Source organism: Burkholderia singularis (assembly GCF_900176645.1).
Classification (GTDB): Bacteria; Pseudomonadota; Gammaproteobacteria; order Burkholderiales; family Burkholderiaceae; genus Burkholderia; species Burkholderia singularis.
The window spans coordinates 1-57671 of sequence record NZ_FXAN01000037.1 but is presented as its reverse complement, the minus strand read 5'-3'; the positions used below and the strand labels follow the sequence as shown (position 1 = coordinate 57671).

Sequence of the window (57671 nt, the reverse complement as noted above, 5' to 3'; positions counted from 1 at the left end):
ACGTCCTCGATGCCGTGTTCTCGATCAGCGTCGGCGCGCGGAAGCCGCGGTTATACGACGCGTAAGTCACGAATTCGCGCAACGGCTGGTAACGCAACGCAAAGCGCGGCGAGAACGCACCGCCGAAATCGCTGTAGTGATCATAGCGGCCCGACTGCTGGAATGTCAGGTTCTTGATGATCGGAATGTCGACCTGATAGTAGACCGCGGCAACGTTGCGCTGACCGTTGACCGACTGAAGCGCCGGCGAAATATACGTGCCGTTGGCCCAGCCAGCGCCGGTGCCGATGTATTCGCTTTCGTGCAGGAACTGCGCGCCGAAGCCGAGGCCGACGTCGCCGGCAGGCAGCTTGAACAGGCTCGGCGTCGAAATGGTCGCGTCGATCGCATCGAGCTTCGTGATCGCCTGCGTTTCCGTGCCGCCGTAAAGGCCATCGAGGCCATTGGGCGTGGCCGCCGGATTCGCGAAATCGAATACGCCGTTGCGCACGATGTTCTCGAGTGCAGCGCCGTTGATCAGGTTCGAATAGTGATTCGAAACGGTGTTCTGCGAATGCGTATATGCGACCGACCAATCCCAGTCACCCAGATGCGGTGTCGACAGCGTTCCCTTCAGGCCGGTTGCGGCCCGCCAGAAATTCGAACTCGTATGAACCGCTTGCGCAGCGGGGAACGGATAGTACAGCCGCGTCGGCGCGCCGAACGGGTTGTACGGATTGCTCGCCGGTACGACGTTCGAGATGATGTTCAGGCCGCCCGTGGCCGGATTGTAGGTTTGCGTGCTGCCGCCCAGCCCGCCGATCCCGTTATTCGTGACGGTCGTATTGTTGCTTTCCCACAAATCGGCGAACGCCTGAACCGCGTCGCTGATCTTGAAATCCGCATGGACCTTGGCGCTCAAGCGCTCGGTCCACGGCGACAGCGATGTTGCATACGCCTGGTTCCACTGGCAGGTCGAGCCGCCCGCGCCGAACGTGCGCGCGTTCGCATCGCTCGGCACGACCGATCCGCCGTATGGGCAGGTACTGAGCGGCACACGGCCGACGCCCGGCACCCGCCAGTTGGTCGTCGCCTGGTTCAGCAGGCCGCCGGGATAGTTCGAGAAATCCTGGTTCTGCGTCATGTCGCGGTAGGACTCGAGCGTCCCGGTCGACCGATAGAAACTCAACCCCGCCGTCACATTGAAGCGGTCCGCATTCAGATCGCCAAAGCCGCCGAGAATGCTGAATTTCGTCGTGCCCTGGCCACCGCTGCCTTGCGTCGCCCCGCCGTAGCTGCCATCGAGTTCCAGCCCCTGGAAATTCTTCTTCGTGATGATGTTGACCACGCCCGCGATCGCATCCGAGCCGTACTGCGACACCGCGCCGGTCTTCACGATCTCGATCTTTTCGATGATGTTCAGCGGCAGCGTGTTCAAATCGAAGAACTGATCGGTGCCGTTGACTGCGAACGCATAAGGCGTCACGCGCTGGCCGTCGACCAGAACGAGTGTGTACTTTTCACTCAGCCCGCGCAGCGCGAGACCCGCGCCGCCAGGCGCGAAGCTGTTGGTCGTCCCTTCGCTCCAGCTGCTCGCCGAGTTGGCCGACACGCTGCGCAGATAATCCGTCACGGTCGTATAGCCGCTGTTCTGGATATCTTTCGACGTCACCGTCTGCACCTGATTGAAGCCGACCTTGTCGGAGCTGCGAATCAGCGAGCCCGTCACTTCGAAGCGCTTGATCTGCGCGACGCCGTTCTTGCCGGCTGGCTGCACCGGTTTGTCGGCGGCGGCCGGGCCGGCCGTTGTTGCCGGGCCCGTTGCCGCCGCGCCCGCTGCCGCCGCGCCGCTCGTGCCCGCGCCGGCGGCGGCCGTACCGCTAGCCGTCGCGCCAGCCGCAGCCGCGCCCTGCGCATTCTGTTTCTGCGTCGCCGCGGCCGCCCCGGTGTCGGGTGCCGCCGCCGGTTGATCCTGTGCGAATGCCGGCGCTGCCAACGTCGCAGTCAATGCCAGTTCCGCCCAAACGATCCGCCTGATTGCCAGTGTCAACGTTCTTTGTTTCATTTTCCTCTTACTCTCGTCAGTAAGGCCCCGTACACGCGGCAATCCGCAGGATTCCCGCACCCCCAAACCCGTTGGCGCCCGCGCACGCCTTTTCTGTTGCGCGGGCTTTCGTCACCCGCGAGCGTTCGGTTCATCGGATCCGCGCCATCCGACGACCCGGCCTGCTTTCAAATGCCATGCAAAACACCGGCCTGTAACGCTTTTATAAGGAATCCTTAAATTTATATTCGGTCAACACTGCTTTTCATATATTCCGCCGCCTAGAAAAGCCTCGGCGTGCCTACCCAGACCACCACCGCCTCACTCGCGCCGCCGTTGCGCCACGCGTGCGGGGTGGTCGATTCGTAATGCGCGGCATCGCCCGTCTTCAGCATGAACGCCTTGTCCGCGAGCTTCAGTTCGACGTCGCCGGCCAGCACGTACAGGAACTCCTCGCCCGCATGCGTCGTCATCTCGGAGAACGTCTGCGCCGCCGGCAGTCTGACGAGGATCGCGTCGAGCTGCCGCCCGTCCACCACGTTCGTCAGCCGGGCAAACGCATTCGCCGAATTCGCCAGGCTGAAGTACTGCAACGTCTCGCTACGGCAAATCGATTTCGCCTCGGTCGGCGTATCGACGAAATACTGCATCGTCACGCCGAGCGCCCTCGCGATTCCGACGAGCGACGTGATCGAAGGCGTTGCGCGCCCGCGCTCGACCTGCGACAAAAATGGCTTCGAAATGCCCGCTGCCGCCGACGCCTCGTCGAGCGTGAGCTTGAGCCGCTGGCGCAGCGCTCGTATCTTGTTGCCGATCGAAGTGGCAACGACTGTCGATTCGTCGAGTGGCGAAACCATGGCAAGACAGAATCCCGCGGTCAAGATCCAGTTGTCGGAAAAATCTCGGGCTCGATGCGCGCACAACCACCGGGCCGCCACACCACGCTTGCGCGCGCACGGACCGTGCCGATGGCGTATGCGCGCGCGCGTCGCGCGCACGCGACAGGCATACGCGACGCGAAACGAGACCGCTCGTTTCACTGCTCAGCAAAGCCACACCTCTCTGATATTGCGTCGATAGGCGCCGCGCCCGGCGCGCCGTGCGCGGCTATTTCGCCGCGACGGCCGCCCATAAGCGCGCGATATCGGCCGATCCGTCGCTACCCTGCACGCTGCGAAAAATCTGCACGGCCCGCGCCTTGTCGCCCGCGAAGTAATAGGCCTCGCCAAGCCTCAGGCGCGCTTCGTCGGGATGCTCGAGGCCGCCCTTCGCGATCACCGCCTCCATCGCCGCGAGCCCCTGCTTCGCCTGCCCGGCAAAAACGAGATTCATGCCCGCATCGATCGGCGCAACGGGATTCGGATTGTCGGCCGGCGTCTGAGCGCGCTTCGCGGCAAGCGCCTGCAGCCGCTTTTCGCGCTCGGCGCCCGCATCCTTGCCGAGTACGCCCGACGAGAAGCCTTGATCGATCACCTGCTTCGCCTCGGCGGCCGTGCCGGCAACGAGCGCGAGCTGCGTCATTTCCATGTAGGCGTCGACGCCCGTGAGCGTGCCCGTTGCGCGCCTGAGCCGATAGATGTCGAGATCGAGCGACGACAAATAACCGGGCTTGCTGCGAATCGACGTGACCAACTGGTCCCAGTAAGCCGGATTCGGGTGATAGGCGACGAGCTTGACAAGAGAATCGCGGTAAGTCGCGCCGTCCTTCAGCTTCTGCGCGCACGTGCCGAGCAACTGCAGTTGCGCTTCGTCGGGCGCGCGTCCGGCGCGCACCTGCGCATCGATGCCCGGTTTCAGCTGATTGACCACGGCCTGGCAGTCGTTCAACTGGTAATACGACTGCACGAGCAGCGAGCGCATCTCCGGATCCCCGCCGCCCGCTTTCAGATAGCGCTGCGCGATCTTGATCGCCTGCGGATAATTACGCTGTTGAAAGTAGATGCCGGCAAGCGTCGCGCTCGTGCGCTGCTCGTCGTCCCTCGACAGCCGTCCGGAGCCGAGCATCGCTTCATATGCCTGGATCGCCTCGCCCGTGTTGCCCGCCGCCATCGCCACCGCGCCGCGCGTGGCCTCGACCATGTATGCCTCGTAGGCCGTCTTGTTGGGCACCGCCGCGGCCTGCGCGATCTTGCCGAGCGCCTCACTGTACTTGTGTGCGCGATACAAATCCTGCGCGGCGCCAAGCGGGCGCGCAACGTCCGGACGCAGCGACTCCGCCGCCGACGCGGCGCCAAACGGCGCCGCAAGCGTGCACCCGCCCACGAGCGCTGCCGCGAACGCGGCGCGCTTCCACCAATGCTGAATCATGGGATCGCTCGCTTCGTTATTGCATGTACTGCTCGTTGCCGATGAGGCCGATCTTGGTCGCGCCGATCCGCTGTGCGGACGCAAGCACCGCGGCAACATCCTTGTATGGCACGAGCTTGTTCGGCCTCAAATGGATCTCCGCCTGATCGGGCTGAGCCGCGACTTGCGCAAGCTTCGCCTCGAGTGCCGCGCGGTTCGGCACGAGCGTACCGTTCCACGTCGTCGTGCCGTCGAAATCGATGTCGATCTGCACGATCTCGGGCTGCTTCGCCGGCGGCGGCGGATTGCCCACCGGCAGGTTCATCTTCACCGAGTGCATCTGGATCGGAATCGTGATGATCAGCATGATCAGCAGCACCAGCATCACGTCGATAAGCGGCGTCGTGTTGATGTCGACCATCACGTCCGGTTCGCCGCCACCGCCGCCGGAAGATACGTTCATTCCCATCGTCGTCTCCTTAACCGCCGTGCGCGGGCGGCTCCGTAATGAACGAAACCTTCACGATGCCCGCACGCTCGCACGCGGTGATCACACGGCCGATAAACTCGTAGCGCGTGTTCTGATCGCCGCGCACGTGCACATCGGGCTGCGGGGTCATCTGCGATACCGCCTTGAGCTTCGCGAGCAACGTCGGCGCATCGATCAGCGTCGCGTTCCAGAAGAAATCGCCATCGCGGTTAACCGCGATCTCGATACTCTTCGGCGTGGTCTGCAACGGTTGCACCGTCTCCTTCGGCAATTGCACCTGGATCGTGTGCGTGACAACCGGAATCGTGATCAGGAAGATGATCAGCAGCACCAGCATCACATCGACGAGCGGCGTCGTGTTGATGGTGGAGATCACCTCGTCGTTGTCTTCCTGCCCGACGCTCATGGCCATGATGCACCCCGCTTACTGGACGAGCGACGCGGCAGACGCATTCGCGCGCGACGAGCGCTTGCCGCCGGCGAGCAGCACCGTATGCAGTTGCGCGCCGAAGTTGCGCACGCGCTCCATCACCGCCTTGTTGCGGCGCACGAGGAAGTTGTAGCCGAGCACCGCCGGCACCGCCACCGCCAGACCGATCGCCGTCATGATCAGCGCCTCGCCAACCGGACCCGCGACCTTGTCGATCGACGCCTGGCCCGCGATGCCGATCGCGGTCAGCGCGTGATAAATCCCCCACACCGTGCCGAACAGGCCGACGAACGGCGCGGTCGAGCCCACGGTGCCAAGGAATGCGAGACCGTCTTGCAGGCGGTTCGATACGTTGTTGATCGCGCGCTCGACCGACACGTCGATCCATGTGTTGCGATCCACCGCTTCGAGCAGCGCCTCGTCGTGATGCTCGCCGGCCTCGATCGCGGTTTCGGCGATGAAACGGAACGGCGACGCCTCATCGAGCTTCTTCGCGCCCTCGCTGAGCGACGGCGCGCTCCAAAGCTCCTCATCCGCGTGCTTCGCGCGGCGATTGGCGCGAAGCTGCTCGAGAAACTTGGTGATCATGATGTACCAGCTTCCCATCGACATCACGACGAGCAGCAGCAGCACGAAGCGCGCGACGAAATCGCCGTTTTTCCACAACGCGCCGAGACCATACGGATTTTCGACTGATTCCGTTGCAGCCGGCGCGGGCGGCGGCGCCGGCTGCTCGGCCGAAGCGCTCGCGGGCGCCGACGGCGCGGCCGTTGCCGCGGAAACCGCGACCGCCGCATCGCTGGCCTGTGCGAAGGCGAGTTGCGGCGCGGCAAACGCGCCAACCGCAGCCGCGGAGATCATCATGCTTGCCGCCAGGGCGGCCAGTGAACGCTTGGTCATACCCACTCCAATCTCTCTCGTTTAACTGACAAACAACGTTCGGTTTCGACCCGATCCTGTCCTGCGCGTAGCCCGTTCAATTCAGATTGAACGAGAACGGAACCTGCACGCGCACCGACTGCCCTTGTGCGACGCACTTGAACTGCCTCACCACGTTGAGCGCCGCGCGATCCAGCACCGGATCGGCCGATTGCGCGACATGCACATTCGTCACATGCCCCTCGGCGTCGACCACGAACTCGATCGTCACGTCCCCCGTGATGTTGTTTTCCTGCGCTTCCTTCGGGTACTGCACCGATGCGCGAAGCTGGTCGGAATTCGGGCAAACTACGCCGACGTCATGGCTCACGGGCTTGGCCGGCGCGGGCGCGGGCGGCGCGACGACGGGCGGCACGACAGCGGGCGCCGATTGCACGGGCGCAGTCTGATGAGTAATGGTCGGTTGCGGCGGCGCCTGCACCGGCACTTCCGGCGGCGGCACGAACGGCGGAGGCGGCGGCGCGAATTTGGGCGGCGGCAGCTTGACCACCGGCATCGGCGGCGGAGGCGGCGGCTTTACCGGTTCGATGATCCGGGTTTCGATCGGATGCTGAATGACTTGCACGACCTTTGTGGCGAGGCCATTGAGCAACGCATAGACAAGCAGGATGTGCAGCACCAGCACAATCGCGATACCGCCGAAGCGCCGAGCCGGGTTTTGCTGTTTCTTACCGAACTCGCGCGGACGACCCAGCCTTGCAAGTCCGTCGTTTGAAACAGCCAGGCCTTCGTCGACTTTGATACCCACTCTCTCACCCCCTACTTCATTCAGCAGGCCCAGGGCCCGGACACGATCGCACCAGACCACCGGCTTCAATCCATTTCGGAATCCAAACTAATAGCAGCGATACGGTACGCAGAAACGATCGATACAACGCATTTGATTTATTTCTCGCCGGCCGACTGGCCGAATAGCCGCTGCAGCAACACTATTCGACAGTTTTTTGTCGATCTGAGATTCCAGTCTCATTCATCCGACAAAATACGTATTCTTTACTTTCTTCAGACTGCCTGTCTTAAACATGCCGCATGGGAGGAGAAGATAGCAAGGAAAAAATTTCCACGTCAAACTTTATTTGATCCACTCACACAAAATTTGGAGCGATTATTCAAAACAGCCGACTAGTAAGCATTTTGAATTAAAAACATAACCACAGTAAACATTTTGTATGAAATCCAATTTGGGGATTTAATTAGATTATTTTTGTGCATCGCATTCACAAATCAGGTGCATCGTTATTTTCAAATTCCCTTCTGAGATATTGCCTCGCTTCAAAAATCGCCGTCCGTCCGCGCTCTTTCGCCGCGGCCCGCCATCGGCGATTGATTCGGATACCAAAATTTATGGCGCGACTTCGCAGAGCCGCCTCCGCTCGCTTGCGCCATCGTATGGTCCGCTCTTCCGCTAGAATGCGCTCGGCGAAAACGAGCGGCGTCCAACGGCGATGAGACTGAAATTCAAGATTTTCCTGCTCGCGATCGTGCCGTTTTTCGTCACGATCGCAGCGATCGGCCTCGGCGTGCGCCAGCAGGCAACCGTGCTCGCGCGCACGCAGCACGCGACGATCGAAACGGCGTATTTGTCGAGCAAGGAACTGGAACTCAAGCATTACGTCGGACTCGCGACCAGCGCGATCGCGCCGCTCTACGATGCAGGCGCCGACAACGCACGCGATGACGCGCAGCACCGCCAGCAAGCGCTGGCGATGCTGCAAAAAATGGAGTTCGGCCCCGACGGATACTTCTTTGTCTACGATCTGCACGGCAATTCGCTGATGCACCCGCGCGAGCCCAAGCGCGTCGGCCACAACTACTGGACGCTGCGCGATCCGCAGGGCTCGCCGACGATCCAGCAACTTGCCGCGGTGGCATTGCGCGGCGGCGGCTACGTCCGCTATATGTGGCAGCGTCCGTCAACGGGCAGGCTCGAGCCGAAGCTCGGCTACGTCATTGCGTTGCCGCGCTGGGGCTGGATGGTCGGCACCGGCATTTATCTCGACGATATCGATACCGCGCTCGCGCGCACCGATGCGCGCGCGTCGGCCAATATCGAGCGCACGATGACGTGGATCACTGTCATCGCGTTATCGGGCGCCGCCGTGATCGCGCTGTGCGCGCTCGTGCTGAACGTCAGCGAATCGCGCAGCGCGGACGCGAAATTGAAGCGCCTCGCCCAACAGGTCGTCGAATCGCAGGAGCACGAGCGCGCGCGCTTGGCGCGCGAATTGCACGACGGGATCAGTCAAATGATGGTGTCGGCAAAGCTGATGTTCGAATCAGCACTGGAGCGCGTCGCGCATCTGCCGACCGGCGATGGCGCGGCGCAAGCGGCGCTGTCGAAAGGCATCGCGCGGCTCGGCGACACGCTGCGCGAGGTACGGCGCATCTCTCATGCGCTGCGCCCGACGATGCTGGACGATTTGGGTCTCGCGGCCGCGCTCGATCAGCTCGTTCGCGAATTCGGCACGCAAACGCTCGTCGAGTTGAGCTTCGCGCAGACCGGGCGCATCGACGCGCCGCCTCTGCCCGCGCAGATCAATACCGCGCTGTTCCGGATCGCGCAGGAAGCGCTGACCAACGTCATGCGCCACGCGCATGCGAAGCGCGCGGCCGTCACACTCGACATTTCGCCGCATGCGCTCGCGCTGTCGATCGCCGACAACGGCGTGGGCTTCGACGCCGGGCGCGCGCAAGCCGATGCGCGCGGCGGCGTCGGCTTGCGCAACATGCGCGAGCGGCTCGATGCGCTCGGCGGCACGCTCGCAATCAGCTCGCAAGTCGGACACACTGTCGTTACCGCGCGCGTGCCGCTGTCCGGCCACGCCAGCCCAGGAACTCCACGATGACCGATTACGCTTTGACACCGGGCGCCGCGCGCCTTCTGCTCGTCGACGATCATCCGCTCGTGCGCGACGGCCTGAAGATGCGCCTCGAGGCGGCGTCCGGTCTGGCCGTCGTCGGCGAAGCCGGTAATGCCGACGACGCGCTCGCGCTCGCGGCCGCGCTCGAACCCGATCTCGCACTGATGGATATCGGCATGCAAGGCATGAACGGCATCGCGCTCGCAGGCGTTTTTCACGAGCAATTCCCGGCGATCCGCGTGCTGATGCTGTCGATGCACGACAACGTCGAATACGTGACGCAAGCCGTGCGCGCCGGCGCAAGCGGTTATTTGCTGAAGGATTCGCCCGCAGCCGAAATCATCCGTGCGATCGGCGCGGTGCTCGCCGGGCAAACGTTCTTCAGCGAAGGGCTCGCGGCACGGATGATCCACGCAAGCGCGGAGGCCTCGCCGCTCGATCGGCTGACGCCGCGCGAGCGCGATATCCTCGATGCGCTCGCGCAAGGGCTGTCGAGCAAGCAGATCGCGCAGCGTACTGGCCTGTCGGTACGCACCGTCGAAACGCATCGGCTGAATCTGAAGCGCAAGCTCGGCATCGAAGGGCAAGCCGAGCTGATCAAGTTCGCCGTCGAGCACCGCCGGCGCTGAACGCGGCCTTCAAGAAAAAAGGGCGCCGCAGCGCCCTTTTTTGCACGATGCCGGCGAACGGCGCGCGGTTCGCGGCGCGCCTGCTCGTCAGTTCGCGCGCGCGTTGTGCTTGGTCAGGAATGCGATCAATCCGTCGATTCCGCCCTGCGCGAGCTGGCTCTTGAACTGCCCTTGATAGACCTGGATCAGCCACGCGCCGGACATGTCGATGTCGTAAATCTTCCAGTCGTTGCCGACCTTGCCCAGCCGGTAGCCGACCGACTGGCTGTCGCCCGGCGTCGTCACGGTCGAGCGCACCAGCGCGTCCGTACCGCCCACACCGCCCGCCTTGAACGTGAATTTCGCGTCCTGGCCGCCGAGCTGCGCAAGTGATGCCGCATAAGTGCGCGTCATTAAAGTCCGGAACTGTTTGTAAAGCGCCTGCTGCTGCTCCGGCGTCGCCTGCTTCCATGCGTCACCGACCGCGATGCGCGTCGTGCGCTCGAAATTCGTCGCGGGCAGGAAACGCGCTTCGACGATCTGCGTGATCTTCGCCATGTCGCCGCCGCGCGCCGCGGCGTCCGCCTTCATCGCGCCGACCGTGCCCTCCACCGCGTCCTTGACCACATCGACGGGCGCAGTTTGAGCGAATGCCGAAACGGACACGACGGCCGCGGCCACAAAAGCAAACAGATGACGTTTCATACTGGTATCGAACAGAAATCGAACAGGGATGGAAGAGAACCGAGCGCACCACCCGGGTATGGCAGCAGTATACCGGGCCTCGCCTGCCCGCGCGCCCTCGTGACGCTCTGTTACGGTTTGGGCGAAATGCTTACGCATTCGGCGTTTCCGCCATGCCAAACTACCCCCTGCTCACGCCGATAGCGGGCGCGCCTGCACTCGCCCTGCACCGGGCGGGCAGGCGCAATGTCGAGCAACGCTCGCTATATCGCCGAAACGTAAATTCGCTTGAATTGAAGATCGCTCGCGAAACGGGCCACCGCAAGGGCCGGCCGATCCGGCATTCGCACGGCCCAACGTTCGACATCGCCGCACCTTGCTTTGCTGCCTGCACCACCAGCCCAAGCCCGTCATTGGCGTGAACAGGCTTCGACACCTGCACTCGCACCCGCGGCCGATACACGGCCCTGCGCCCGCATCGCCATCGGCCCGCGCGGGCGCGACGATCCGATGCTTGCAACGCTCATGCGTCAAGGCAGCAGGACAGGCTCATTTCGAAGTAACGGAAGCTGCGCTCGATGCCCGCCGTGATGTTGCGCACGACGTCGGCGCTCGGCGAATGTCCGAGAAGCGTCGCGACGATGTCGAGCGCTTCCCACGGATGTTTGTCGTCATACCCGGCGTGTACCTTCAGCCAGCGCATCGCGCGGCCGCGCACATCTTCTTCGAAGCCGAGTTCGTAGTCTTTCGTCTGGCACAGATCGGAGCTCCACTCGCCGGTCACGCCCTCGATCGCATAATTGGTCGCCGCGATGCTCGCCGCGAGCGAATCCGCGTTACTGCTCTTCCAGCACCAATGGCTGAGCGCAAGCGCCGCGGGCGGGCTCATGCCGTCCGACGCGTCCATCAGCGCCTGGCGCGATACGCCGGAAGCCTCGGCCCAATCGATCCAGTACGCAACGTGATTCAGCTCGACGCGAATATTGCGGATCAGATAACGGCGAGCCTTCTCCTCGCCCGGCGAGTACGCGCCGTTTGCCTTGAGCAGGTTCATCGACATGTACTTCGGAAACTGCTCGACCACCGGCCATCCGTTGACGAAGAACGCGCTCACCTGCGGGCGCGTCAGCCGCCCATCGCGCATGAGCGAAAAAACCTCGTGGCGCCGCACCCGCTCGCGCGCTTCGCTCACGGTGCCCACTACGTCTTGCAGCCATCGTGGATAGCTGGCTAGATCCATTAGATCGCCATCGCGTTCAAAAGGTATATGCACGTTCCTCTCCTTAGTTGGAAATGTGACCGACCCACGTCACGTCAATAGCCGCCCTCACCCCATGGCGAAGGCTTTGCAAACCAATACCCTTGATAAAAATCGATGCCGAGGTCGCGCAGCATGTTCAGTTCTGCTTCCGATTCGACATGCTCGGCAATCGTGCGGCAGCGCATCGAATGCGCGACTTCGTTGATCGCGCCGACCACGCCGTAGCTGATCCGGTCTGTCGTCATATTCGCGACGAACTCGCCGTCGATCTTCAAATAATCGATCGGCAAATGGCGCAGATAACGGAACGACGACATGCCCGCGCCGAAATCGTCCAGCGCGAAGCGGCAACCGATCGCGCGCAGCTCGCTCATGAAGCGCGACGCAAGTTCGAGATTCTTCACCGCGGTCGCCTCGGTGATTTCGAAGCAGATCATCGAAGGCTGCAGGCCGCAGGCCAGCAGCTCGGCGATCACGAATTCGAGAAAGCGTTCGTCGGAAACCGACGCGCCGGACAGATTCACGTTGTATTCGTGATACTCGCGCACCGGCAGCGCGCTCAGCTTGCGGAATACCGTGCTGACCACCCAGCGGTCGATCAGCCCCATCAGCCCATAGCGCTCGGCCGCTGGCAGAAACGCAGCCGGCGCGATATCGTGGCCCGCATCGTCCTTCATCCGCAGCAGCAGCTCCGCCCGCTTGGGCGCATCCACCATCGAACACACGTGCACGATCGGTTGCACGTACAGCCGGAACCCGTCGGTTTCGAGCGCGGACTTGATGCGCCGGCTCCACTGTACGTCGCCAACGTGACGCGCCTGCTGCAAATCGCTCGGATCGGCAAGTTGAATGCGGTTGCGCCCGCGCTCCTTCGCGATGTAGCACGCGATGTCGGCAAGCTTGACCGCCATCTCCAGGTTGCGCGGCGCGTGGCTCAATTCGAGCACGCCGATGCTCACGCTCACCGTGAAGCGTTCGCCTTCCCAGATGAATTCGAAGCCGTCGAGGCTGCGGCGCAGCCGCTCCGCCTTGTTTTTCGACGGCCACGACGACGCCCCGTGCGGCAGCAGCACGCCGAACTCGTCGCCGCCCAGCCTCGCGAGCACATCCTCGCTGTCGAGGCAGCTCTGGAAGCGCTGGGTGACCTCGCGCAGCATCGCGTCGCCCGCCGCGTGTCCGCAGGTGTCGTTGATTTCCTTGAAGCGATCGAGATCGAGGAGCAGCAGCATCGAATCCGCTGCATCATTGCCGGACGCCTCCGCGAGCGCGGCTTCGAGCCGCCGCTCGAATTCGACGCGATTGACGAGCCCCGTCAGCACATCGTGTGTCGCCTGCCATGCGAGGCTTTCGAGGAATTGCTGCTCGCGCGTCATGTTGCGCAGGATCAGCACGTAGCCGATGTGCCCGTGCACGCGGTCGCCCATTTCGGAGATCGTCGTCTGCACGACGATCTTCGAGCGGTCGCGCCGCAGCAGATGCACTTCGCGCTTGATCGGCGTGCGTTCGTTGCGCGCCCAGAATTCGTCGACGATATCAACGGCCTGCCCCGTCTCCTTGTCGATCAACATCAGCACGCTCGATACCGGCGCGCCGACGCAGGCCGATGCCGAATAGCCGAGCAGCTTCTCGGCGGCGTTGTTGATGAAATCCACATTCTTCGTGAGCCCGACGGTAATCACCGCCTCGGCAACCGAGCTGAGCGCCGCTTCCGCGAACGCCTCGCTGCGATCGAGCGCGTATTGAATCGACAGCCGCTGCAACGCGGCGCGGCGCGCCCAGACGAGCGCGAGATACATCAGAAAAATCGATGCGCTGAAATACCCAACGAGCAAAAGTTCGACGCTCGAGCGGAATTCATCGCTGAACGCTTTCGAGAAGCGATCGGGCAACCCCGACACGCGCTCGTTGATGTCCCACGCCTGGCGTTCCAGCTCCTTGACGCGCGGGTCGTTGCGGCGGCCGCCGCTGATGAGCGTATGCAGCTCTTGCGCGACCTCGCGGAACGTCGCGAGTTCGCCGTCGGCCTGTTCCCACGCCTGCAACGCGTAATTGATTTTGGCGACCCAGCTCAGCTCGGGCAGCACCCAGGCCGCGGCCGCCGCGTCGGTCGGATCAATGCCGACCGCGATGATCGCCCGGCGCGCGGTTTCGCGATCAGGCGGCTTGCGCTGCAACGCGGTGCGCGCGAGCCCGAGCCGGTATGGCTTGTCGATCGCGAACTCGTAGAGCCGGTAATCGCGCTCGTCCCCCGTTTCCGCATAGCGGATCAACGAGATCACCGCATCCTTCTGCGACTTCGACCAAGTACTTTCGCCCCCGATGTAGATGCGCAAGAACGACACGATCGTCAGACTCACGATGACGACGCACACCAGCACCGACACCATCAGCAGAATCGGCCAGACGTCGAGCGCCGGCCTCAGGTCCGGCAACTGACCGCGCCGTCCGTCAAGGCCAAGTATCTGTTCACGCATGCTGGAAGTCTCGTTCATCGTCCACCTTGCATGAGCCCATCGCCGCACCAAATACCCCCGTATTTGCGCATCACGTCTGAAACGTGACCTGCCGCGCTGTCCATTGCGGCACTTGCGGTAGACTGGCCATCATCCGGTTATCCGTCTGCGCGTTTCGTTACATACGATCAATACAAATGTGTCGCCGTTCGAGCCGCCCGGCGACACACTTTCCCATATCAAACAACGGGCAGCTTACCGCCGCCCGCCCATACGTCACACACCCTGAAGTTTCAAACGATTCGCTTGCGCGCGCATCACCGCAACCGGATCAGGCGCGAATGCGCCGCGAATGCCGACCAGTTGATTGATTTCGTCCAGGTGATTCCACTTGAACGCGGTCGAGATCACTTGGCCGTACAGCGAGCTGCAAGTCGACGCAAAACCGTCGTTCGCCCCGGCGCCGCGCGTGGCCATGATGTTGCCCGCCGTGAGCAGCGGCAGCGTCGACACGTCGAGCACGTTCGCCGGATCGGCAACCGGCAGCGTGCTGGTATCGACCGCACCCGTCGTGATGCCCAGCACGCTGACCGGCTGGAACGCGCTACCGCTCCACGAATACAGCAGATGGACGTTGCCGCCGATGTTCTCGGTCGGCGCGCCCGTGGTGCACGTGCCAGGCGCACCCACGCCCGCGCTCGGAAACAGTTGGTTGAACTGAGCAACACCGGCACTGCTGAGCGCCTGGAACGCGGCGATCCCGTCCTGGTTCGTGTTGTGCAGACCGCTCGTGATGAAGCCGAAGACGTTCATCAGCGAGCCGAAGATCGGCGTGGACAAGCCGGTCGGATCGAGCTTCAGGCCGTTGAGAATGAAATCGGACAATTGCGAGCCGCCGTTGTGCGGCGTCGCGATCGTCGTGATCGACGCGACCAGCTCCGGCGCAACCGATGCAACGTAGCGCGACGTCAGCCCGCCCTGGCTGTGCGCGATCAGGTTGACCTTCTGCGCGCCGGTGATCGCGAGCACTTGCTTGACGTAGGCGAGCAATTGCTCGCCGCGGCTGTTGGGGCCATAGTCGCTCTGGAAACCGGACATATCGGCAACGAACACTTTCGCGCCGTGCTGCTCGAGATCCGGTTGCATGCCGTACCAGTAAGGCACCGCGCCGAACATATTCGCGGAACCGGTAAGGCCATGCACCAGAATGATCGGATAACGCGTTGCCGCGTAATCGTCGGTTGCGGCCGGCGCGGTTTGCGCCGACACCGCGGGCGCCGCCACCGCGCAGCATGCGGCAACGATCGCGGCCGCCCAGCCGCGGCCCAGTGTTCTTTTTGCAACTTGCGCCGCAACCGCGGCGCGCTCATACCAAGACTTCATTTTCGGCCTCCCCTGCCTGGCTTCATGCCAAGTTCAAACGATGCGGTGCCGCGCATCCCGGTGCGCCTGCGGCGCCGGAGCGGTCACTCACCACCCCAAACAAAACCCTTGCATGTCGGCGTCGCGCTCTTCCATCGCAACCGATGCGCGCCACGCCGGCCCTAACTCGATATCGGCAACCGTCCAGCCCACGCCGTCGCTGATGCATTCGCCGCGCGCGCCGGGTTGCGGCGCCCACGGCATTTCCAATTGGCGTGGATCGCGGCGCAACCCAACGCCGTGCGCCTTGAGCAGCGCCTCCTTGCGGGTCCACCATTGCAGCAGCATGCCGTTGCGCGCACGCGGCGCAGCAAGCTCGAATTGTTCGAGTTCGCAGGCCGCGAGGCTCGCTGCCGCGAGCGCGTGGGTGTCGATTTTCCTGTCGAGCGACTCGAGATCGCAGCCGACGCGCTTTCTCGCGATCGCGAGCAGCACGCCGCCACGCACATGACTCAAGCTGAACTGCAGATCGCGGCTGAACAGCACAGGCTTGCCACCCGACTCGATATCGAACACGAGACGCGCCGGATCCACGTCGAGATATTCGCCCAGCACCACGCGCAACATCGCGCGGGCAAACACGAACAGTTCGCGGTGCGCGCGGAATTTCAGCCGCGCGGCGCGTTCGTGCTCGCTCAGCGAGAGGCAATCGCATTTGAGATACGACCCTGCCTCGTCGGCGCTTGCGCGCCAGATATGCACTTCGCCCCGCGCAACCTGCTCCAGCAACGCCGCCGACGGTCTCGCTACGCTGAACCGCAATGGCGCCGCCTCATCGTGCGCCACTGCGTGCGGCCATCCTTCGGTTGTCATTTATCAGTCACTTCGTACTAGGGATACGCCGGCCACCCCGGCCGAATCCGCGATCCCGCCCTTCAACGGGCCGCCGCGGCAACGCGGCTCTGCCACCAAACAAATAACGGCGCACCGACGATTTCGAGCACGGTAAAGCCAATGAACGGAAAAAACGGTGCGCCGACCGACACAAGCGAAATCAAACGGCCAATTCCGCCGACGAAGATCATCAGCCAAAGCGCGCGGAACAGCACGCCTTTGCGCTCGATGTCCGGAATCGTATAGAGCACGCTGAGCCCGAGCCCGAACCACACGCCCGCGAAGAAGCGCAGATTGCTGTCGAGCGTTGCGTCGTCGGGCATCGCGATGCCGAGCGAGGCGTACAGCGGATCGTGAATGCCCAGCATGCCGAGCACGCCGGTGGCAAGCGGCACGATGCCGAGAATCGTGGTGACGATTTGTAGGGTGCGTTTGCTGCTCATCGAGAGGCGCCTCCGGTTATTGATAAAAGATCCCGAGCACCTGAACGCTGTTCGCTTCCGGCATTGCGCCGTAGCGGCTCCACGACGGGCCCGTTTGCCGCAGGAATTGCAGCGCGACGTCGAACTTGTCGAAACGCCGCCGCAACTCCAGCCAATATTGCCGCCCGGCGCCGAGGTCCAGTTGCGCGAAGCCCGTCAGGTCGACGCGCCGCACGATGAAGTTGCGCCACGCGGCCATTAGAAACAGCCCGTGCCGCGACGGCAATTCCTGCGCGAAGATCGACGTGCGCACCGCGCGGCCCCAAGCATATGGATCGCTCGCTTGCAGCGCGCGCCACTGCGAAGCCGACGCGCCGCCGCTGTTGCTTTGCAGCTCCGCCGTCAGCGACAGATCGACCGGCAATGTCCACGTGAAGCCGAACGACGAGCGCGTGCGGAACGCGCGGTCCTGATTGCCGCGCCCCGTCGACGCGCCGATCAGCGAAGGCCGCCAGCCGCCCGTCCATTCCGCGTAAGCAACCACCGCATTGCCGAGCAGCACGCTCAAATTTTGCCCGAACTGCGGCGACTGTCCGCTTTCTCCATACAGAACCCATTGCGGCTGAATCGTCGGTGTGAGCCGCTGGCTACCGACCAGCATCCAGCGATCGACGCCGTTGGTGCGCTGCAGATCAGACGATGCGAACGGATCGCCCGGCACGCTGCGGCTCGCGAGCCGCGGCGCCAGCATCAGTGCGACCGAGCCCGAATCCCACACGCGCTGCGCGCGCACCGCGACGGTGCCGAGCCGGTTGGTGTGGCGGCTGTCGGGATCGGGCGGCACGTCGAGGCTGACCGCGCCTGCCTTGAAGAAATCGGTCGGGTTGTAGCCGATCGCCGCGCCGATGCGCTGATTGATCCGGCCCGCATCGAGCGCGAGATACGGCGACGGCTTCCAGCTCGCATAGGCTTCCTTGACGAGCATCACGTCGCGATGCGAATCCGCATTCGCCGACAGCGGATCGAAGCGGTCGAAGCGCATCGCGAAGTGCACGCCGAGCGACGGCGTCAACGCGTGGTCGAACTGGAATTCGATCGATAGCTGGTTGCGCCAGGACGTCGGCGCGTCGCGGTTGTCGCTCCAGCGCATCGCATCCTGCACGCTGAATTTCCACGGCTTCGCGGCTTCCGGCGCGGCGGCGGGCGTTGCGTCGGCGAGATTGAGCGCGGCGTTCGTCGCGTCGTCGACGCTGCCTGCGGGAGCCGGAGCGGCCGCCGCAGCGGGTATGTTCGGCGCGTCTGATGCCGGTGCCGGTGCCGGTACAGGTGCAGACGACGCGGCAGCGGGTTCGGCGGGCGTATGCGCCGCACCCGCCGCTTCCGGTCCGGCCGGCGCGGCGCGAGACGGCGCTGCCGCCGCCGCGAGCAGCCAGACCAGCACGGCCAACGGTTTTCGCGTCATTGCGCCTGGAAGCGGGGCAGATAGTCCCGTTGCAGCCACGCATCCGGAATGTCACGCCATGCGTAGTCGGAGAAGCGCATCACCGTGACCCAATTCGGGTCGAGACCGTCGATGATGACGGTTTCAGTCGGACGCTCGACGCCGAGCTGCGCCGTATAGCGCCGGTAGAACGCGCTTTTCAGCAAACGTTCGCTTTCCGAATAAAATTTCGCCTTCACCGGCCGGCTGTTCGATGCGTCGAGCCACAGCTCGATGCGGTGATACGTGAGGCCCTCGGCCTTGCCCGTCAGCGACAGCTTGTAGCAATGCCGCGTTTGCCGGTCGCCGTCCATGACATCCTCGGCGCCCTTCATCTCCGCTTTGTAGTCGTGCGCGAGATTGACGGTCACGACGTCGCCGTTGGCGGCCTGGCCGAGCAGCCGCTGATCCGGCGAAATGCGGATGCTCGCCTGGTTGGCTGGATCGTAGAACCACAGATCGTTGCCGTTTTTCAGCATCAGCTTGCCCGCATCGCGCGCGGGCGCGACGAAGCGCACCAGCGTGCGGAACGCGCCGCCCGGCGCATCCGGCTTCGAATAGATCGACAGCGTGTTGCCGTCGACCTGCTTGCCCGAGCGGTATTCGGTCAGCGTCGCCGTCAGCACGAACGACTTCGTCGGCGTGCGGATCGCGTCGCTTTGCGCGAGCAGCGTTTGCGGATCAGGCGTGGTCTGCGCATGCGCGAGCACCGCCGCGCCCAGAGTCAAGCCGATCCACCATGTACGAAACAAGCGACGCACGTTGCACCTCCCCATCATTTCCAAATCCGGTTCCCCATTCTCGATCCGATATCAAACCCGGCCATCCGTTTCGTCCGCCAGGCCAACCTGTCTCACGCATACCGCAGCGCGTCGACGATCGACAGCCGCGCCGCATGACGCGCCGGCAGCCACGCGGACAGCCCCGCGACGATCGCCAGCCCGAAGAACGTCAGCGCGATCAGCTTCCATTCGCCCCACACGCGCACCGTCAGCGCGACCGAATCGATCCGCGCGGGCGGCGTCCACGCGAGCCCGCTGTGGTTGACCGCGAACGCGAGCGCCAGCGCGACCACCACGCCGATCGACGCGCCGACGACGCCAAGCAACGCGCCCTCGCATACGAACAGCGCCTGAATCCCGCTGCGCCGCACGCCCATCGAGCGCAGCGTGCCGATCTCGACCGTGCGTTCGAGAATCGCCGTGCTCATCGTGTTACTGACGACGAACAGCACGATCGCACCAATCAGCACAAAAACAAAGCCAAAAATCATCGAGAACATCCGATTCGTCTGATCATAGAACGGATTGAGCGCGGCAAAATCGAGCACGTCGAGCGGCTGATTCTCGAAACGGCCGCCAAACAACTGATCAATTCGCGCGCGCGCGGCCGCAAGCTGCGTGGTGTGCTTGAGCTGGATCTCGATGGCCGTCACGCGCGGCGCGTCGCCGCCATACACGAGCCGCTGCGCGCGCGGCAGATGCATCGCAAGATAAACGTCGTCGAACTCCTTCACGCCCTGCTGCTCGGCCTTCACCGCCGTAAAGCCGCCGACGTTCGGCGCGCCGTAGGCGTTCGCCGCGAGCACTTCGATGTGCGTCGCGCCCGAACGCTCGCCGCGCGGCTCTCCCTTTTGCGCGTCGGCCTCGGCGGCCGACAGCGCGAGCACATCGGCGGGCGCGTCGGCGGCCTGCGCGGCGGAAGCGCCGGAGGCGGCCGCCACGTCCTGCGCGAGATCACCGCCGCCGCAATCGGGCACGGCAAGCGGCTCGCACAAATGCAGCACGCGCGCGACGCCGTGCCCGACGATCACCGCATCGGATGCGGTGCCGACGAGCGGATACGGCTTCGGCGCGAGCGGAAAACCGTAGTCGTTCCACTGCTGCATCCGGTTTTGCTCGTCGGCGTTCGCGCCTTGCACGAGCACCGTGCGCGACACGCCCGCCGCAAAATTGCCGGCGATTCCGCCGAACTGCAGCGTCGGCGTGATGACCGCGATCATCGGCGACAGCACGGGATCGTCGCGCAACTGCGCAATCAGCCGCTCGTAGCCGCTGATGCCATAGGCGACCGGATTGCCGCTGCCGTACTGGAAGTAGCCGTGCCGCTGAATCTGCAAATGGCCGGTGCGGCGCACGAAATCGGTTTGCAATCCGAACGTGATGTCCTTGCTGAAACCGCCGAACAGCAGGATCGCACACACGCCGACGATCATCGCGAGCAGCGTCGTGATCGAGCGCCGCCGGTTGCGCTGCAGATTGCGCAGCGCCAACATCAAGGTATGCATCTGCTCTACGCCTCCTGCGCGGCGCGGCGCCGTCCGACGATGCGGCCGTCGCGGATTTGCACGATGTCGTCGGCCGCTTCGAGCACTTGCGGATCGTGTGACGACACGATGAACGACACGCCGCTGTCACGCTGCATCTTGTGCATCAGCGCGATGATCGCGCGGCCCGTGACGCTATCGAGGTTCGCGGTCGGCTCGTCGGCCAGCACGAGCGACGGGCCCGCCGCAAGCGCCCGCGCGATCGCGACGCGCTGCCGCTGCCCGCCGGACAACTGGCTCGGCCGGTGCTTGCCCTTGCCGCCAAGCCCGACCGCGTCGAGCAGTTGCGCGACGCGCTCGGCGCGCTCGCGCGGCGGCTGGCGCGCCATCAGCAACGGATACTCGATGTTCTCGTAGGCGGACAGCACCGGCAGCAGGTTGAACGACTGGAACACGTGGCCGACCTGCCGCGCCCGGAAATCGGACAGCGCATCGTCCGAAAGCGTTGCGGTGTCGTGCCCGGCGACCACGACGCGCCCCGCATCCGGCCGGTCGATGCAGCCGATCATGTTGAGCAGCGTGGTCTTGCCGCTGCCGGACGGGCCGCTCAACACGGTGAAGCAGTTCGCGCCGATCTCGACCGACACGTCGGCCAGGCCGGTCACCTTCACACTGTCGAGCAGATAAGTCTTGCTGACGTTTTCGACGGTGACGATCGTCATCCCGCGCCCCCGGTGCGCACGCGCGGCGTGGCGGCGGCCGCGGCCGTGGCCGCGCCGGCCGGCCGCGCGGGCCGGGCCGACATCGCCGGCGCGGCCGGCAGCGAGCGGATCAGCCGCTTCAATTGCAACCGGTAAGCGAAGTGCTCGACCTCGATCACGTGCCGCTGCGTGTCGCTGAAATGAATGCCGCCGTTCCAGTTCGAATGGTCGCGCTGAATCAGGCGGTCGAGCCGGGCCGCTTTCGCGGGCGCGGCCTCGCGCGCGCGCAGGTAGCGCGACACGAGCTGCGCTTGGTAGTCCATCAGTGGCCAGTTGCCGGTCGAGGTCTGGAACAGCCCGACGAAGAACAGGTTCGGATGCGCGCGATCGAATACGTTCAGATACAAGCGCGGCTGCATCTTGTCCCACTGCAAATACGACTGATCGAGAAACGGGAAGCTCAACTGGAAGCCCGTCGCATAGATGATCACGTCGATCGGCTCTTCGCTGCCGTCCGAAAACGCGACACGGTCGCCGCGCAGTTCGACGACGTCCGGCTTCGCGACGAGATCGCCGTGCCCGAGGTGGTAGAACAGCGTCGAATTGATGATGAAGTGCGATTCGAACAGCTTATGGTCGGGCTTGGGCAGCCCGTAGTCTTCCGGCTGGCCGGCGGTCGTCAGCCGCAGCAGCCGCTCGCCGAAAAAGCGCCGCGCCCACAGCGGCATGCGCAGCTTCAGCGGCCATTCGGCCCATTCGTCTGCGGGCATTCCGAACAGGAATTTCGGCCAGTAGTAATAGCCTCGCCGCGTGCTGTGGAACACCGCCTTTGCGTGATGCACGGCCTCGACCGCGATGTCGCAGCCGGAATTGCCCGCGCCGATCACCAGCACCCGCTTATCCTTGAGCACGTCGGGCGTCTTGTACAGCGCCGAATGCAGCTGCAATCCGTCGAAGCGGCCCGGATAGTCGGGCACGCGCGGCTTCGACAAGTGGCCGTTGCAGACCAGCACGCCCTTGTAGTGGCGCACCTCGTGGCCGTCGAGTTCGACGCGCCACAAGCCGCTATCGGGCAGCGGCGCGACTTCGAGCACGGTGCGGTTGAATTCCGTGTGCTCGTAGACGCCGAAGCGCCGCGCGTAGTCGCGCAGATACGCGAGCGCCTGATCGCCGCGCGCGTAGGTCGGATAGTCGGCGGGCATCGGGTAGTCGGTGTACTCGGAAAACGCGCGCGAGCTGATCATGTGCACCGATCGGTAGATCGCGCTGCACGGCTTGCCGTAATACCACGTGCCGCCGAAATCGTCCTCGCGTTCGATCAGGTCGAAATCGATGCCCTGCTCGCGCAGATTCTTCGCGGTCGTAATGCCTGCCGCGCCGCCGCCGATGATGCAATAGCGCTGGCTGTCGTCCCGGCTGGGGGTCGTTGTCATCGTCGTCACTCCAATTCAGTTGTGCGCTTGCGCATCAGGCTGTCAGCGAATCGGCGAGCGCGCCCGATTCGGGCCGGGCCGGCTCGGCCTCGCCCAAGCGCGCATCGTCGAATCGCATCAGCACGTAGCCGCGCGCGTCGAGCACCGCGAAACGGCCGGTCACATATTCGGCGACGCAGTCTGCCGACGACGCCGGCAGACGCGCGAGCTTGACGCGGCCGATGCGCCACGTCGCCGGCGCCTGCTGCCGCGACGCGCTCCATTCGGCGAACAACACGCGCAGCACGTGCTCGACGTGATTGACCGGCAAGCGCAATTCGAGCGGAAACGGCAGCGTCCAGAGGCTCAGCACCGCCGCAGGCGACACGCGGCCGATTCTCACGATGCCCGCGGACGCGTCGTCCGGCACGCTCCAATCGCCCGCCGGCAGCAGCTCGCCGTTCCATGCGGCATAGGGCACGGCAGCCAGCGGCTGGTGCGCGGGCTGCAAGCGGGGCGCGCGCGCGTATGCGGCGCCGACCGGCTCCGGCTGAGGTTGATAGACGAGCGTCATCGCGAGCAGCTCGGCGCGGGTGCGCGCATCGCTGCAGCGCACGTCGACGCACCAGACGTCACCGATCATGTAGCCGACCGCCTTGCTGTCGATCTCGACCGGTTCGACGCCGCCCGGCACCTCCGGCAGCGCGTCCAGATGCAGCGTGACGTTGGTCATCTCGGCCAGCTGACGCGGCTCGCCTGTCGGCGGCATCACCCAATCGCCCACCGCGCACGCGTGTTCGAGCACGAGCGACGCGGGCAGCACGACGCGGCCGTTGAAGCGGAACGCCTGCGCGAACGGGGTGACGGCGGGATCGACGGTGTAGCGCGTCTCGAAGCGCTTGAACGGACGAAAGCGCAGCGGCTCGCCCGCGTGGTGTCCGCGCGTGACCAGCTCGCCGATGTTCGGCAGTTCGTGAATCGGATTGAAACCCTTGATCTGCACGGGCGTCGGCGCGCGGCCGATCGCGCCGACGAACGTCACTTCGCCGCTGCCCGGCGACGCAAGCTCGCGCAGCCAATGGCGCACGCCCTCGTCGACGTTCATCGGCGTCACGTAGCGCTGCGTGATCGCGAAGTTCGTGATCATCCCGACACCTTCCCAGGTCGGCCATGCCAGCGTTTTCACGCCGCACGCGGGCGACAGCGCATGGCGCGCCGCCCACAGGCCCAGACGCGCGAGACCGTCGTTCGCGGCCGCGTAATCGGTCTCGCCCGTCATGCCGCCCCAGCGGCCCGTCAGCGAGCCGACGTTGCAGAACCGCACGAGCCGCGGACGCGCACGCACCGCGTCGCACAGATTCGCGAAGCCGAGCACCTTGGTGCGCACCGTCGCCTCGAAATCGTCCGCGCTCTTCTGCACGAGCCGCACCGGACGGTCCACGCCCGCGTTGTGAATCACCATGCGCAGCGAATCGCCGAGTTCGTCGCACAGCGCGCGCACGGCGGCCGCATCGGTCACGTCGCAGACGCGATAGCGCACCGGCAGATCGCGCGCGGCGAATTCGTCGAGCGCCGCCTTCAGCGCACGCTGGCGCTTGAGCCGGGAAAGGCGCGCGCGAATCGCTTTCGGCGGATTGTCCGGCGACGCGGCGCGCAACTGCTCGTGGCTGTATCGCTTGAACCCTTCTTCATTGAGCGCGGCCCACGGCTCGCTGCCTTCCGGCGGCGTGTCGCGGCCCGTGACGATGACCGTGCAGCCGTACTGCTCGGCAAGCGCGCGCGCGCACAGCAGGCCGATGCCGCGCGCGCCGCCGGAAAACAGCACGGCGTCGCCCGGCGCGAGCAGCGCGGGCGCGGGCGCTTCCGCCGGCGGCAATTCATGGCGTTGAGCGTGCAGCGTATAGCGCACGCCCTGCCGGTAGCCGACTTCGAACAGCCCCCAGCGATACAGCTCGTTGACGATCAACCGGTCGACACGGCGCGTCTCGTCCGGCGAGATGTCGAGCACCCGCACGTTGCAGTTCGGCAGCTCCTGCGGCAGCGTCTTCGCGAATCCCGCCCACAGGCCGCCGAGCGGTTGCGTGAGCGTGTCGTCGCCATAGCCCATCATGCCGTCCATCCACGTGACGGCGACATAGAAGAGCCGCGACGTGTCCTCCACCTCCGCCCATTCGTCGTAGCACACCTTCAGCAGCTCGACCGTGCGGCGCATCGGCGCTTCCCACGCATTCGCCGCATCGAGCGCGAACGGCGTTTCGAGGCCGAGATCGATGATGCCGTCGAGCGGGCCGGATTCGTCGAGAAACGTTTTCGCGGCAACTGCGCAATCGACGTGCTCGGCCGGCGCGAACACCGACACCTTCGCGCACGCGCGCGCGAGCGCCGCCGCCACGCGCTCGACCGTGCCGCCGCGCCCGTTGACGAGCGCGATCCGCTTGCCGCTCAACGCGGACGACGGCATGTCGGACACCGGCTCGACGGGCGTCGGACGCCACGTAAAGCGCCACGCCGGCACGCTCGGCACGCTCGCGGCCTCGGCCGCGCTACCGGACGCGGCCAAAGCCGGCTGGCCGGCCGTATCGGTCATATCGGCCGCGTCGGCCAACGCGTGCGCGCCGGGTTCTGCGGCGCCGGCCGATGCGGCCGCCGGGCAGGCCGCCGCGAGTCCCGCCGCGCCGGCCGCGTGCGCCGCACCGGCCGCGCCCGGCTCGCGCGCCGCGTGCATCGGGCACACCGCGCGTTCATTGCCCGCATAGCCGCCGGCCTGATCGGCCGCACGCGCCTGCTCGTATTCGCGCACGCGCGCGAAATGGCTGCGCTCGCGCTCGCGCGGCTTCACGATCAGCCGAATGCCGTGCACCGGCCGCAGCGAGATCATCGCGCCAAGCTCGATCGGGTGGCCGGGCAGCGCGTTCAAATCGCAATGCTGCGCGATCACCGCCACCAGCACGCGCATTTGCAGCAGCGCGGTCTGAAAGCCGATGCATTTGCGCATCCCGCCGCCGAACGGGAAGAATGCGTAGCGATGGCGGCCGACGGTCGCCTCGCTTGCGAAGTTCTCCGGGTCGAACGCGTCCGGATTGCGCCAGAACGCGGGATGCCGATGCGTGACGTAAGGCGACACGAAAATCGACGAGCCCGCCGGGATGTGATAGCCGCCGATCTCGTCGTCGTCGACGAGATCGCGCGTGAAGCCCCAGATCGGCGGATAGACGCGCAGCACCTCGTCGACCACCTGTTGCAGATACGGCAGTTGCTCGAGATCCTGCACCGTCGGCGCCCGCCCGCCGAGCCGCGCGTCGAGTTCCTCGCGCAACTGGCGCAATACCGCCGGATGCTGCGCGAGCGCATAGAGCGCCCACGCGAGGCCCGAGCCCGTCGTCTCGTGCCCGGCGAGGAACACCGTCAGCACTTCGTCGTGCACTTCCTTTTGCGTCAGCGGCTGGCCGGTGTCCGGGTCGCGGGCGTTCATCAGCATCGAGATCACATCGCTCGGCTCGCAGTTGCCTTCGCGATGGTCGGCAATGATCCTGTCGATGATCGTGTTGATCGCGCGCTGCGCATGCGCGACCTTGCGATTGAAGCGCGTGGGCACCCAGCGCGGCGTGAAATCGTTTGCGTCGCCCTGCGGCATCATCGCTTCGATTCCGAAGCGCACGGCCGGCCCGAGCGCTTGAGCGTGCGTCGACACGTCGGAGTTGAAGACCATCAAGCCGAGCATTCTCAGGCTCAGCGTCATCATTTCCTCGACGACGTCGATCGCCTCGCCGGGCGGCAGCCCGCTCCAGCGGTGCGCGAGCGCGAGCGCCGCGTCGCCCACCGCCGCCGCGTGCGATTCGACCTGCTTCTTGTGAAACAGCGGCTGAACGACGCGCCGGTGGCGACGCCAAAAGTCGCCGTCGGTCGTCAAAATGCCGTCGCCGAAAAACTTCTTGAAATTGTCGTAGAAGCGTCCGCGCACGTAGTTGCGATGATTCTCCTGCAATACGTACTGGACGTAGTCCGGATGCGCGAGCGCATGCGTGACGAAAGGCCCGAGCCGGTTGCGCACGACGTCGCCGTATTGCTGCTGCAGGCGCAGCAGCATCGTGATCGGATTACGCTTGTACTCGGCCAAATTACCCATCATGAGGCTGCCGCGCGGCCCCGGCGCTTGGCTGCGTTTGCTCATGCCGTCTCCCTTTCGGTTGCGCGACGCGCGACGAGCGCGTCGACTTCGGCCTTCGTCGCATAGGCGCCCGTCGTCCGGTGCACGTAGCCGATCACGACGCCCGTCACGTCGGTCATCTGCATCAGCATCCGGCCGTCGGGGCGCACCGCGACGAAGCGGTTGCCGCCATGCCCGCCTTCAAGCGCGAACTCGCGCGGCGTTGCGTACAGATCGATCCGCTCGTGACGGCTCGTCAGTTCGCAATCGTTGCCGCCTTCGTATAGATCGATTCGGCCGATCGTCAGCGGAGCAGCAAGCGGAATATAGTCGTCGGCGACATAGTTCAGCGCGGCGACCCGTGCCAGGCCGTCGAGCATGATGCTCGGGACCACGAAGCGCGAGAACACCGGATCGTCGACGGCGACGTTCAGTTGATAGCGCGCGCCCTTGCCCGACGCGCTCATGCCCGTGTCGGTGGTGGACACGAACATATTGGTCAGGCGCACGGGCGCCGATTCGAAATGGTAGGGATCGGCGACCGGCGTGCGCGGCTCGCTCTGTGCGGGCCATACCGGCGCATACGCGTAGCGCGGCGCGACGAGGGCCTTGATCTCGAAGTGCAGCTTGTCGCGCACCAAAAGCTGGCCGTTCGGCGCGAACACGTCGCCCGTCACCCGCACCTGCACGACCGACGTGTCGCCTTCGCGGCCGACGAGCTGCGCGTGAATCCGCTTGGTGCTCGGCCGGTCCGCGTCATAGACGCGCAGGAAATGGCGGAACGCGGCGTCGCGGAAACCCACCACGCACTGCCCCGGTATCAGCTTCAGCGCGGCTTCGGCGGCGAGCTCCGGCACGAACGTGCCGGGCAGCGTCGCGAAGCCGTTGACGACGTGGTGCTGCAAATACGCGTCGGTACGCAGGTCGAAGACGCGCTCGAACGTCACGCTGTCGCTCGTGCGGCTCACTTCGCGGCCCAGGTAGAAATCGCGCGCGGCTGCCGGCACGGCAGGCGCGGATTGCGGCACGGGTTGGGCCGCGGCCGGTGCGTGCGGCTCGGCGCGCTGACCCGGCGCGCGCCGGTTCGACGACGCGCTCGGCATCGACGGTTCGCTCGGGGCCGACGTGGCATGCGCCGCTGGCACAGCTTGCGCATCGTTGTCGAAGAATGTCGGCAGATAGGCCTCGATCGCACGGCGCTCGGCGTCGCCGAGATGTACGGAACTGGCGGCGCGCGCGCTCAGGTTGATCTCGCGCAGGAAGTGATGAATCCCCTCGTTGGTCCGCATGCTGGTGAACAGCCCGCTCTTCTCGAGGAACGCGCGCGTCACGGGGTTCGAGCCGAGGCCGACCGAGCGCCACAGCGTCCAGCCGATCGTAAACTCGTCCTGCGCGAGCGCCTCGCGGTGATAGGCCGCCTGCGTGTTCAGGAAATCGTTGCCCGATGCGTAATCGGTTTCGCCCGCCTGCCCCGTCAGCCCGATGAACGAGCCGAAGTTGCACCACGCGCGCGGCTGCGCGGCGCCGAACGCGCTGCGCAGATTCCAATAGCCGCGAATCTTGATGTCGCGCACCGCGACGAAATCCGCGAACGATTTCACGTTGACCGACGCCGAGCGATTGAGGCCCGCCGCGTTGATGACGAGATCGACCGGCCGGCCGGCGGCGGTGATCCGTTCGACCGCGGCGCGCACGCTCTGCGCGTCAAGCACGTTCGCGCGCAGATAGAACACCTTGTTCGGGCCGCAGTACGACTGCATCACGTCGATGTTGCGGCGCGCGGCGCGGGCGTCGATCTGACGCTCGAACGCCTTGATGATCGCGGGCAGCGGCAGCGTCGGGTTCAACGCTTTCTGCTCGCGGATGTAATCGGCGCGGCGGCGCGCGAACGCTTCGTCGCTGCCTGCGTATACGTCCGGGCCGTAAGCGTCGAGCGCGCTGCTGCCGATCAGGTAGATCGTCGGGCGGAAATGCTCGGCCACCGATTTCATCAGCTCGGCCGTGATGCCGCGCGCGCCGCCGAACGCGACGATCACCGAATCGGGGCCGATCCGCGCGAGGCCATCGGCGGGCAGCGCGCCCGCATCGCGCGTGACGCGCGGCGTCAAGCGCCGCGCACCCGCCAGCGCGACCACCGGCAGCAGATGCTGCGCGCCGCTCTCGCGCTCGGCCTGCGCGACGCCTTGGCGGATATCCGCATCGCTCGTGAGCACCGCGAGCGAGCGCGCTTTCGGCAGCTCGATCGCGAGCGCCTTGGCGAATCCGGTAAACATGCCGGCGTCCGGGTGCGGCACGCCGTCCTTCACCGCGTCGAGCAGCAGCTCGACGAACGAGCCTTCGGCGGCCACATCGTCATAGCACTGCTTGAGCGTGACGAACGCGAGATCGTGCAGCTTCAGCCGCTGCGGCGTCGGCGCGGCGAGATGGTCCGGCGCGAGCGCGCTCGCGTTCAACGAAGTCAGCACGCGCACGTGGCTCGTGCCGGCCGGAATCAGCGCTTGCAGCGCGGTTTCGTCGACCGTGTCGATCACCGCGACGCGTGCGCGCGAGAACGTCGTCGCACGCGTGGAGAGCACCAGCAGATCGGCGGGCAGCATGCCGATGCCGTCGAGCAGCTCAGGCATATCGGTGACGACCACGCTGCCTGCGGGCAGATACGCCAGGGTGCCGGCGCCCGCCTGCCACGGCGTGTCCAGCCATTCGATCCGGTAACGGGTAACGCCGAGCGGTTCGCCGTCCGCGGCGACGTCGACAGCTTTCAGCGTCTGCGGAATCGCCACGCGCGGCGTGGCCGGCGCGCCGGGCGCAACCAATGCGTGCGCGGTGGCAACGGCGGCGGCAGTGGCCGGCACGGCGGCAACGCCAGCAACAGCCGGCTGGGCCGACGCGCCCGGTACGACGGCGCTGGCTGCGGCGCCCGCGCTCTTGCGCGTGCGATCAACGGGCGCCGGCGGCTGCTTGCGATCGACGCGCAATCCGAAGCGCACCTGATCGGCGCCGTTGCCAAACGCGATCGATGCCGCATCCGGACCGCTCACGAGCGCGCGCAGCACCGCGAGCGCGCCGTCGGCGCCCGCATACGTGATCTCGCGGCCAGCCGCATCGCGCAACACCGCAGGCGCGAGCCCTTCGTCGAACTCGCGACCGCTTTCGACCCACGCCAGCACCGGCAGCCCGGCCGCCTCGGCCTGCACCTTGGTGGTCACCGCGAACAGCACGATGCCCTCGGCGAGCGGCTTGTCGAACGCGGGCTGCACTTCGTCGGCCGAGTTGCCGTTGATGCCGCCGACGATCGCCATATCGAGTTCACCGCTCCTCAGGAAGCGCGACGCGACTTCGAACGCGGCCAGCGTCGACGCATGTCCGGCGTCGACAGTCATGTTCATCCCGTGCAGATCGTAGTAATTCGCCACGCGCGCCGGAATCACGTTCGGCATCATGCCGGGGAACGAATTCTCGGTGGTCGGCGGCACGAGGCTCTTTGTTTTGTCCGCAACGCGCGCGAGCAGCTCGTCGAGCGCGGCGCGCGACGCATCGTCGGCGCCCGCGCGCACGGCGGTCGCGATATCGTCGATATAGCAGCGGCTCGCGTACAGCGCGGCGTTGCGCGTCGGGCCCATATGCCCCATCACCACGCCGATCGTGTTCGCATGCGCGCGCCAGTAGTCACTGATCTGCTCGCGCAGATCGTGCGCGGCGTCGAGCGCCATCAATTGGCAGCGATCGAGCGCGCGCAGCACCGCGGGCGGCATGCGCACGCGCTCGAAGCTCGGCAGCGCATACGTGAGGCCGAAGCTCGCGCCCGGCTTCGCGCCGGTGCCGGCAAGCCATGCGGCGACGGCGTCGCGGCTGTCGAGGCCGGGAACCTTCGCCGACCAGCCGACGATCGCAAGCGGCTCGCGGTTGACGCGCGCGGCCGGCTTCGGCGCGCGCAGATCCGGCCGGTATTCGCCGACGATCAAGTGGCCGTTCGTGCCGCCGAAGCCGAAGCCCGACACGGCCGCAAAACGCGGCGCGTGCGGCTTGCGCGGCCAATCGACCGGGCGCGTGGGCACCGTGAGGCCGCTCGATTCGATCTCGAACTCGGCCGGCGGCTCGGCAAACCGGTGCTGCGGCGGAATGCAGCCGTGCTCGAGCGCGAGCAGCACCTGAATCAGCGATACGACACCCGCCGCCCAGCCGGTATGCCCGACGAGCGATTTGTTCGACGTGACCTGCACCGGCCGCTCGCGGGACAGCATCTCGCGCAGGCTCTGGAATTCGGCGAGATCGCCGGCCGGCGTGCCGGTCGCGTGCGCGACGACCCAGTCGATCGATGCCTTCGGCACGTCGGTCTGCTGGTATGCGCGGCCGATCGCAATGCTCTGGCCGGCCGAATTCGGCGCGTAGATCGCCTTGCCCTTGCCGTCCGACGACGAGCCGAACGTCTTCAGCACGCCGAGCACGCGGTCGCCGTCGGCGATCGCCCGCTTCAGGCGCTTGAGGATCACGATGCCCGCGCCGTCGGCAAACAGCACGCCGTCGCTGGCCTTGTCGAGCGGGCGCACCTCGCCGCTCTTGGACAACCCGTGCAGCTTCGCGAACATCACCGAGCCGCGCGGCGCGAGCGCGAACGCACCGCCGCACGCGACCACGTCATGCTTGCCCTCGAGCAGGCTCTTCAGGCCGAGATCGACCGAATAGAGCGACGACGAGCATGCGGTGTCGATCATCATGTATTCGGCGTCGTCGGGCAGCACGCCGCGCATGGCGTTCAAGCCCACCCGGTGTGGGAAAAATTCGGCAAGCTCGCCCTCGTTGCCGCGCGCATAGCGCGCGCGCAGCATGGCGTCGATCTGCGCGATGCGGCGCGCGCGCGCCTCGGCCGTCACGCCGGCCTCGTCGAGCGCCGCGCCAAGCCGCGTGCGCATGGCCGCCAGCACCATCCCTTCCTCGAGATGCTGGCTGCCGTCGGCGGTGTAGCCGACGACGAACGATGTGCGGTCGCCGTCGCGAATGGTCACGCCGGCGAGCGCCTGGCGCAGCGAATGGCGCAGCCACAGGGTCGTCAGCTCGTGCGGCGCGGCGGCGGCGTCGATCTCGGCGCGCAGCTTCGCCTCGGGCTCGAAATGCTCGATGAACACCGAGCGCGACTGATAGCTCTTGTCTTCGGCCGACAGGTCGGGCGAATAGAACGATCGGTAATCCCAACGATCGGGCGGCACGTTGCCGAACAGCTCGGGGCCGTCGAGAAGCGCCCGCCAGAATGCCTGCGGATCGCTCGCGCCCGGCAGCGCGACACCCATCCCGACGACGGCGATTTCGTCGGCGTCGTCAGCGTCGTCGCTCGAATCGGCGGCGGGCGCTTGTGCGGTGGCAGGCGCTGCCGCTTGCGGCGCGGCAACCGCTTGCGCAAGCGCGGCGGCAGGCGCCGATGCAGCGGCAGCCACAGCGGGCGCCGTCTGCGCGAAGGCGGCCGGCGCTTGCGTCAGCGACGCAGCCAACGCTTGCGCGGACGGTGCGGCGGCGGCCGAACCCACCGCCGGTGCGGCATGCGCGGCGCTCGCTTGCGCAGCCTGCCCGAATGCCGCCGTCTGCGCCGCGTTCACCGCGGCGGCGGCATTTGCCGGCGCAACCGGCGCCGCGGCCGCTGCGTGCCCCGCATCCGGCTGCGTGCGCCACTCAGGCCGCGGCGACAGACCTTCGCTGCACAGCGACATCCCGCCGTCCGCGACAATCACCTGCCCGGTAATCCAGCGCGCCGCATCCGACGCGAGAAACAGCACGACGTCCGCGAGATCGTCCGGCGTCGCGAGCCGGCCCAGCGGCGTCGCCGCGATGCTCGAACGCTTCGTATTCTCGGGATCGGGGAATTGCGCGGCGACGTCGCCGTCGATCAGCGTCGACGACGCGCCGTTCACGCGAATGCCGGCCTGCGCGTACTCGACAGCCAGATAGCGCGTCAGCGATTCGAGCGCGGCCTTCGCCGTGCCGACCACGAGATAGTTGGCCGGCACCAGAATCGCGCCCACCGACGACACGTTGACGATCGCGCCGCCGCCGGCGCGCGCCATCAGCCGCGCGGCGCGGCGCGCGCACCAGAATGCGCCTTTCAGATTGGTGTCGATCGCGCGGTCGAAATGCGCGGATTCGATGTCGTCGATCGGCAGCAGCGCGCCCGACGCCGCGTTGTTGACGAGAATGTCGATCGTTCCGTATTTCGCCTCGATCTCGTCGAACATCCGGTTGACTTGCGCCTCCTGAGCCACCGACGCGCGCACGACGTCGACCGTCGCACCGAGCGCGCGCAGCTCTGCCGCGGTTTCCTTGGATGCATCGAGCGAATGGAAGAAGTTGACGATGACATGAGCGCCAGCTTCGGCGAATCGTCGGCAGATTGCCTTGCCGACGTTTTTCGCCCCGCCCGTCACCAGTACCCGTTTCCCCTTCAGGTAGGAGTTCGGCAGAATGGAATTCGACATATCTTTTGATCGATCAGGAGTGCAAGTGGTTAGGACGAGATGCCCCGTCTGAGCCGGCCCCTTCGATTGTTGTTCTGTCGGTGCAGGGGCGGGCGCGGGGCAACCGCCGCTCAGCCCGCGACGAGCGCGGCCTTGTGCTGGTGTTCGTAGACGAAATCGACGATTTGTCCCATCGTCTTGAAATCGCCGGCCCGGAAATTCGACGGAAGCGGCGGCAGCCCATAGCGTGCGCTGATACGCTGAATGATTTCGGTCTGCTTGACGGAATCGATTCCAAGCTCCGCTTCGAGTTCGACCGTTTCGGTGAACACTTCGACCGGATACTCCATAGCTTCAGCATAGATGGCGACAAGCTCGTTGAACAGCCGATCGCGCGGCACGCGCGCTACGCCGGCGGGCGCGGCGGGCGCAGCGGGCGCGGCGGGAGCAGCGGGCGTAGCGGGCACATACGACGGCGCGGCAGCCTGCGCGACGGGCGCGAAAGCGGCATGGGACTCCACATGCGTGGCGGGCGCGAAAGCCGCGGAGGCAGCAGGTGCGGCGGGCGCGGCCGGTGCATAGGCCGCCGGTGCGGCCGGTGCAAACGCAGCGGGCTCGACCGGTGCAAATGCCGCAGGCGCAACGGCGGCAAACGCGGCGGGTGCGGCGGGCGCAACGCGAAGGTCGGTAACGATCTGCGGCGCGGGCGTTGCTTGCAGGCCGCGGTGGGCGTGCGCATCGAAGAAACGCTTGAGTTCGCCCTTGATCTTGTCGACGATTCCTGGGCCGCTCACGCGCCAGAATTCATCGAAATCGGGTTGCAGGTTGCTTGCTCGGATGTCGTCGTTCATGGTTCGGCTCTCTTTGTCGAAATATGCGAGTACGTTTTCCACTGCGCCCAGCTCGTCGCGCACGCTCGCGGCGCCGGAGAAGGTTTTGACGCCCCCCGGTCCCACGACGCGTATCGCGATCTTGCTGAGCGCATTCAGCGCGCCGCACTCGACGAGTACGCCAACGCCAGACGCCTTGAGTCTTGCCACCGCCTGCGCAAACTGCACCGGCAATACGAGATGATCCGCAAGACAAGCGCCGAGATCGTCGGCGCCGGCGTAATACCGATTCAAAATCGGCGAATAAACCGGATATTCAAGCGGCCCGGTTTTATAACTCTTTAACCGTTTACCGAATTCGACGCGCGCATTTTCCAAATCCTTATGATGAAATGCGTATGGCGAATTCAAGATTTGTGCAGAAATATTTTTCTGCGCGCAATAAGCAATGAATGTCTCGACATGGCGATGTGCGCCCGACACCACCGTTTGCGCCGAATGGTTCTCGACCGCAATGCTCACGCGCCCGGGCTGCGCATCGAGCGAATCTCCAAAGCATGCCGCAACGAGTTCGCGCACCGCCTGCGGCGCGGCGGACACCGCTGCCATGCGGCCGTCGGACGGCGCCATCATCCGCAACGAATCGATCCGGTCGCAAACCATCTCGGCCCCCGTCTCGACCGAAAACGCGCCGCCGCACGCAAGCGCGGCAATCTCACCGAAGCTGTGCCCAACGAGCACGGCCGGCCGCGCCCCACGGGCGCGCAACGCTTCGAAGAACGAAACGGATGCCGCATAAAGCGCGAGTTGCAGCAGATCGGGCGCATGCTGCAGCCATTGGCCGATGTCGAGACGCTCATCCCCGAGCGCCGTCAGCAGCGAACGGCGCAGCCGCCGCACGGCCACCGCGTCGATAGCCTGCATCGACCGTTTCACGACGGGATAGGTACGACTCAACGCCTGGGTCGCGCCCGCGTAAAATGCACCTTGCCCCGGAAACAGAAATGCTGCTTGCATCATGTGATTGCCTTTATCCACCAGCCACGCCGAGTAACTCGACGATCGGTCGAGAATGTGTCCCCCCAAGTCTCCGCTCGTTATTCGATTACGCATCGCGGCGGCGATATGCAACCTCTAATCAATAATGCATTAACGATAAAGTAACATGGGGATATAAATACCTATGTTCGGCATACTACACATCCTCTACTGGTATTTAATATCAGGAATCGTCAAGTCATCATTCTTTGACGATTCATTCAATCGCACCAATATATCTGTCAAGAAATGTGAATTCCCGGCTGCGCATTGGCAGTCCGGGCGGGCCGCCTGGATTGAGCGTGCTGCGGAAGCAATGGACGTCGCGCGCAAACGGCTTTCGCCGAATACCGGCAATGTCACCGCTATTTCACAATGATTTAAAATATGCGCGATGCCGCTTTTGCCGGATTTATTCAATCGGCCGGCGCGATTTGTTAAAAATCATGGATTCGCCGCCGCGGCGAATTCGCTACTGAATTGACGAATCGCGCAATCGCCGGCGCCCGAGTCCGGCAACCCGGATTATCCGCCGCCAGGAACAAATCGCGCGCGACGCAACAGAACGCGCCGACGCGATTGCCCCCTTATTTCGCAATAGTCCCGCAGCCTTCCAGTATGCCGGAGCCCTCGCGACGGTGAAATTCCCGCACCGGTATACTTGGACATTTTTTGCCTCAACGTAGGCTGGCCCGCCGTCTCATGCTGACTTCCGCCCTCGTCCGACTCGTTGCCTGGTCGGTGCGGCGCCCGATTTGGGTCGTCGTGCTGTCGCTTGCCATCGCCGCATTGAGCGGCGCCTATGTCGCGCGCCATTTCAAGATCAATACCGATGTCAGCAAACTAGTCGAGAACGACCCCAAATGGGCTCTACTCGGCCACGCGATCGACGACGCGTTCCCGCAGCGCAACCAAACGATCCTCGCGGTTATCGAGGCGCCCGCGCCCGAATTCGCGAGCGCCGCGGCCGATGCGCTCGCCAACGGCTTGCGCCGCGAAACGGACGCGGGCCGCATCGGCCAAGTGTCGGAGCCCGCGGGCGGCCCGCTCTTCGAGCACAACGGCCTGCTGTTCCTGCCCGAGCAGGATGTCTCGAACACGACCGGACAACTCGCAAGCGCGCGGCCGCTCATCAACGTGCTCGCCAAGGACCCGAGCGTCACCGGGCTCGCCACGACACTATCGACCACGCTCGGACTGCCGCTGCAATCGGGCCAGGTCAAGCTGCCGGGCATGGCGAAACTGCTGTCGCAGAGCGCCGCGACCGTCGACGCGGTGCTCGCCGGCCGGCCCGCCGCGTTCTCGTGGCGCGCGCTCGTCGATCCCGAGGCCGCCCGCCAACCCGCACGCGCGTTCGTGACCGTGCAACCCGTGATCAATTACCAGGCGCTGAAGGCGGGCGAACAGACCTCTCAGACGATTCGCGACACCGCGCGCGCGCTCGAACTCGACAAGCGTTTCGGCGCACGCGTGCGGCTGACGGGCGAGCAACCGCTCGCCGACGAGGAGTTCGCGTCGGTCGAGGACGGCGCGGCCGTCAACGGCATTGCGACGCTCGCGATCGTGCTCGTGATCCTGTGGATCGCGCTGCGCTCCAAGCGGATGATCGCGGCCGTGTTCGTCACGCTGTTCGTCGGCCTGGCGGTAACCGCCGCGCTCGGGCTGATGATGGTCGATTCGCTGAACATGATTTCGGTTGCGTTCATGGTGCTGTTCGTCGGGCTCGGCGTCGATTTCGCGATTCAATACGGGGTCAAATACCGCGAGGAGCGCTATCGCGATCCGGACCTCGATCATGCGCTCGTCGGCGCCGCGCATATGATGGGCATGCCGCTCGTGCTCGCGACGGCGGCCGTCGCGGCGAGCTTCTTCTCGTTCCTGCCGACCGCCTACCGCGGCGTGTCCGAACTCGGGCTGATCGCGGGCGTCGGGATGTTCGTCGCGCTCGGCACCACGATGACGCTGCTGCCTGCGCTGCTCAAGCTGCTCGCGCCGCCCGGCGAGCGGCAGTCGCCCGGCTTCAAGCGTCTTGCGCCCGTCGACGACTATCTCGACCGCCATCGCAAGCCGATCCTGATCGGCACGCTCGCGATCGTGATCGGCGCGCTGCCGCTGCTCGCGCATCTGCGCTTCGATTTCAATCCGCTGCATTTGAAGGACCCGCGCAGCGAATCGATGGCGACGCTGCTCGCGCTGAAGGATTCGCCGGAGGCGTCGGTCAACGACGTGTCGCTGCTCGCGCCGTCGCTCGCGGCCGCCGACACCGCCGCCAAGCGCCTCGGCGCATTGCCGGAAGTCGGCCGCACCACCACGCTGTCGACGTTCATCCCCGACGCGCAGCCGCAAAAGCTCGCGTCGATCGCGGCGGCCGCGCGCGCGCTGCTGCCCGCGCTCACGCAATCGCCCGCGCCGGCCGTGCCCGATGCGCAGCGCGTCGCGGCGCTCAAACGCGCGTCGAACCTGCTCGAATACGCGGCGGAGGATTATCCCGGCCCGGGCGCGGCGGCGGCCAAGCATCTGTCCGAGTCGCTCGCCAAGCTCGCGGCGGCCGACAGCGAAACGCGCGATCGCGCCGAAACAGCGTTCTCGTCGACATTGCGCATCGCGCTGAACCAGCTCGCGATGCTGCTGCAGCCGTCCGGCATCACGCGCGACAATCTTCCGCCGCAAATCGTGCGCGATTGGGTCGCACCGGATGGCCGCGCGCTCGTGCAGATCTCGCCGAAGGTGCAAAAAGGCGCCGATCCGGGCGACGACGCGATGCTGCGCCGTTTCGTGCAGGCCGTGAAGGCAGCCGAGCCCAACGCGACCGGCGGCCCGATCTCGATCCTGCACTCGGCCGATACGATCATCCGCGCGTTCCTGCAAGCCGCCGCGCTGTCGATCGTGTCGATCACGCTGCTGCTGTGGGTCGCGCTGCGCCGCTTCGGCGACGTGCTGCGCACGCTCGTGCCGCTGCTCGTGTCGGGCGTCGTGACGCTCGAGCTGTGCGTGCTGTTCGGCATGCCGCTCAACTTCGCGAACATCATCGCGCTGCCGTTGATGCTCGGCGTCGGCGTCGCATTCAAAGTGTATTTCGTGATGGCGTGGCGCGCGGGTCAAACGGGCCTGCTGCAATCGAGCCTCACGCATGCGGTGCTGTTCAGCGCCGCGACAACCGCGACCGCGTTCGGCAGCCTGTGGTTATCGCATCATCCCGGCACGGCCAGCATGGGGCGCCTGCTCGCGCTCGCGCTGTCGTGCACGCTGATCGGCGCTGTCGTGTTCCAGCCCGTGCTGATGGGCAAGCCGCGCGACAAGCGCGTGACGAATCAATCGCAAGGAATCGATGAATAAGATCAAGACGCGCCTGTCCGCGTCCGCGCTCGCCGCAGCCGCGCTGCTGAGCGGCTGCGCGACCGGCCCCAACCGCACCCCGGGCGACCCGCTCGAACCGATGAACCGCACGGTCTTCAAATTCAACGACGCGGTCGACCAGACCATCGCCGTGCCGATCGCGAAGGGCTATCAAGCCGTCACGCCGACGCCGGTGCGCACGGCGGTCAGCAGCTTCTTCTCGAACCTTGGCGACCTCGGCAACATCGCGAACAATCTGCTGCAGCTTCGTATCACCGACGCGACGCAAGACATGATGCGCGTTGTGATCAATTCGGTATTCGGCGTCGCCGGCCTGTTCGATGTCGCCTCGCTCGCCGGGCTGCCGAAACATCATCAGGACTTCGGGCTCACGCTCGCGCGCTGGGGCGTGCCGGCCGGCCCATATTTGGTGCTGCCCATTTTCGGGCCGAGTTCGTTTCGCGACGGCGTGGGCCGCGCAGTCGACGTTCGCTTCAATCTGCTGAACTACATCGAGCCCGCCGCGCGCAATCCGATGTATGTCGCGCAATTCATCAGCGCGCGTTCGGATCTGCTCGGCGCGACCGATCTGCTGCAGCAGGCCGCGCTCGACAAATATTCGTTCGTGCGCGACGCATATGTCCAGCAACGCCGCTCGCTCACGTATCGCGGCCACGGCAACGATGAACCGGCGCTGCCGAACTATGGCGAACCGGACAGCGAAGCCACGCCGGGCGCGAAGCGCGGCAGTGGAGAACCGGGCGGCTTGCCGCAATACCAGGATCCGGGTGACGCGGGCAGCGGCGGATCGCCGAGCCATTCGAATTCGGGCAAAGCGGCGCGCGAGCCGGCCGGGCTGCCGCAATATCGAGACCCGGGCGACGATACGGCCATGAAAAAAGGCGGCGGCGCGGCTGGCCACACAGCAGCGCCGGGCGCTGGCAAAGCGGCATCGCCCGCGTCGGGCGCCGCCGCGCACTAACCGCGCCGGCATTGCCGTCAATACAGCGGGCGGCTGCCGTCGCAGCTTCGGCCAAGCTCCGCCGTCCCGCTATCGGAATGCCGGCATCAAAAGAAAAACCCCCGGGCGAAGCCGGGGGCAGCTTACTTCAGCCCTGCATGGCAGCACGGGCATCAGCCTCTTCGATTCATTCAATTCGACTCGACGAACTGAATATACGGCGTCGTTCCGCCGTTTGCCGAACAGGTTCCCAGCTTCAGGTTGTTCGTCTCGCCCGTCGTGCCGCCGTTCGTCGGGCCAATGCAGCTCGGCGAACTGGTCGTGCCGTCATTGACCGCGAGCTTCACCGTCAGCGACGAGCCCGAATTGAAATTGACTCCCGAGCCCCCGCCGTTGCCGACCACGTTGAACTCCGACGTGTTCCACACATACGCGATCCCGAGCGTGCTATCGCTTTGCGTAACCGAGTGAGCAACGCCGCCGTAAGTGAACGTCACGGTATCCACGCCATTGGCCGCGGCGGAGCCGGTCAGCGAAGCGGACGCGAGCTGCGAGGCCGGAACGAACGAGACGGCCACTGCATTGCTGTTGCGATAACACGCATATTGCGGGCTGTACGAATACCATCCGCGCGGGCATCCCTTGCGCGAATAATCGCTGCTAGACAGGAACATCCAGTCCTGAATAAACGCTTGCGGCCCCGCCGGCGCCGGGCTGTCCGCGCCGTTGTATGTCGAATAAATGAACTGCTGCCAGACTGAGCACGACGTATAGCCATACGACGCGCAAGCGGGCGAGCCGCTGGCAAAATTGGTATTGAGTTGCAGCGTATAGCCATTGGTTCCGCCGTATCCATTCGGGTTGTTCGTCGACGTCACGCCTGAAACAACCGGAAAGCTGCCGACGGCCGACCGCGTCAACTGCGCGGTCTGCGCGGAATAATCGTAGCCGTTGCCCACTGTCTGCGGCGCGCTATAGGCGTCGCGTCTCGGGCCGACTTTCGGGCTCGACCGGTATTTCGGGCTCGCCAGGCACGTCTCCTTTTCCCAGGTCAGATTGGGGTAGACCGCGCGAAAACAGCCTGCCGCGGGTGTCGCGACTTTCTTGATGTGCTCGTGCCAAACCTTCAGCGCTTCAGGGCTCGCCTGAGCAGCAGCGGCCACGGCGGCGGCATCGGCCGGCTGGTCGGCAAACGCCGACGAAAGCGAGGCGACACCGAACAAGCCCGCCACGCACGCAGTAAGGCCCCAACGGCCCAAGCCAGATTTCTTTTTCGATTGCATGAGTACCCCCTCCACAAGGGAAGTTTCACTATTCACATGTCATTTGGAAAACGGACAGAGCGATATCGATTGAATTGATCTATACCCACCTCCCCATATTTTTCGATCGCACCGCCTTCGCCATTCTTTATTTTCGATGCGTCGAATTTTCGGCCGCGGCATTAGCGGCAATCACAGTGCTTAATCGTGGCGATTCAAAGGAATCAACCTTTCGTCTCGTTCATCGGGTAACACCTCTCTTTGCAGCGCCGCTGCCATCGATCGTGCACGGAAAAATTCCCAGTCTTGCCAGGAGCCGAGATCACGCATCCATTCGGTCCGATATCGCGGCAGCGCTGCACCAAACCTCGAGCGCTTCGGGACTTACATCGGCAACCGCGGCGCCGATACGAATCCAAACCAAACACGCTCGTAAATCCTCGACGGCAATACCATCGGCAATTCGCTTTTTTTGAAAAAGCGATCAGCAATTCATTCGAGATATCGATAAATTACCCTTTACCATCAGCCCGCCTATAAAAACAAACAGACGTCCAGTCGCGTCACATTCGGCCCGGCGATCGAAAACAAGCCGCATCAAAACATCCGGCTTATTTTGAGATAACCATTCAATGAAATATCGGCAGCTATGCCACGGCCACTCTCTCCAGCACCTCACCGTGCAGATAGTTGGTCATGCAAAACGATGCGATAAGAAAACTACGGCGCTGCGTTTTTTAATAAGCTATCAAACTTTTTTTGATTTTAAATTTAAATATTGTTAAATTTACAGAATGCCGACTTGACAATTACATAAAGGAGAGATAGGGATCAGGCCCCGCGCCATGCGCCGGCGCGCTCGACCGCGCGCCGCACATCCACCAGCGTCGCCCGCGCCGCGCGCGCATCGCCGGCAACCTGCAGCAGTGCGCCGAGCTGTGACGGCTGCCGGGCAAGTTCACGCAGAATTGGAAGGATCGCGGTGCTGCCGTCGTCGCGCAATCCGGCTGTCGCCGCTTTGGGCAGGGTGCGCCACGCAGGATCGACGATCGCGCGGCATACCGCGAACGGCACGCCGCGTGCCGCCGCAAACGCGCCCGCTATGTGGGACTCCATGTCGACCGCGAGCGCGCCTTTCGCACGATGCAGCGCAGCCTTGTCGCACGCGTCGATGACAGGCTCGCTGACCGCCGCAAGCGTGCCGCACCGCACCCGCGACGCGACCGGCCCGCCGGCGAGCGCGGCAACGATCCGCGCACTCCATCGAGCATCAGTCTCCAGCCGTCCGAACGGACCGTCGACCGCATCGGCGATGACCAGCGCGCCCGGCACCAGGTCCGGCGCGAGGCCACCCGCCGTGCCGAAACTGACAACCGCCGCGCATCCGTGCGCGGCGGCCGCGTCGGCGAGCGCGCGCTCGAGGCGGTCCGCGCGCGCCGCATAGACCGCCTCGACGCCCGCGCCGCGCGCAATGCGCGCTTCGAACGCCATCCCTGCAACGGCGATCACCGGCGCCGCCCCCTGGCCGGACCTCGACGCCATCGGCCGTTTACATCCCGACCGTCACGCGCGTCGTGTTCGCGCGCTTCAGGTTCCGGTAACGCGCCAGCGCCCAGAGCGGGAAGAATTTCCGATAGCCGTGATAACGCAAATAGAACACGCGCGGAAAACCTGTTGCGGTAAAACGCGCCTCGTCCCACAGGCCATGCTCGCACTGCGTGCCGAGCAGATAATCGATCCCGCGCGCGACGGCCGGATGATTGACTTCGCCCGCCGCCATCAGGCCGAGCAATGCCCAGGCGGTCTGCGACGACGTGCTCGGCGCGCGCTCGTAGCCGCGATAGTCGAGCTTGTAGCTGTCGCCGTCCTCGCCCCAGCCGCCGTCCGGGTTCTGAACCGACAGCAGCCATTGCGCGCCGCGCTTCACGCGCGGGTCGTCATGGCCAAGGCCGGCCGCGTTCAGCGCGCACAGCGCGCTCCACGTGCCGTAGATGTAGTTCATCCCCCAGCGGCCATACCAGCTACCATCGGCTTCCTGCTCGTTCAGCAGATAGTCGAGCGCGCGGCGCGCCGGCTCGCTCGCGGCGGGCGTCTCGCCCAGTTGCGCGAGCATCGACAGGCAGCGGCCCGATACGTCGGCGGTCGGCGGATCGAGCAGCGCGCCGTGATCCGAGAACGGAATGTTGTTCAGATAATGGTGAGTGTTTTCCGGCTCGAACGCGCCCCAGCCGCCATCGCTGCTCTGCATGCCGACCACCCACTCGCGCGCGCGCGCGATCGATTCGCGATACGCGTGCGGCTGCGCGGCTTGGGCTTGGCCTTGCGCGCCCCGTTCTTTCGCGGCCCGGTCCATCGCCATCGCAACCACCGCCGTATCGTCGACATCCGGATAATGCGGATTCGCGTACTGGAACGCCCAGCCGCCCGGACGCACGTTCGGCCGGCGCACGATCCAGTCGCCACGCACGTCGAGAATCTGCAGCGGACGCAGCCAGTCGAGCCCGCGCGCGGCCGCGTCGATCGCACGCGCGTCGCCCGTCTCGATCAGCGCGTGCGCGGCAAGCGATGTATCCCAAACCGGCGACAAGCACGGCTGGCAATAAGCCTCGTCGTCGCCGACGACGAGCAATTTTTCGATCGACCGGCGCGCGATCGCGCGGTTCGGATGATCTTCAGGCAGCCCAAGTGCCGCGTACATCATCACTGCGTTCGCCATGGCCGGGTAAATCGCGCCGAGGCCGTCCTCGCCGTTCAGCCGCTCGTCGACGAACGCAACCGCCCGGTTGATCGCGCGCTCGCGCGAATAGCTCGGCAGCAAGCCGTCGACGAGCCGCAGCATACCGTCGACCGCGCGGAAAAACATGAACCAGCCGGTGCTCTGATGCGGTTGCTTCGGCAGCAGCCCGGTGTTGACGGGCGGGCTCTTGAACAGCTCGTCGATACGCACGCCACGCGGGTTCTTCGCAACCGGCCGCTTCGCGTTCAGCACGAGAAGCGGCACGATCACGGTACGCGCCCAATACGACACTTTCGACAAATGGAACGGGAACCACTGCGGCAGCAGCATCACCTCGACCGGCATCATCGGCACCGCATACCACGGCACGACACCATAAAGTGCGAGCTGAATCCGCGTGAACACATTCGACATCTCCGCGCCGCCCATCGCGTGGATCGCGCGGCGCGCGCGCTGCATGTGCTCGGCGTTCTCATCGTCACCGATCACTTTCAGCGCGAAATAGGCCTTCACGCTCGCGCTGATGTTCGGCGCGCCGTCGGTAAACAGCGGCCAGCCGCCGTCCGGTTGCTGGATGCGGCGCAGGTAGCGCGCGATCTTCTGCTCGAGTTCGATATTCGGCGTCTCGCCCAGATAGTGGACGAGCAGCACGTATTCGGCGGGAATGGTCGAATCGGCTTCCAGCTCATAGACCCAATGGCCATCCGGGTTCTGGGCGCAGAGCAGCGCATCGGTCGCACGCGCGACGGCGGCGTCGAGCGCGGCGGCCGCAGACGTTGCGGATGCCGCGTGCGTATCAACGGACGCATCGGATGCGTCGAGCGTTTGCATATCGGTCATGTCGTTCATCGGTCCCTCTCTCATTGCCAGCACGCGCATCCGGCCGGTTCGCCGGATTCGGGCGCGTGCCCGTTGTCGCGGGTCGGCCTGCGGCCGTCCAGACGCCCGCGAACGTCTGCTTCGGCACGCACTTGCGCATGCCGGGGCATGGCGCTCGCCACGCGGGCCGCGCGCGGCTTGCGCCTATTCCATCGGATCAAAACAATGCGTAACGCGCCGCGAGCAGCAGCATGCGCGCGCGCGGCTTGCGCAGCGGTGCGCGCGGCGGCGCGAAACCGCGTGCCACCGCGGCTTCGAGAATCAGCCGGTAGGCGCCCGACATAATGCGCGGCGCGCGCACCTGCACACGGGGCGATGCGTCCATTACCGCATCGGCCTGCGCGAAATGCCGCTGCGCGCGCTCGACGAGCGTCGCGCATACGCGCGGCAACGCCGGGTCGCGCGCGATCGTGCGCGGATCGGCAAGCGCGATTGCCTCGCGCGCGAGCAGCTCGCGCGGCAGGTAGCAGCGGTTGATCGCCGCGTCGTCGTCGATATCGCGCAGGATGTTCGTCAGTTGCAGCGCACGGCCAAGGTGGTGCGACAGCAGCCGGCCCGGCTCATCCGGCATCCCGAAAATCCTCACCGATAGCCGACCGGCCGCACTCGCGACGCGGTCGCAATACAGATCGAGCGTCGCGTCGTCCGGCGCGCAGATATCCTCGGCCGCGTCCATCGCCATCCCGTCGATCATTGCGTGAAAATCGTCGCGCCGCAGCCCGAATTTCTCGATCTCGCGCGTGAGCGGCACGAGCGACGCACGCGGGCGGCCCGCGTAGCAAGCGTCGATGTCGGCGCGCCAGCGCTCGAGCTGCGCCGCGCGCTCGACGCGCGAGCCGCCTTCGTCGGCGATGTCGTCGACCGCGCGGCAAAACGCGTACACCTGGAACATCGCGTCGCGCTGCCCGGCAGGCAGGATGCGCATCGCTAGATAGAAAGAGCTGCCCGATGTGACGGCAGCGGCGTCGGTTTCGGTATCGTCCACCACGGGATTGGAAACGGCCAAGACGAGCTCCGCTAAGGCGCCCTTACAGGGCGATTGAAGAAGCCATGCCCGGCTGGGGATGGTAAATGCGTGCGAGATGCGCGAACGATCGGCGCAGACAGGCACAAATTACCGGCGGGAAGCCGGAATTGGCCGAGAGTATAGCAATCTTTGACAGTCGATGCCGCCCGATTCGCCCGGCCGTGCAATCCGCCATGCTCCGGTAAGATGCGCACACGGGCAAACGGCCGCGCGGGCCGCCGCCAATCAACCAATCAACACAATCACGAACCTAGAGAGACTGCCTTGCCAATCGAACCGCACAACGCAGCGCCTGCTGCCACTCGCCATGCCGCGTCGGCATCCGAGCCGCCGGCTGCACCATTCGTGCTCGTGCACGGCGCCTGGCATGGCGCGTGGGCCTATTCGCGCGTGATCCCGGCGCTTGCCGCCCACGGCCACGCGGCCATCGCCGGCGATTTGCCCGCGCACGGCGCCAATGCGCGCTTTCCCGCGTCATTCTTCAAGCGTCCGCTCGACGCGGCCGCGTTCGCAGGCGAGCCGTCGCCCATCGCGGGCACGACGCTCGACGATTACGTCGACCATGTGCTGCGCACCATCGATCAGGCCCGCGCACTCGGTCATGAACGAGTCGTGCTCGTCGGCCATAGCATGGGCGGCCTCGCGGTCACGCTGGCCGCCGAGCGCGCGCCGCAGAAGATTGCCAAGCTCGTTTACCTGGCGGCATTCATGCCGGCGGCGGGCACGACAGCGCTCGACTACACGCGCGGGCCGGAAAATCGCGGCGAGATGCTCGGCGCGCTGATGATGGCCAGCCCGAAAACCACCGGCGCACTGCGGCTGGACCCGCACAGCGACGATCCGGCCTATCGTGCCGCAGCCAAGCGCGCGCTCTGCGACGACGCAACCGACGCCGACTACACCGCGTTCGGCCGTCTATTGAGCTGCGACACCCCCGCAGCGCCGTTCGCGGCGCGCATCGAGACGACGTCCGGGCGCTGGGGCGCGATCGAGCGCCATTACATCCGGTGCCTGCGCGACCATACGTTGCTGCCTGCGCTGCAACAGCGTTTCATCGACGAAGCCGACGCGTTCACGCCCGGCAACCGGACGCACGTGCATGCGCTCGACAGCAGTCACTCGCCGTTCATCTCCCAGCCGCAACGGCTCGCCGACCTGCTGGCCGATATCGCCCGAAGCTGACGCGGACAGCCGGCACCCGGCCGGCGCACGGCCGCGTTCATCGATGACGGGTGCTAGCTGAACGCGACCGAGCAATTGCGCCCTTGCCGCTTCGCACGGTAAAGCGCGGCGTCGGCCTGGTTGACGAGCGTCTCGTGCGTGAGGGTGCCGGGGCGCGCGGCCGCGCCGCCGACGCTCGCCGTCACCGGCACCCGCGCGCCTTCGGCGTCGAACGGCGCGCTGCCGATCGCCTGCCGTATCTTTTCGGCAACGCTCATCGCCTCGTCGAGCGATGTGCAAGGCAGCAACAGCGCGAACTCCTCGCCGCCGAAACGGCCAAACGTATCTTGCGATCGCACCACGTCCGCGACGCGGCGCGCCATCACGCGCAACACGTTGTCGCCGACGACATGGCCGAAACGGTCGTTGATCGTCTTGAAGTGGTCGAGATCGAACAGCAGCACCGATAAATTGCCGCCGTAACGCTGCCAGCGCGTGAACTCGTCGCTGAGCCGCGCTTCGAAGAAGCGCCGGTTCGCGATGCCGGTGAGCCCGTCGAGGTTTGCATATTCCTGCAGCTTCGCGACCGCTTCCTCCCGCTCGCGCTGCATCACGCTGACGTGCGTGACATCGGCGATCGTCACGCACACCGCCTCGACTTCGCGGCCGCGCGTGATCGGCACGAACGTGCAGTCCTGCTGCATGAAATCGACGCCGCCCGTGATCGGCCGGTCGTGATCGAAGCGGAACAGATACGGCCGCTGCTCCCACGAACTGAACGCGAAGCTGCCGAGCTGGAACACGCTTTCGAGCTTACGCGCAAGCCACGCGCGCGGCAGCTCGGGAAAGCAATCGAACAGGTTGCGCCCGATCACGTCGGCCGCCGCGACGCCGCTGTGATCGTGCATGAACCGATTCCACATCAGCACGTTCATCGCACGGTCGAGCACGAAAATGCCGAAGCTGACTCGTTCGATGACAAGATCGCTCAGCGAAGGATGAGGGTTCATAAACTGGACAGCAGGAAATCGAGCGCGTCGCTCATCTGGTGGATCGAATCTTCCGCGAGCAGCATCACGAAGTGAGGGCGAAAGCTATCGTCGGCCACGCCGAAATTCACCTCGAGCAGTAGCGTCTCGCGCCACGCGAGCACGTTGGGCGGGAACACGTCGTCGAACGTCACGTCCGCGCCGAGCAGCCCCGGCGGCGAAAATACGGGCGTGCGGCCCAGCTCGTCGAGAATCGCGGACACGCATGCGCCCATCAGCACGTTTGCCACATCGAACACGAACTCGGCCTGCGTGAGCGCTTCCCACTCGTCATCGTCGTAGGCGTCGAACAGCAGCGCCAAGCGCTCGACTTCGGAGCTGCGGCAAAGCATCAGCGCCTCGCCCTTGATATCCGAGCGAAAGCCCTGGCGCACGGCGGTCACGTTATCGTCGATGCCGGTCATGTCGCGCAGCACGCGGCAAACGTCGGCCGAGCGCACGACGCGCACGCGCGGCACCGAAAGCTCGATGAAAGTGCCGAAAAGCAGCGCAAGGCGCGCCGCCGCGCGCCCCATCGCGAGGTTGGCGATCTCCTGCAATGCGTCGCGCTGCTCCGCCGTCAACATCGTGTCAACCATACAACCCATACTCCCTGAGAATGGGCAGCAAAGCTTCCGGCGTAACAGGCTTCGCAACGAATGCCGCCGCGCCCAGCTCGCGCACGCGCGCTTGCGCCTTCGGCTGGATGTCGGCGGAAACGACGATCACGAACGTGTTCAGATCCTCGTCACGCAACGCCTCGAGCACCTGATAGCCGCTCATGTCGGGCATCGTCAGATCGAGAAACATCACCGACGCCTTGCCGTCTCGATACAGCGTCAGCGCCTCTTGGCCGTTCGACGCGTAGGTCACGTCGACGTCCCAGTCCGCCGGCAGCGCCTTGGTCAGCAGCTTGCGCGCAAGCAGAGAATCATCAGCGATCACAATCGGCAGAGGCATGGCAGTCGCGGCGGTAAGCGGAGTCGTCTGCCTCGCGTTAACGACGATTCGCCGCGCATCTTTAGGAAGAAGCGACAAGTGGTAATGCGAGGCACAGGCATCGCCCGGGCATCACGGGCGAATTCCGCATAGAGAGGTGATGCGGAATTCTCAGAGTAAACCCGGTGCGTTGCAACTCGCCGTTTTTTCCGGTCAGAACAGAATTGATTAACTCGAATTCGAATCCGGGAATAGCTCGAATTGTTTTCGCGATAACCACGCAAATTATTCTTTTGCTTACGTTTGCGCTTTTGGATTCGTCGCTGTTTGCGGCGCCGCGCACAATCGTCGAAAAAACTGCCATCGCGCACGCCGCGCCGGGGTCCCGAGTGCGTGCGCGAGTCGTTTATGATGCCGATCAAGCTCTTTCGCAATCGATCGATCATGACGCCCGAACGGCCCGACGCCTCCCGTCCCACTCCACCCGACGCAGATTGGGAGGATGACGCGTCGTTCGCCGCCGCACCCGAGCAGGATTTCGCGATGCGGCGCATCACGCTGATCGTGATGCTCGTGGCCGCCATCGTGCTGCCATGCATTTATGTTGCGGTCATGGCGTACAACGATCTGCGCACGCGCGAAGCAACCGCGCGCGACGTGACGATGCGCACCGTGCGCGTGGCCGAAGAGCATGCGCTGAAGGTGTTCGATCTATCGGAGACGCTCGATGCGCGCATCGTCGATCTCGTTCAGGATCTCGACGACAACGCGATTCGCAATGCCGAAGCGGATATTCACGATGCGCTCAATACGATCGGCGGCGGCTATCCGCAGGTCGCGTCGGTGTCGATCTTCGGCGCGAGCGGGATGCTGCTCGCGAACAGCCTCTATTACCCGGCGCCTTATGCGTCGATCGCGAATCGCGACGATTTCGTCGGCATCCGCGACGGCAAGGTGACAGAGCACATCTCGCGCGTGATGCCGGGGCCGGCCAGGGCGCCCAGTTCCGGGCCCGTGTTCAATACCGGCGTCGCGCGCCGCCACAGCGACGGAACGTTCGCGGGCATGGTATCGATCGCGTTGAAAGCGTCCTATTTCGTCGCGTTCTATCGCGATCTGCTGGGCGGCGCGGATACGCCCATGACGATGTCGCTCACGCGCAGCAACGATGAAGTGCTCGTGTCCTACCCGCCCGCGCCGCACGGCGCGGCAGCCGGCGGCGAGGCCAACGGCGGGGCAGGCAACGGCGCCGGTCATGCGGCGGCCGACGACGATTCTGCGACGCGGCCGGGCAATGGCCGCATTGAGCATCGGGCCGGCGTCATGCAAGTGAAGCGCGACGGCGACAGCGAGATCGTCGCGTACCGGCAAGTCGGCAGCTATCCGGTGTTCGTGTCGTGCGCATACCGGACGTCCGCGATCCGCCGAGCTTGGTATGAGCACCTGAGCGTGCTTTTCATCTCGATGTTCGCGCCGTCCGCCGCGCTATGGAGCGTGATCTGGCTGTCGCTCAAGCGGCTGCGGGCGGAAGAGCAGGCGTGGGAGCGCTGGCAGGCCGAAGCGTCGATGCGGCGCTCGATCGAATCGGCGTATCGGCAGTCGCGCAAGATGGAGGCGCTCGGCAATCTCGTCGGCAGCGTCGCGCACGATTTCAACAACCTGCTGATGATCATTTCGAGTAACACGCAGATCGTCCGGCGGCGCGGCATTCAGCATCTCGACACGGAGCTGGCCGCAATCGAGCGCGCGCTGAAGAACGGGCAGTCGCTCACGCGGCAGTTGCTCGGCGTCGCGCGCAAGCAGCCGCTGCGCAACGAAACCATCGACGTCGCGCAGTGGCTCGCGTCGTGCCGCGAATTGCTGAAGACATCGCTCGGCTCGAAATCGTCGCTCGTCGTCGATACGCAGCCGGATCTGTGGCCGGTACGGATCGACGTCGCGGAACTCGAGCTCGCGATGATCAATCTCTCCGTCAATGCGCGCGACGCCATGCCACAAGGCGGCTGCTTTACGATCCGCGCGCACAACATCGTCTTTCGCCGCGAGGACGGTTTTCCGCTGACTGGCGACTTCGTGCAGATCTCGGTGGAGGATACCGGACGCGGCATGCCGCCCGACGTGCTGGCGCGCGCGTTCGAACCGCTTTTCACGACCAAGGCAAACGGGATGGGCACCGGGCTCGGCCTGCCGCAGGTATTCGCGTTCTGCGAACGCTCGGGCGGCCTTGCGACGATCGACAGCAAGGTAGGCGCCGGCACGTCGGTTCGCCTTTATCTGCCGCGCGCCGCGGCAGCCGCAAAAGCCGCGAATACGGACGGCGGCACGGGCAACAGCGTCGAGGCGGGCGCGAGTGCGCGCGCGGCCCGTGCGACCGGAAATCAGACAAAGACGTCCGCTGGACTGAAAATTCTGCTGGTCGAGGACAACGGCGAAGTCGCGGCGGGCACTGAAGCGCTGCTCGAACTGCTCGGCCATCAGATCACGCACGCATCGAACGCGGACGATGCGCTACGGATGTTGAATCAGACGGACGCGAGTCCTTCGGCGCCTCGCGCATTCGATCTCGTGATCTCCGATATCCATATGCCGGGTACGCTGAACGGCCTCGACCTCGCCGAAGCCATCGAGCGCGCGGACACGAAGCTGCCGGTCATTCTGATTACCGGCTATGCGAAGGAATTCGACCGGACCCGCCATGTCAACGCGCGCTTGCTGTCAAAGCCGTTCGATATCGCGCTCCTCGACGGCATGCTTCAGACAATCCAGCAAGAGCGCGACGCACGGCTTGCCGCTCAAGCGAGCGATTGAGCGGCAAGCGGCAGCGGGGATTCGCGGTGACGAGCGCGGTTTGCCGGCCGGTGCGTGCGCCATCCAATCAAGCCGATTTTGCGTGCAGGCGCACCCAGCTCGCGTAGCGGTCGACGAAACCTTGCAGGAATTTACGCGTATCGTCATTGACGATATTGCCCTGCGCATCGATTCGCGCCGGATCATGCCGGACGAACATCTCGGGTTGGCCGAGCGTCGGCGCATCGAAATAGGCGAGCACGTTACGCAAATGCTGCTGCGACAGCGCGGTGCCGGTCGCGCCGGGCGACGTGCCGAGCACGGCGGCCGGCTTGCCAGCCCATGAATTGCTGCCCCACGGGCGCGAACCCCAATCGAGCGCGTTCTTCAGCACGCCGGGAATCGAGCGGTTGTATTCGGGCGTGACGAACAACAAACCCTGTGCCGCTTCAATCGATTGTTTGAAGCGTTTCGCAACCTCGGGAAAATCCGCATCGTAATCCTGACTGTACAGCGGCAGTTCGCCGATTTCGACCGACTCGAACGACAGGTCTGCCGGCGCGAGCGACATCACGGCTTTCGCGAGCGCGCGGTTTGATGATTCACGCCGCAGGCTGCCGACGATCACTGCAATACGATAAGTCATCAGAATCTCCTTCCGTTCAGTTGAGAATCATTAGCATTACTTGTCGGTCGCGTAATAAACGGCCTTTTTGTTGGCAAACCCACTTTTGCCCCGACACATCGGGGGTTCACAGCGGATTTCCACAAAGTTTTCCACAGAAAATGTGGATAACTTGATTGGTATATCGGCTGGTTACATTTATGCCAGATGAACGCTGGCCATGAATTCGTCTCACCCCGGCATCGTTCGTAGAGCATATGATGTCGGGCATGATGCGAGAAGCCGCATCGACACGTGCGGATGCAGCGAAACGCCGAGTCTTGCCGACCGAATGCTTCGCGGCACGGCCGCATCGGAAGAATTATCACGCGTTCACGCTCGCGCGGGCGAACGCGCGTGAAATCGACAGGAAATCCTTTCATGGAGCACGCGCGCACGGCATACGACGATCCCGCGTACCTCACCCAATTGCGTCGTGATTTGCTGCGCTTCGCGCGCCTGCAACTGCGTGATGCCGATGCCGCCGAAGACGCGGTCCAAGAGGCACTGGCTGCGGCCTGGGCCCAGTCCGAGCACTTCGACGGGCAGGCAAGCCATAAAACCTGGGTGTTCGGCATCCTGCGCAACAAGCTGATCGATACGATGCGTGCTCGGCGGCGGACCATCAACGCGTCGGCGCTGGACAGCGAACTCGACGGCGAGGCGCTTCTTGAACGCGAGCTATTCTCGGACAATGGACACTGGGCCGCGCATGCAAAGCCTCGCCCCTGGCCGAAACCGGAAACGGTCCTCCAGCAGCGACAATTCTGGATGCTGTTCGACGCATGCCTCGATCACCTGCCCGAGCAGATCGGCCGTGTTTTCATGATGCGAGAATTTCTCGACTTCGATATCGATGATATTTGCGCCGAACTCGAATTGAAGGCGAATCACTGCAGCGTGCTGCTATATCGTGCGCGGATTCGGCTGCGAACATGTCTCACCGAAAAAGGCTTGACGACGGAAGATGCTACTGGGGAAATGTAAGGACATCGCACGGCTTTTGTCCGATCAACTCGATCGACCGCTGTCGCTCGACGAGCGGCTCCGCGTGCATGTCCATCTGCCGACCTGCAGCGGTTGCCGCAATTACCGCTCGCAGATTCGCCTGCTGCGGAATGCTGCGCGCATCGCGAGCGGAAAGGCAGAAGAGCGCAGCGAATGAGCGCAACGGCATGTGCGCATTTCTATTTTTGATGCCGTTTTGAAGTTTTATTTTTAAAAATTACTCGAACAACACTTTGATAGCTTCCGGCGGACGGCCGATAGCTGCGTTGCCGTCATAAACAACGATCGGTCGCTGAAGCAGGATAGGATGCGCGGCGATTGCTTTATACATTTGCTCATCCGACACACCGCGCTCGCCCAGATTGAGATCTTTGTACGGAGCCTCGTTATCGCGCAGCATATCGCTAACCGGGCGTCCGAGTTGCTGGTGCAATGTCTCCAGCTGCGAAGCGGTCAACGGCTGCTTTAGATATTCGACGACTTGGATCTCTTCTCCAGTTGGCTTGAGCGACTCAAGAAGCGCCAAAGTTTCGCGAGATTTGGAGCAGCGGGGATTGTGGTAGATCGTGATCATTGAATTCGAAGGTGGGGAATGGATCGATGGTCCGATTATTTGTATTGTAGCGGGCCAGCACAGCGATTATCACTAGCGCGCTCGGCAGCTCGAAATTTTTAAGGGGCGCATATCACCCCGCCGAAGCTCAAGAGCCCACCCTGTGCCGCCGTGAATTTATGCGCATAAAGAGGGGCGGCGGTGGGTTTGCATAACTTCCGAACTCCATCGGTATGAAGACCACTGGCGTTCTGCATCCATACATCTGCCCGCCCGGCCACCTCTTTAGGCAAGAGTCTCCTCCTGGCTATCGTCGCTGCCTTTATGCGCATAAATCGTCGCTAGCCAAACGACCAATGCGTCGTCCATCAACAACAAATTCATTGAAATATAAAATCTCTCCGGTAGAATTCTTGCAATCAAAATAGGAGTGAAAATTGGCGGCGGAAATCATTGCGGTCACTCAACAAAAGGGCGGCGTAGGCAAGAGCACCATTGCGATGCATCTGGGCGCCGCATTCCATGAGAAAGGTCGGCGCGTACTGGTAATCGACGCGGACGGTCAAAACACTCTCGTTCATTGGTCTAGCGCATCAGCGGACAGCGAAACCGGTATCCCATTTCCCGTCGTCAACCTCGCCGAGGCCGGCGGTCAGATCCATCGCGAAATCAAGAAATTCATCAACGACTACGACATCATCGTCGTAGACTGCCCGCCGTCAATCACTGAAAAAGTATCGGGTGTCGTATTGCTCGCGGCGACGATCGCCGTCATTCCCACGTCGTCATCACCTGCGGATTATTGGTCGAGCGTCGGCCTCGTCAAACTGATCCAGCAAGCTCAGGTGATGAACGAGGATCTCCGAGCAGTATTTCTGCTCAACAAGACCGAGGAAAAGCGCATGCTTACACGCGAATTGAAGCGTGCGCTGGAAGAACTCGGCTTTCCGCTCCTCAAAACACAAATTCCTACGCGAGAGGCCTACAAGCAGGCAATGGCACTTGGCCAGACCGTCCTGCAAATGAACGACCGCGGCGCCAAGCTCGCGGCGGCGGAAATTCGCGCATGCGCCGATGAAATCGTCGCCATGCTGCCCTGACTTTATGCGCATAAAGGATCCTGAATGAAACCCTCCCAATTCGCCAAAGGCTTCCAGGCGCGTCCCGACACGTCGACCAGTGAAAAACGCACGGCGCTTGACCGACTCAACGCCATCGACGGTATTGTCAAATCCGACGCAACACCATCGACCGCACCGACCGGAAAGTCATCGAAGAAAAACATTCCCGTCACGATCGTCGAGACCCCACCAATTGATCAAGCAGACGAGTCCAGCCAATATCGGACGTGGCGAATCGAAAACCGCTATCAACCTGGGCAGGTCATCGAACTTCCGTTGAAGGCGATTAAGCCAAGTCCGTTCAACCCGAGACATTTCTACCTGAAGTCGTCGATCGCCGAACTGGCGGTCAACCTGGCCAAACAGGGCCAACAGCAGGCGATTCACGTCATCCCGGATTACGACAATCCTGGCACCTATTTCGTCAGTGACGGCGGACGCCGGGTTCGTGCGTTGAAAGAAGCGAACAAGGAATCGGTGAAGGCGATCGTCATCGATTTACCCATCGGCCTTCAAAGTTATAAGCTTGGCTATGACTTGAATGTCCAGCGTGATTCGCAAACCGTCTTCGATAACGCAGTGGTCTGGAAGCGCTTTCTCGAGGAAAAGTATTTTCAGAGCCAGAAGGAACTCGCTGAGCACCTCGGGCTCGACGAATCTACGGTTGCGGTAGCGCTATCGATCGGCAAACTGCCGGAGGCAGTGATGCAGGAAATGGTCTCTCGCCCTGATCGCTTCGGCTCGAACATGGCCTACCAAGTAGGTCGCTATCATGCGGCGCGCGGTACCGACGCGACATTGCGTCTCATCAACAAAATTCTTTCCGATGACCTCAGTACTCGCCAAGTCGCCGATATCGTGAAGGGCAGAGCGACTGCGCAGGAAAATCCCAAATCTGCGGGCAGGCAGCGTTATGCGCAACGCTACGAAATCAAGCTCGACGGCGTGTCGGTGGGTGATCTGAAATCGTATGGCGACGACCGCTTGGAACTCCGCCTACGCGGTCTGACGAAGGAAAAGCGCGACGAGATTCTGCTTCAGCTTGAGCGGATGTTGCTGCCGAATTGATCGAGAAATTGATTCAAACAATAAGAAGGGGCCCGGAACCTGAACTGCTCCAAAGATCGGACTGTCGTCCCGTCTTTGGAGTGCAGATCAAAAACCGGGCCCCTTTTTGATGCAATGAAATCAATCCGAGTGCGGTCGAGTCACGCCATCGTTCAAGCTGCGCGGGATTGGCTGAGCGTAAATGACAGCAAATCGCCATCCGTCGGTTCGCCCCAGGTTTTCTGAGCCAACCAATCGAAAAACGCGGTTTCGACAAGTTTCGAGTCCAATCCCCGCCGCCGCCAATCGTCGCGCAGATGCGAGCCCAATGCAGGCAACACATCGGCTTCGAACGACGCTCGCGCAACCTCCCGTTCCGCTTCACCTTGCTCTTCGTAAAGCTGCTTCGCTTCCTTACGGCGATAAGCGTCATATTCGCTGCGCAGGCGCGCTTTCGGATCATCCACCGGCCCGGCAGCCGCCGTACCGCCGGCTTTACCGACGCCCGCGCCAATACTGTTCGGCAACGACTCCACCGTATCGACGGGCGGCGCATAGCCTTTCTTCAACGCATCCTTGAAAAGCGCAGCGCCGCTGCGCACCGGCGGCAACGTCGTGCTGCGCATCCGCTGTTCGGTCAGTTGCAACGCGGCACGGATGCGATTTTCCTCACTATCCGCATACAGCGTTTGTGCTTCCTTCAACGGAATGCCGATCTTCACCATCCGGTCCACGAGCGTGCTGTCGAAAACGTTCGGGTGCTCGTCAAGCGCGAGCATCGGCTGCTTGCGCTCCGACACGCGAAACTGGATTTCGGCGACCCGCCGCCCCTCGCGGTGCTCGACCAACTCGACGAAGATGTTGGTAACCGCATTGACCTCGGCAATGGCCGGGCGTAAATAATCGCGCTTGAAATACTTGTACTCGCGCTTCGCCTCGTCACCGGCTTCGGTATCGGGTGTCCCCGACAAGATCGGCCGCCACCACTCCCAAGGCTCGCGCATGGTCAGATGGCTCGGATTGGTCAAATAGCGCACGCAGATTTCGTACAATGCGAGCCCAGCGCTACTTCGCAACTGGCTCTGGAATTGCAGACTCAGCCGCGCGTACTGAACCGGATCGAGCAGTTTCTTTTTAATCTTCGGCGCAAACGAAAATTCCACCCATACGCGGCGCGTAGTCGGATCCTCCAGAATTTCCGCATCGGCAATCAGCGTCGAGATCCCCCATTTGCGGCCGGGCTTCTGGCTCGACGTGCCGGTACTCCATTCGACTTGCACCGACACCATCCGCCGCAAGTGCTCCTTGACGAGCGCCGTATCGTTGGAGTCGAAAGCCGAATTCGCAACGATATCCGACAGCAACGCGCGATAGGTATCGCCGGAATCGTCCGCTTGCTGGGCAACGGCGAGCAGCACGTTGAACAGCTTGCGGGTCAAGAGGGTAATCTTGCCGCTCTTGGGCTGAATCGCGATCGCCTCGACGGCCTTGCGCAATTCGGCTGAGCTGGCGCTCACCACATCTACATCGGTTTTCTTGGCGCGCTTCGTAGCCATGCGTCAGGGCGGAGGAGAAATTTCCCGAAAGAATAGCGCCTGTGGTGATGCGAGTCCAGAACGGCATACTCACCGTATCCGGTGAAGCCCGCTGATTCGCCACGACTCACCCGATTGCAATCCCGTAAAGGCTCACCGGTCCAAAATCCGGCGATCTCCGACTCACCTTTATGTGTCGCGGAAAACGCGGATAACGACGGTTTCCCAGCTAACGCGAACTGTGACCAAACCACTCCCGTAACGTCTCACCTCAAATCTTGTCGCAAAATTGCGACGGCGGCGTTGCCCCAAATACTGGCCAAGACCTTGCGTCAACTCCGCCAGGGACAAGCACCCGAATACGCAGGCAGATATCGAAGCGGGCAGGCAAAGCTGCCCTGATGCCATAGCCAGCCGGCGCAAGCGGCACAAACGCTAGCGTGAGTATCATCGCCGGATTCGATTCACCATCCCGACTCGCAACAGAACCATAAAGACGCCTGTAACGGCTGTCAACGTCGGACGTAATTTCCCCAGAAGTGTCGAAGTAAAATTCCCCCACCCTGTTCGGACGGTGATCAGCCGGCGATGTGATCGGA

The 57671-nt window shown here is 64.3% G+C and carries 42 protein-coding genes and 2 pseudogenes (1 of these 44 running past the window's edge); 12 read left to right on the top strand and 32 right to left on the bottom strand.

Annotated elements, in window-relative coordinates:
* From BSIN_RS05310 to BSIN_RS05280, 7 genes are all read right to left on the bottom strand, one after another.
* Positions 1-2044 carry the 5' portion of a TonB-dependent receptor gene (locus BSIN_RS05310; RefSeq protein ID WP_089339736.1) on the bottom strand. 821 nt of this gene lie to the left of the window's left edge, so 2044 of the gene's 2865 nt are visible here — the first part of the coding sequence; its start codon is at positions 2042-2044; its stop codon lies beyond the left edge, outside the window.
* 260 nt (positions 2045-2304) lie between these two features.
* Entirely contained in the window at positions 2305-2880 is a 576-nt protein-coding gene (locus BSIN_RS05305) for a helix-turn-helix domain-containing protein (protein ID WP_089339735.1), read from the bottom strand.
* Positions 2881-3130: 250 nt separating this feature from the next.
* Positions 3131-4330, bottom strand: coding sequence for a tetratricopeptide repeat protein (locus BSIN_RS05300; RefSeq protein ID WP_089339734.1), 1200 nt, complete (start codon positions 4328-4330; stop codon positions 3131-3133).
* A gap of 16 nt (positions 4331-4346) precedes the next feature.
* The gene (locus BSIN_RS05295; protein WP_059515692.1) at positions 4347-4778 is read right to left on the bottom strand and encodes an ExbD/TolR family protein; all 432 of its coding nucleotides are present in this window, start codon (positions 4776-4778) and stop codon (positions 4347-4349) included.
* 10 nt (positions 4779-4788) lie between these two features.
* Entirely contained in the window at positions 4789-5211 is a 423-nt protein-coding gene (locus BSIN_RS05290; RefSeq protein ID WP_059515690.1) for an ExbD/TolR family protein, read from the bottom strand.
* A gap of 12 nt (positions 5212-5223) precedes the next feature.
* The gene (locus BSIN_RS05285; protein ID WP_089339733.1) at positions 5224-6129 is read right to left on the bottom strand and encodes a MotA/TolQ/ExbB proton channel family protein; all 906 of its coding nucleotides are present in this window, start codon (positions 6127-6129) and stop codon (positions 5224-5226) included.
* A gap of 76 nt (positions 6130-6205) precedes the next feature.
* On the bottom strand, positions 6206-6910 hold the full coding sequence (locus BSIN_RS05280) for an energy transducer TonB (protein WP_089339759.1): 705 nt from the start codon (positions 6908-6910) through the stop codon (positions 6206-6208).
* 703 nt (positions 6911-7613) lie between these two features.
* Between BSIN_RS05280 and BSIN_RS05275 the strand changes: the two genes are divergently transcribed.
* Together BSIN_RS05275 and BSIN_RS05270 are read left to right on the top strand one after the other, a co-directional pair.
* The gene (locus tag BSIN_RS05275) at positions 7614-9014 is read left to right on the top strand and encodes a cache domain-containing protein (protein ID WP_089339732.1); all 1401 of its coding nucleotides are present in this window, start codon (positions 7614-7616) and stop codon (positions 9012-9014) included.
* On the top strand, positions 9011-9658 hold the full coding sequence (locus BSIN_RS05270) for a response regulator (RefSeq protein ID WP_069235364.1): 648 nt from the start codon (positions 9011-9013) through the stop codon (positions 9656-9658). The genes BSIN_RS05275 and BSIN_RS05270 overlap by 4 nt, the downstream gene beginning before the upstream one ends.
* 87 nt (positions 9659-9745) lie before the next feature.
* Here BSIN_RS05270 and BSIN_RS05265 read toward each other — a convergent pair whose 3' ends face one another.
* The 14 genes from BSIN_RS05265 to BSIN_RS05200 all read right to left on the bottom strand — a co-directional run bounded on the left by BSIN_RS05265 (position 9746) and on the right by BSIN_RS05200 (position 35009).
* The gene (locus BSIN_RS05265; protein ID WP_059515683.1) at positions 9746-10342 is read right to left on the bottom strand and encodes an MlaC/ttg2D family ABC transporter substrate-binding protein; all 597 of its coding nucleotides are present in this window, start codon (positions 10340-10342) and stop codon (positions 9746-9748) included.
* A gap of 502 nt (positions 10343-10844) precedes the next feature.
* Entirely contained in the window at positions 10845-11594 is a 750-nt protein-coding gene (locus tag BSIN_RS05260; protein WP_059515678.1) for an iron-containing redox enzyme family protein, read from the bottom strand.
* A gap of 41 nt (positions 11595-11635) precedes the next feature.
* On the bottom strand, positions 11636-14056 hold the full coding sequence (locus tag BSIN_RS05255; protein WP_256583622.1) for a putative bifunctional diguanylate cyclase/phosphodiesterase: 2421 nt from the start codon (positions 14054-14056) through the stop codon (positions 11636-11638).
* Positions 14057-14311: 255 nt separating this feature from the next.
* Positions 14312-15418: an esterase/lipase family protein gene (locus BSIN_RS05250; protein WP_089339730.1), complete on the bottom strand. Its 1107-nt coding sequence runs from the start codon at positions 15416-15418 to the stop codon at positions 14312-14314.
* An 87-nt stretch (positions 15419-15505) separates the two neighbouring features.
* Positions 15506-16270 (bottom strand): 4'-phosphopantetheinyl transferase family protein, encoded by a 765-nt coding sequence (locus tag BSIN_RS05245; RefSeq protein ID WP_089339729.1) that lies wholly within the window; start codon positions 16268-16270, stop codon positions 15506-15508.
* Between the two features lie 62 nt (positions 16271-16332).
* The gene (locus BSIN_RS05240) at positions 16333-16734 is read right to left on the bottom strand and encodes a DUF4345 domain-containing protein (RefSeq protein WP_059515671.1); all 402 of its coding nucleotides are present in this window, start codon (positions 16732-16734) and stop codon (positions 16333-16335) included.
* Positions 16735-16750: 16 nt separating this feature from the next.
* Positions 16751-18175: a hypothetical protein gene (locus BSIN_RS05235; RefSeq protein WP_256583621.1), complete on the bottom strand. Its 1425-nt coding sequence runs from the start codon at positions 18173-18175 to the stop codon at positions 16751-16753.
* A complete protein-coding gene (locus BSIN_RS05230) occupies positions 18172-18954 on the bottom strand; it encodes an outer membrane lipoprotein-sorting protein (protein WP_059515669.1) in 783 nt (260 codons plus the stop codon). Before BSIN_RS05230 ends, BSIN_RS05235 begins: the two co-directional genes overlap by 4 nt.
* Before the next feature lie 92 nt (positions 18955-19046).
* Complete coding sequence (locus BSIN_RS05225; RefSeq protein ID WP_089339728.1) at positions 19047-20480, bottom strand: ABC transporter permease; 1434 nt, start codon at positions 20478-20480, stop codon at positions 19047-19049.
* A 5-nt stretch (positions 20481-20485) separates the two neighbouring features.
* Positions 20486-21181, bottom strand: a complete 696-nt coding sequence (locus BSIN_RS05220) for an ABC transporter ATP-binding protein (protein ID WP_089339727.1) — start codon at positions 21179-21181, stop codon at positions 20486-20488.
* Positions 21178-22593 carry a flavin-containing monooxygenase gene (locus tag BSIN_RS05215; RefSeq protein ID WP_369828138.1) on the bottom strand — a complete coding sequence of 472 codons (1416 nt, stop codon included), beginning with the start codon at positions 22591-22593 and terminating at the stop codon, positions 21178-21180. Before BSIN_RS05215 ends, BSIN_RS05220 begins: the two co-directional genes overlap by 4 nt.
* Before the next feature lie 34 nt (positions 22594-22627).
* Positions 22628-26743, bottom strand: coding sequence for a cytochrome P450 (locus BSIN_RS05210; protein WP_089339726.1), 4116 nt, complete (start codon positions 26741-26743; stop codon positions 22628-22630).
* Positions 26740-33180 carry an SDR family oxidoreductase gene (locus BSIN_RS05205; RefSeq protein WP_089339725.1) on the bottom strand — a complete coding sequence of 2147 codons (6441 nt, stop codon included), beginning with the start codon at positions 33178-33180 and terminating at the stop codon, positions 26740-26742. Before BSIN_RS05205 ends, BSIN_RS05210 begins: the two co-directional genes overlap by 4 nt.
* Before the next feature lie 110 nt (positions 33181-33290).
* The gene (locus tag BSIN_RS05200; protein WP_173678633.1) at positions 33291-35009 is read right to left on the bottom strand and encodes an acyltransferase domain-containing protein; all 1719 of its coding nucleotides are present in this window, start codon (positions 35007-35009) and stop codon (positions 33291-33293) included.
* 163 nt (positions 35010-35172) lie between these two features.
* Here BSIN_RS05200 and BSIN_RS25155 point away from each other — a divergent pair, with 163 nt between their 5' ends.
* The 3 genes from BSIN_RS25155 to BSIN_RS05190 all read left to right on the top strand — a co-directional run bounded on the left by BSIN_RS25155 (position 35173) and on the right by BSIN_RS05190 (position 39345).
* On the top strand, positions 35173-35406 hold the full coding sequence (locus BSIN_RS25155; protein WP_143757345.1) for a hypothetical protein: 234 nt from the start codon (positions 35173-35175) through the stop codon (positions 35404-35406).
* A 323-nt stretch (positions 35407-35729) separates the two neighbouring features.
* Positions 35730-38363, top strand: a complete 2634-nt coding sequence (gene hpnN / locus BSIN_RS05195; RefSeq protein ID WP_089339724.1) for a hopanoid transporter HpnN — start codon at positions 35730-35732, stop codon at positions 38361-38363.
* The gene (locus BSIN_RS05190) at positions 38356-39345 is read left to right on the top strand and encodes an MlaA family lipoprotein (protein WP_059571202.1); all 990 of its coding nucleotides are present in this window, start codon (positions 38356-38358) and stop codon (positions 39343-39345) included. The genes hpnN and BSIN_RS05190 overlap by 8 nt, the downstream gene beginning before the upstream one ends.
* Before the next feature lie 170 nt (positions 39346-39515).
* Here the strand turns inward: BSIN_RS05190 and BSIN_RS05185 are convergent, their stop codons facing one another.
* From BSIN_RS05185 to hpnD, 4 genes are all read right to left on the bottom strand, one after another.
* Positions 39516-40607 carry a hypothetical protein gene (locus BSIN_RS05185; protein WP_089339723.1) on the bottom strand — a complete coding sequence of 364 codons (1092 nt, stop codon included), beginning with the start codon at positions 40605-40607 and terminating at the stop codon, positions 39516-39518.
* 810 nt (positions 40608-41417) lie between these two features.
* Entirely contained in the window at positions 41418-42128 is a 711-nt protein-coding gene (locus tag BSIN_RS05180; RefSeq protein WP_089339722.1) for a phosphorylase, read from the bottom strand.
* Positions 42129-42135: 7 nt separating this feature from the next.
* The gene (gene shc / locus BSIN_RS05175; protein ID WP_089339756.1) at positions 42136-44172 is read right to left on the bottom strand and encodes a squalene--hopene cyclase; all 2037 of its coding nucleotides are present in this window, start codon (positions 44170-44172) and stop codon (positions 42136-42138) included.
* Between the two features lie 187 nt (positions 44173-44359).
* Positions 44360-45208: a presqualene diphosphate synthase HpnD gene (gene hpnD, locus BSIN_RS05170; RefSeq protein ID WP_089339721.1), complete on the bottom strand. Its 849-nt coding sequence runs from the start codon at positions 45206-45208 to the stop codon at positions 44360-44362.
* A gap of 291 nt (positions 45209-45499) precedes the next feature.
* Here hpnD and BSIN_RS05160 point away from each other — a divergent pair, with 291 nt between their 5' ends.
* The gene (locus tag BSIN_RS05160) at positions 45500-46411 is read left to right on the top strand and encodes an alpha/beta fold hydrolase (protein ID WP_369828141.1); all 912 of its coding nucleotides are present in this window, start codon (positions 45500-45502) and stop codon (positions 46409-46411) included.
* Between the two features lie 53 nt (positions 46412-46464).
* On the opposite strand, the gene BSIN_RS05155 is transcribed toward BSIN_RS05160, so the two are convergent.
* From BSIN_RS05155 to BSIN_RS05145, 3 genes are read right to left on the bottom strand one after another with little or no spacing between them, the layout of a single operon-like run.
* The gene (locus tag BSIN_RS05155; RefSeq protein WP_069235378.1) at positions 46465-47400 is read right to left on the bottom strand and encodes a GGDEF domain-containing protein; all 936 of its coding nucleotides are present in this window, start codon (positions 47398-47400) and stop codon (positions 46465-46467) included.
* Positions 47397-48017, bottom strand: a complete 621-nt coding sequence (locus BSIN_RS05150) for a chemotaxis protein CheC (RefSeq protein ID WP_089339719.1) — start codon at positions 48015-48017, stop codon at positions 47397-47399. Before BSIN_RS05150 ends, BSIN_RS05155 begins: the two co-directional genes overlap by 4 nt.
* Positions 48010-48378 (bottom strand): response regulator, encoded by a 369-nt coding sequence (locus BSIN_RS05145; RefSeq protein ID WP_059515639.1) that lies wholly within the window; start codon positions 48376-48378, stop codon positions 48010-48012. The genes BSIN_RS05150 and BSIN_RS05145 overlap by 8 nt, the downstream gene beginning before the upstream one ends.
* Positions 48379-48801: 423 nt before the next feature.
* On the opposite strand from BSIN_RS05145, the pseudogene BSIN_RS05135 reads away from it, so the two are divergent.
* Together BSIN_RS05135 and BSIN_RS26725 are read left to right on the top strand one after the other, a co-directional pair.
* A pseudogene (locus tag BSIN_RS05135) lies at positions 48802-50647 on the top strand (ATP-binding protein); the annotation flags it as partial.
* A gap of 98 nt (positions 50648-50745) precedes the next feature.
* Positions 50746-51165 (top strand): annotated as a pseudogene (locus tag BSIN_RS26725) (response regulator); the annotation flags it as partial.
* A gap of 67 nt (positions 51166-51232) precedes the next feature.
* Here BSIN_RS26725 and BSIN_RS05130 read toward each other — a convergent pair.
* Positions 51233-51790, bottom strand: coding sequence for an NADPH-dependent FMN reductase (locus BSIN_RS05130; RefSeq protein ID WP_089339717.1), 558 nt, complete (start codon positions 51788-51790; stop codon positions 51233-51235).
* Positions 51791-52189: 399 nt separating this feature from the next.
* Here BSIN_RS05130 and BSIN_RS05125 point away from each other — a divergent pair, with 399 nt between their 5' ends.
* Positions 52190-52795 carry an RNA polymerase factor sigma-70 gene (locus BSIN_RS05125; RefSeq protein ID WP_059515635.1) on the top strand — a complete coding sequence of 202 codons (606 nt, stop codon included), beginning with the start codon at positions 52190-52192 and terminating at the stop codon, positions 52793-52795.
* Positions 52776-52973, top strand: coding sequence for a zf-HC2 domain-containing protein (locus tag BSIN_RS05120; protein ID WP_089339716.1), 198 nt, complete (start codon positions 52776-52778; stop codon positions 52971-52973). The genes BSIN_RS05125 and BSIN_RS05120 overlap by 20 nt, the downstream gene beginning before the upstream one ends.
* 60 nt (positions 52974-53033) lie before the next feature.
* On the opposite strand, the gene arsC is transcribed toward BSIN_RS05120, so the two are convergent.
* The gene (gene arsC / locus BSIN_RS05115) at positions 53034-53390 is read right to left on the bottom strand and encodes an arsenate reductase (glutaredoxin) (RefSeq protein WP_059515631.1); all 357 of its coding nucleotides are present in this window, start codon (positions 53388-53390) and stop codon (positions 53034-53036) included.
* Positions 53391-53806: 416 nt separating this feature from the next.
* On the opposite strand from arsC, the gene parA reads away from it, so the two are divergent.
* Both parA and BSIN_RS05105 read left to right on the top strand, forming a co-directional pair.
* Positions 53807-54469: a ParA family partition ATPase gene (parA, locus tag BSIN_RS05110; RefSeq protein WP_059515629.1), complete on the top strand. Its 663-nt coding sequence runs from the start codon at positions 53807-53809 to the stop codon at positions 54467-54469.
* Between the two features lie 24 nt (positions 54470-54493).
* A complete protein-coding gene (locus tag BSIN_RS05105; protein ID WP_089339715.1) occupies positions 54494-55558 on the top strand; it encodes a ParB/RepB/Spo0J family partition protein in 1065 nt (354 codons plus the stop codon).
* A gap of 152 nt (positions 55559-55710) precedes the next feature.
* On the opposite strand, the gene BSIN_RS05100 is transcribed toward BSIN_RS05105, so the two are convergent.
* Together BSIN_RS05100 and BSIN_RS26170 are read right to left on the bottom strand one after the other, a co-directional pair.
* Entirely contained in the window at positions 55711-57093 is a 1383-nt protein-coding gene (locus BSIN_RS05100) for a replication initiation protein (protein WP_059515626.1), read from the bottom strand.
* Positions 57094-57343: 250 nt separating this feature from the next.
* Positions 57344-57671, bottom strand: a 328-nt coding sequence (locus tag BSIN_RS26170; RefSeq protein ID WP_218192397.1) for a hypothetical protein, incomplete at its 5' end; no start/stop codon positions are given.

Coding starts and splice junctions, on each gene's coding strand:
- BSIN_RS05305 (WP_089339735.1), bottom strand. CDS start 2,880: ATGGTTTCGCCACTCGACGAATCGACAGTCGTTGCCACTTCGATCGGC.
- BSIN_RS05300 (WP_089339734.1), bottom strand. CDS start 4,330: ATGATTCAGCATTGGTGGAAGCGCGCCGCGTTCGCGGCAGCGCTCGTG.
- BSIN_RS05295 (WP_059515692.1), bottom strand. CDS start 4,778: ATGGGAATGAACGTATCTTCCGGCGGCGGTGGCGGCGAACCGGACGTG.
- BSIN_RS05290 (WP_059515690.1), bottom strand. CDS start 5,211: ATGGCCATGAGCGTCGGGCAGGAAGACAACGACGAGGTGATCTCCACC.
- BSIN_RS05285 (WP_089339733.1), bottom strand. CDS start 6,129: ATGACCAAGCGTTCACTGGCCGCCCTGGCGGCAAGCATGATGATCTCC.
- BSIN_RS05275 (WP_089339732.1), top strand. CDS start 7,614: ATGAGACTGAAATTCAAGATTTTCCTGCTCGCGATCGTGCCGTTTTTC.
- BSIN_RS05270 (WP_069235364.1), top strand. CDS start 9,011: ATGACCGATTACGCTTTGACACCGGGCGCCGCGCGCCTTCTGCTCGTC.
- BSIN_RS05265 (WP_059515683.1), bottom strand. CDS start 10,342: ATGAAACGTCATCTGTTTGCTTTTGTGGCCGCGGCCGTCGTGTCCGTT.
- BSIN_RS05255 (WP_256583622.1), bottom strand. CDS start 14,056: ATGCGTGAACAGATACTTGGCCTTGACGGACGGCGCGGTCAGTTGCCG.
- BSIN_RS05250 (WP_089339730.1), bottom strand. CDS start 15,418: ATGAAGTCTTGGTATGAGCGCGCCGCGGTTGCGGCGCAAGTTGCAAAA.
- BSIN_RS05245 (WP_089339729.1), bottom strand. CDS start 16,270: ATGACAACCGAAGGATGGCCGCACGCAGTGGCGCACGATGAGGCGGCG.
- BSIN_RS05240 (WP_059515671.1), bottom strand. CDS start 16,734: ATGAGCAGCAAACGCACCCTACAAATCGTCACCACGATTCTCGGCATC.
- BSIN_RS05235 (WP_256583621.1), bottom strand. CDS start 18,175: ATGACGCGAAAACCGTTGGCCGTGCTGGTCTGGCTGCTCGCGGCGGCG.
- BSIN_RS05225 (WP_089339728.1), bottom strand. CDS start 20,480: ATGCATACCTTGATGTTGGCGCTGCGCAATCTGCAGCGCAACCGGCGG.
- BSIN_RS05220 (WP_089339727.1), bottom strand. CDS start 21,181: ATGACGATCGTCACCGTCGAAAACGTCAGCAAGACTTATCTGCTCGAC.
- BSIN_RS05215 (WP_369828138.1), bottom strand. CDS start 22,593: ATGACAACGACCCCCAGCCGGGACGACAGCCAGCGCTATTGCATCATC.
- BSIN_RS05210 (WP_089339726.1), bottom strand. CDS start 26,743: ATGAGCAAACGCAGCCAAGCGCCGGGGCCGCGCGGCAGCCTCATGATG.
- BSIN_RS05205 (WP_089339725.1), bottom strand. CDS start 33,180: ATGTCGAATTCCATTCTGCCGAACTCCTACCTGAAGGGGAAACGGGTA.
- BSIN_RS05200 (WP_173678633.1), bottom strand. CDS start 35,009: ATGATGCAAGCAGCATTTCTGTTTCCGGGGCAAGGTGCATTTTACGCG.
- BSIN_RS25155 (WP_143757345.1), top strand. CDS start 35,173: ATGTTCGGCATACTACACATCCTCTACTGGTATTTAATATCAGGAATC.
- hpnN (WP_089339724.1), top strand. CDS start 35,730: ATGCTGACTTCCGCCCTCGTCCGACTCGTTGCCTGGTCGGTGCGGCGC.
- BSIN_RS05190 (WP_059571202.1), top strand. CDS start 38,356: ATGAATAAGATCAAGACGCGCCTGTCCGCGTCCGCGCTCGCCGCAGCC.
- BSIN_RS05185 (WP_089339723.1), bottom strand. CDS start 40,607: ATGCAATCGAAAAAGAAATCTGGCTTGGGCCGTTGGGGCCTTACTGCG.
- BSIN_RS05180 (WP_089339722.1), bottom strand. CDS start 42,128: ATGGCGTCGAGGTCCGGCCAGGGGGCGGCGCCGGTGATCGCCGTTGCA.
- shc (WP_089339756.1), bottom strand. CDS start 44,172: ATGAACGACATGACCGATATGCAAACGCTCGACGCATCCGATGCGTCC.
- BSIN_RS05155 (WP_069235378.1), bottom strand. CDS start 47,400: ATGAACCCTCATCCTTCGCTGAGCGATCTTGTCATCGAACGAGTCAGC.
- BSIN_RS05150 (WP_089339719.1), bottom strand. CDS start 48,017: ATGGTTGACACGATGTTGACGGCGGAGCAGCGCGACGCATTGCAGGAG.
- BSIN_RS05145 (WP_059515639.1), bottom strand. CDS start 48,378: ATGCCTCTGCCGATTGTGATCGCTGATGATTCTCTGCTTGCGCGCAAG.
- BSIN_RS05130 (WP_089339717.1), bottom strand. CDS start 51,790: ATGACTTATCGTATTGCAGTGATCGTCGGCAGCCTGCGGCGTGAATCA.
- BSIN_RS05125 (WP_059515635.1), top strand. CDS start 52,190: ATGGAGCACGCGCGCACGGCATACGACGATCCCGCGTACCTCACCCAA.
- BSIN_RS05120 (WP_089339716.1), top strand. CDS start 52,776: ATGCTACTGGGGAAATGTAAGGACATCGCACGGCTTTTGTCCGATCAA.
- arsC (WP_059515631.1), bottom strand. CDS start 53,390: ATGATCACGATCTACCACAATCCCCGCTGCTCCAAATCTCGCGAAACT.
- BSIN_RS05105 (WP_089339715.1), top strand. CDS start 54,494: ATGAAACCCTCCCAATTCGCCAAAGGCTTCCAGGCGCGTCCCGACACG.
- BSIN_RS05100 (WP_059515626.1), bottom strand. CDS start 57,093: ATGGCTACGAAGCGCGCCAAGAAAACCGATGTAGATGTGGTGAGCGCC.